The 57,671-nt window shown below is 60.3% G+C and carries 49 protein-coding genes and 1 tRNA gene (2 of these 50 only partly in view); 13 read left to right on the top strand and 37 right to left on the bottom strand.

The genetic code is table 11. The features are described 5' to 3' along the window. Positions 1 to 410 carry the 5' portion of a LemA family protein gene (locus tag Q0887_RS02725; RefSeq protein ID WP_299192120.1) on the bottom strand. 148 nt of this gene lie to the left of the window's left edge, so the window shows 410 of its 558 coding nt (coding positions 1–410); its start codon is at positions 408 to 410; the stop codon falls past the left edge of the window. Positions 411 to 548: 138 nt separating this feature from the next. Between Q0887_RS02725 and Q0887_RS02720 the strand changes: the two genes are divergently transcribed. Further along, the gene (locus Q0887_RS02720) at positions 549 to 1,460 is read left to right on the top strand and encodes a DUF3137 domain-containing protein (RefSeq protein ID WP_299192119.1); all 912 of its coding nucleotides are present in this window, start codon (positions 549 to 551) and stop codon (positions 1,458 to 1,460) included. A 6-nt stretch (positions 1,461 to 1,466) separates the two neighbouring features. Here the strand turns inward: Q0887_RS02720 and Q0887_RS02715 are convergent, their stop codons facing one another. From Q0887_RS02715 to Q0887_RS02680, 8 genes are all read right to left on the bottom strand, one after another. After that, on the bottom strand, positions 1,467 to 1,970 hold the full coding sequence (locus Q0887_RS02715) for a hypothetical protein (RefSeq protein WP_299192117.1): 504 nt from the start codon (positions 1,968 to 1,970) through the stop codon (positions 1,467 to 1,469). A gap of 35 nt (positions 1,971 to 2,005) precedes the next feature. Then, positions 2,006 to 3,196, bottom strand: coding sequence for a carboxynorspermidine decarboxylase (locus Q0887_RS02710; RefSeq protein ID WP_299192115.1), 1,191 nt, complete (start codon positions 3,194 to 3,196; stop codon positions 2,006 to 2,008). Positions 3,197 to 3,273: 77 nt separating this feature from the next. After that, a complete protein-coding gene (locus tag Q0887_RS02705; protein WP_299192113.1) occupies positions 3,274 to 3,657 on the bottom strand; it encodes a hypothetical protein in 384 nt (127 codons plus the stop codon). Continuing rightward, positions 3,654 to 4,556: a cupin domain-containing protein gene (locus tag Q0887_RS02700; RefSeq protein ID WP_299192112.1), complete on the bottom strand. Its 903-nt coding sequence runs from the start codon at positions 4,554 to 4,556 to the stop codon at positions 3,654 to 3,656. The genes Q0887_RS02705 and Q0887_RS02700 overlap by 4 nt, the downstream gene beginning before the upstream one ends. Positions 4,557 to 4,704: 148 nt before the next feature. Continuing rightward, entirely contained in the window at positions 4,705 to 5,331 is a 627-nt protein-coding gene (locus tag Q0887_RS02695; RefSeq protein ID WP_299192111.1) for a TetR/AcrR family transcriptional regulator, read from the bottom strand. A gap of 76 nt (positions 5,332 to 5,407) precedes the next feature. Further along, complete coding sequence (locus tag Q0887_RS02690) at positions 5,408 to 5,938, bottom strand: O-acetyl-ADP-ribose deacetylase (RefSeq protein ID WP_299192110.1); 531 nt, start codon at positions 5,936 to 5,938, stop codon at positions 5,408 to 5,410. A 3-nt stretch (positions 5,939 to 5,941) separates the two neighbouring features. Next, positions 5,942 to 6,421: an N-acetyltransferase gene (locus tag Q0887_RS02685; RefSeq protein WP_299192109.1), complete on the bottom strand. Its 480-nt coding sequence runs from the start codon at positions 6,419 to 6,421 to the stop codon at positions 5,942 to 5,944. Beyond that, positions 6,418 to 7,641, bottom strand: a complete 1,224-nt coding sequence (locus Q0887_RS02680; protein WP_299192108.1) for a saccharopine dehydrogenase family protein — start codon at positions 7,639 to 7,641, stop codon at positions 6,418 to 6,420. The genes Q0887_RS02685 and Q0887_RS02680 overlap by 4 nt, the downstream gene beginning before the upstream one ends. A 240-nt stretch (positions 7,642 to 7,881) precedes the next feature. Between Q0887_RS02680 and Q0887_RS02675 the strand changes: the two genes are divergently transcribed. Genes Q0887_RS02675 through Q0887_RS02665 form a run of 3 tightly spaced genes read left to right on the top strand, consistent with a single transcriptional unit; the run spans position 7,882 to position 9,841 of the window. Further along, on the top strand, positions 7,882 to 8,856 hold the full coding sequence (locus tag Q0887_RS02675) for a threonine/serine dehydratase (RefSeq protein ID WP_299192107.1): 975 nt from the start codon (positions 7,882 to 7,884) through the stop codon (positions 8,854 to 8,856). A gap of 58 nt (positions 8,857 to 8,914) precedes the next feature. Continuing rightward, positions 8,915 to 9,349 carry an MAPEG family protein gene (locus tag Q0887_RS02670; protein WP_299192106.1) on the top strand — a complete coding sequence of 145 codons (435 nt, stop codon included), beginning with the start codon at positions 8,915 to 8,917 and terminating at the stop codon, positions 9,347 to 9,349. A gap of 60 nt (positions 9,350 to 9,409) precedes the next feature. Further along, positions 9,410 to 9,841: an MAPEG family protein gene (locus tag Q0887_RS02665; protein ID WP_299192105.1), complete on the top strand. Its 432-nt coding sequence runs from the start codon at positions 9,410 to 9,412 to the stop codon at positions 9,839 to 9,841. Positions 9,842 to 9,886: 45 nt separating this feature from the next. Here the strand turns inward: Q0887_RS02665 and trxB are convergent, their stop codons facing one another. Together trxB and Q0887_RS02655 are read right to left on the bottom strand one after the other, a co-directional pair. Further along, complete coding sequence (gene trxB, locus Q0887_RS02660; protein ID WP_299192104.1) at positions 9,887 to 10,855, bottom strand: thioredoxin-disulfide reductase; 969 nt, start codon at positions 10,853 to 10,855, stop codon at positions 9,887 to 9,889. Between the two features lie 64 nt (positions 10,856 to 10,919). Beyond that, positions 10,920 to 11,711 (bottom strand): tyrosine-protein phosphatase, encoded by a 792-nt coding sequence (locus tag Q0887_RS02655; RefSeq protein ID WP_299192103.1) that lies wholly within the window; start codon positions 11,709 to 11,711, stop codon positions 10,920 to 10,922. Positions 11,712 to 11,867: 156 nt separating this feature from the next. On the opposite strand from Q0887_RS02655, the gene Q0887_RS02650 reads away from it, so the two are divergent. Next, positions 11,868 to 12,329, top strand: a complete 462-nt coding sequence (locus Q0887_RS02650; protein WP_299192102.1) for a response regulator — start codon at positions 11,868 to 11,870, stop codon at positions 12,327 to 12,329. 6 nt (positions 12,330 to 12,335) lie between these two features. Here Q0887_RS02650 and Q0887_RS02645 read toward each other — a convergent pair whose 3' ends face one another. The 23 genes from Q0887_RS02645 to aspS form a co-directional block, all read right to left on the bottom strand. Then, positions 12,336 to 13,970: an acyl-CoA dehydrogenase family protein gene (locus tag Q0887_RS02645; RefSeq protein ID WP_299192101.1), complete on the bottom strand. Its 1,635-nt coding sequence runs from the start codon at positions 13,968 to 13,970 to the stop codon at positions 12,336 to 12,338. Positions 13,971 to 14,012: 42 nt separating this feature from the next. After that, on the bottom strand, positions 14,013 to 16,091 hold the full coding sequence (locus tag Q0887_RS02640) for a proprotein convertase P-domain-containing protein (protein WP_299192100.1): 2,079 nt from the start codon (positions 16,089 to 16,091) through the stop codon (positions 14,013 to 14,015). A 41-nt stretch (positions 16,092 to 16,132) separates the two neighbouring features. Next, a complete protein-coding gene (locus Q0887_RS02635; protein ID WP_299192099.1) occupies positions 16,133 to 21,319 on the bottom strand; it encodes a hypothetical protein in 5,187 nt (1,728 codons plus the stop codon). Between the two features lie 72 nt (positions 21,320 to 21,391). After that, positions 21,392 to 22,510 carry a hypothetical protein gene (locus Q0887_RS02630; RefSeq protein WP_299192098.1) on the bottom strand — a complete coding sequence of 373 codons (1,119 nt, stop codon included), beginning with the start codon at positions 22,508 to 22,510 and terminating at the stop codon, positions 21,392 to 21,394. Between the two features lie 94 nt (positions 22,511 to 22,604). Continuing rightward, positions 22,605 to 23,084 carry a hypothetical protein gene (locus Q0887_RS02625; protein ID WP_299192097.1) on the bottom strand — a complete coding sequence of 160 codons (480 nt, stop codon included), beginning with the start codon at positions 23,082 to 23,084 and terminating at the stop codon, positions 22,605 to 22,607. A gap of 29 nt (positions 23,085 to 23,113) precedes the next feature. After that, entirely contained in the window at positions 23,114 to 24,094 is a 981-nt protein-coding gene (locus Q0887_RS02620) for a hypothetical protein (protein WP_299192096.1), read from the bottom strand. Positions 24,095 to 24,340: 246 nt separating this feature from the next. Next, positions 24,341 to 25,330: a DUF2891 domain-containing protein gene (locus Q0887_RS02615; protein ID WP_299192095.1), complete on the bottom strand. Its 990-nt coding sequence runs from the start codon at positions 25,328 to 25,330 to the stop codon at positions 24,341 to 24,343. Then, positions 25,321 to 26,271 carry a DUF979 domain-containing protein gene (locus tag Q0887_RS02610; RefSeq protein ID WP_299192094.1) on the bottom strand — a complete coding sequence of 317 codons (951 nt, stop codon included), beginning with the start codon at positions 26,269 to 26,271 and terminating at the stop codon, positions 25,321 to 25,323. The genes Q0887_RS02615 and Q0887_RS02610 overlap by 10 nt, the downstream gene beginning before the upstream one ends. Further along, positions 26,268 to 26,960, bottom strand: coding sequence for a DUF969 domain-containing protein (locus tag Q0887_RS02605; RefSeq protein ID WP_299192093.1), 693 nt, complete (start codon positions 26,958 to 26,960; stop codon positions 26,268 to 26,270). Before Q0887_RS02605 ends, Q0887_RS02610 begins: the two co-directional genes overlap by 4 nt. Further along, a complete protein-coding gene (locus Q0887_RS02600; RefSeq protein ID WP_299192092.1) occupies positions 26,960 to 30,514 on the bottom strand; it encodes a hydantoinase B/oxoprolinase family protein in 3,555 nt (1,184 codons plus the stop codon). Before Q0887_RS02600 ends, Q0887_RS02605 begins: the two co-directional genes overlap by 1 nt. A 254-nt stretch (positions 30,515 to 30,768) precedes the next feature. Then, positions 30,769 to 31,545: a response regulator gene (locus Q0887_RS02595; RefSeq protein ID WP_299192091.1), complete on the bottom strand. Its 777-nt coding sequence runs from the start codon at positions 31,543 to 31,545 to the stop codon at positions 30,769 to 30,771. Then, positions 31,538 to 33,826, bottom strand: coding sequence for a response regulator (locus Q0887_RS02590; RefSeq protein ID WP_299192090.1), 2,289 nt, complete (start codon positions 33,824 to 33,826; stop codon positions 31,538 to 31,540). The genes Q0887_RS02595 and Q0887_RS02590 overlap by 8 nt, the downstream gene beginning before the upstream one ends. After that, positions 33,823 to 34,344 carry a YfiR family protein gene (locus Q0887_RS02585; protein ID WP_299192089.1) on the bottom strand — a complete coding sequence of 174 codons (522 nt, stop codon included), beginning with the start codon at positions 34,342 to 34,344 and terminating at the stop codon, positions 33,823 to 33,825. The genes Q0887_RS02590 and Q0887_RS02585 overlap by 4 nt, the downstream gene beginning before the upstream one ends. A gap of 11 nt (positions 34,345 to 34,355) precedes the next feature. Continuing rightward, complete coding sequence (locus Q0887_RS02580; RefSeq protein ID WP_299192088.1) at positions 34,356 to 36,545, bottom strand: TonB-dependent receptor; 2,190 nt, start codon at positions 36,543 to 36,545, stop codon at positions 34,356 to 34,358. Positions 36,546 to 36,619: 74 nt separating this feature from the next. Further along, positions 36,620 to 38,236, bottom strand: a complete 1,617-nt coding sequence (locus Q0887_RS02575) for a bifunctional diguanylate cyclase/phosphodiesterase (RefSeq protein WP_299192087.1) — start codon at positions 38,234 to 38,236, stop codon at positions 36,620 to 36,622. Positions 38,237 to 38,559: 323 nt separating this feature from the next. Then, a tRNA-Met gene (locus Q0887_RS02570) sits at positions 38,560 to 38,636 on the bottom strand. Between the two features lie 126 nt (positions 38,637 to 38,762). Next, positions 38,763 to 39,419, bottom strand: a complete 657-nt coding sequence (locus Q0887_RS02565) for a cyclic nucleotide-binding domain-containing protein (protein ID WP_299192086.1) — start codon at positions 39,417 to 39,419, stop codon at positions 38,763 to 38,765. A gap of 60 nt (positions 39,420 to 39,479) precedes the next feature. Beyond that, on the bottom strand, positions 39,480 to 39,998 hold the full coding sequence (locus tag Q0887_RS02560) for a 2'-5' RNA ligase family protein (protein ID WP_299192085.1): 519 nt from the start codon (positions 39,996 to 39,998) through the stop codon (positions 39,480 to 39,482). A 120-nt stretch (positions 39,999 to 40,118) separates the two neighbouring features. Beyond that, a complete protein-coding gene (mltG, locus tag Q0887_RS02555) occupies positions 40,119 to 41,087 on the bottom strand; it encodes an endolytic transglycosylase MltG (RefSeq protein WP_299192084.1) in 969 nt (322 codons plus the stop codon). A 4-nt stretch (positions 41,088 to 41,091) separates the two neighbouring features. Continuing rightward, positions 41,092 to 42,351, bottom strand: a complete 1,260-nt coding sequence (fabF, locus tag Q0887_RS02550; RefSeq protein WP_299192083.1) for a beta-ketoacyl-ACP synthase II — start codon at positions 42,349 to 42,351, stop codon at positions 41,092 to 41,094. 169 nt (positions 42,352 to 42,520) lie between these two features. Then, complete coding sequence (locus tag Q0887_RS02545; protein ID WP_298895652.1) at positions 42,521 to 42,757, bottom strand: acyl carrier protein; 237 nt, start codon at positions 42,755 to 42,757, stop codon at positions 42,521 to 42,523. 192 nt (positions 42,758 to 42,949) lie between these two features. Next, a complete protein-coding gene (locus Q0887_RS02540) occupies positions 42,950 to 43,942 on the bottom strand; it encodes a tetratricopeptide repeat protein (protein WP_299192082.1) in 993 nt (330 codons plus the stop codon). Positions 43,943 to 44,053: 111 nt separating this feature from the next. Further along, positions 44,054 to 45,862, bottom strand: coding sequence for an aspartate--tRNA ligase (gene aspS, locus Q0887_RS02535; protein WP_299192080.1), 1,809 nt, complete (start codon positions 45,860 to 45,862; stop codon positions 44,054 to 44,056). A 190-nt stretch (positions 45,863 to 46,052) separates the two neighbouring features. On the opposite strand from aspS, the gene rnd reads away from it, so the two are divergent. Continuing rightward, a complete protein-coding gene (rnd, locus tag Q0887_RS02530) occupies positions 46,053 to 47,255 on the top strand; it encodes a ribonuclease D (RefSeq protein ID WP_299192079.1) in 1,203 nt (400 codons plus the stop codon). A 10-nt stretch (positions 47,256 to 47,265) separates the two neighbouring features. Further along, a complete protein-coding gene (locus Q0887_RS02525; protein ID WP_299192077.1) occupies positions 47,266 to 48,174 on the top strand; it encodes a hydrogen peroxide-inducible genes activator in 909 nt (302 codons plus the stop codon). Positions 48,175 to 48,277: 103 nt separating this feature from the next. Here Q0887_RS02525 and pgsA read toward each other — a convergent pair whose 3' ends face one another. Next, a complete protein-coding gene (pgsA, locus tag Q0887_RS02520; RefSeq protein ID WP_299192075.1) occupies positions 48,278 to 48,886 on the bottom strand; it encodes a CDP-diacylglycerol--glycerol-3-phosphate 3-phosphatidyltransferase in 609 nt (202 codons plus the stop codon). Positions 48,887 to 49,041: 155 nt separating this feature from the next. Between pgsA and Q0887_RS02515 the strand changes: the two genes are divergently transcribed. Continuing rightward, positions 49,042 to 50,451, top strand: coding sequence for an MFS transporter (locus Q0887_RS02515; RefSeq protein WP_299192073.1), 1,410 nt, complete (start codon positions 49,042 to 49,044; stop codon positions 50,449 to 50,451). Positions 50,452 to 50,455: 4 nt separating this feature from the next. Here the strand turns inward: Q0887_RS02515 and Q0887_RS02510 are convergent, their stop codons facing one another. Then, entirely contained in the window at positions 50,456 to 50,704 is a 249-nt protein-coding gene (locus Q0887_RS02510; protein ID WP_299192071.1) for a hypothetical protein, read from the bottom strand. Positions 50,705 to 50,905: 201 nt separating this feature from the next. On the opposite strand from Q0887_RS02510, the gene Q0887_RS02505 reads away from it, so the two are divergent. Then, positions 50,906 to 52,603 carry a thiamine pyrophosphate-binding protein gene (locus Q0887_RS02505; protein WP_299192069.1) on the top strand — a complete coding sequence of 566 codons (1,698 nt, stop codon included), beginning with the start codon at positions 50,906 to 50,908 and terminating at the stop codon, positions 52,601 to 52,603. Here the strand turns inward: Q0887_RS02505 and Q0887_RS02500 are convergent. Then, a complete protein-coding gene (locus Q0887_RS02500) occupies positions 52,600 to 53,010 on the bottom strand; it encodes an EVE domain-containing protein (protein ID WP_299192067.1) in 411 nt (136 codons plus the stop codon). The two genes, Q0887_RS02505 and Q0887_RS02500, sit on opposite strands and share 4 nt — an antisense overlap. A 187-nt stretch (positions 53,011 to 53,197) precedes the next feature. On the opposite strand from Q0887_RS02500, the gene Q0887_RS02495 reads away from it, so the two are divergent. From Q0887_RS02495 to ftsY, 4 genes are all read left to right on the top strand, one after another. Next, a complete protein-coding gene (locus tag Q0887_RS02495) occupies positions 53,198 to 54,871 on the top strand; it encodes an EAL domain-containing protein (RefSeq protein ID WP_299192065.1) in 1,674 nt (557 codons plus the stop codon). An 81-nt stretch (positions 54,872 to 54,952) separates the two neighbouring features. Beyond that, complete coding sequence (dapF, locus tag Q0887_RS02490; RefSeq protein WP_299192064.1) at positions 54,953 to 55,774, top strand: diaminopimelate epimerase; 822 nt, start codon at positions 54,953 to 54,955, stop codon at positions 55,772 to 55,774. After that, the gene (locus Q0887_RS02485) at positions 55,771 to 56,973 is read left to right on the top strand and encodes a MiaB/RimO family radical SAM methylthiotransferase (protein ID WP_299192062.1); all 1,203 of its coding nucleotides are present in this window, start codon (positions 55,771 to 55,773) and stop codon (positions 56,971 to 56,973) included. Before dapF ends, Q0887_RS02485 begins: the two co-directional genes overlap by 4 nt. Then, positions 56,970 to 57,671, top strand: the 5' portion of a protein-coding gene (gene ftsY / locus Q0887_RS02480; protein ID WP_299192060.1) for a signal recognition particle-docking protein FtsY. The gene runs 213 nt beyond the window's last position; the window shows 702 of its 915 coding nt (coding positions 1–702); it begins with the start codon at positions 56,970 to 56,972; the stop codon falls past the right edge of the window. The genes Q0887_RS02485 and ftsY overlap by 4 nt, the downstream gene beginning before the upstream one ends.

Here is a 57,671-nt window from a genome sequence, read left to right as displayed (position 1 = left end):
TTGAGCGCACGGCGGGCAGCGGCGAGCTTGTCCTCGATATCGGCTAGCTCGCGCTGAAGCTCCTGAAAATTCGCGCTGGCCTTGAGGTCGGGATAGGCCTCGCCCAGTGCCAGCAGGTTGTCGAGCGCGATTTTGAGGCCTTGCTCGCTGCTGCTGTCGGGCGATCCCTTGGCTGCGACATTGCGCGCCTCAACCACCGCTTCGAGGGTGGAACTTTCGTGCCCGGCATAGCCCTTCACGCTTTCGACGAGGTTGGGGATGAGATCATGCCGCTGGCGCAATTGCGCGTCGATATCGGCGGTTCCCTGGCGCACATTCTGGCGCAATCCGACGAGATTGTTGTAAATCCCGATCACCATAACGGCGATCACAACCAACAGGCCGATCAGCCCAAATCCAAGAAATCCCATTATCCACCCCTCCTTTACGGCCTGCGTTTATAGTAGCAGTAAGAGGTTAAGGGAAAGGGGGGAGACAGGCCAATGCACGCGGATGTCCAAAGTCTAATGAGCGGAGAGCTGGGGGAATGGCTTTCCCAGCAGCAGGCAATGCGCGACGCAGCCACGAAAAAGGCACGCAATCGCTGGTTTTACGCCGGAATTGCCGCCTTGCCGGTGATCGCCTTTATCCTGTTCATGCCATTTGAACTGGGCATGTTCCGCCTCTTCCTGTCGGGCTTTATCGGTTTTGGCGTGTTCGCCTGGGGCTATGCTCCGATCAACGAGGCCAAGAAGACGATCAAGGTCGGGATCAATTCCGCGATCGCGCGTAGTCTTGGCATATCCTACGAGCATGACCTTGTGCCGGGCGAGGAATATGAAGCCGCGCGGCGCTATGGATTGCTGCCATCCTACCAGCGAGACAGTCAGGAAGACCGCTGGTTTGGAGAGCTGGAGGGCCACCCTTTCAACCTTTACGAGGCGCATCTCGAACAGCGGCGCGGTTCGGGTAAGAACCGCCGCTGGGTCACGGTGTTTCGCGGGGCGATCATCTCCATGGGCTTTGGCCGCAATTTCCACTCGACCACGCTTTTGCAGCGCAAGGGCAAGCACAAGAAATGGTTCGGCTTTGGTGGGCGCGCCGACCATGCCGAATTTGGCGACCATAGGCTGGATTATGTGGATCAGGTCCACCCCGATTTCGAAGGGGTGTTCGAGGTCTGGAGCGACGATCAGGTCGAAGCCCGCGTCCTAATCCATCCCAGCTATGTCGAGCATCTGCTTTCGCTGGAGCGGGTGTTTAACGGCGATGCGGTGCGCGCGTTGTTCCGCAAAGGAGAAGTCATCATCGCGATTGAAAGCGGCAATATGTTCGAAAGCGGATCGATGAAGGCTGAGAAAGACGCCGAGCACGCCGCCGAAACCGCCGAGCAATTTGCAGCGATGGCGCGGCTTGCGACCGCGATCAACCAGAACGAACGCGGGCGGGTGCTTTCTAAAGAGTCTCGCGGCAGGCCTTAGCGGCCCCTATTCGCCACCCGCGGCAATCCCGGCAGCATCCGGGGCAAGGTCCAGCATCACTGCCACATTTGCGCGGATATTGGCCATCGTCGCGCCATTATCGAGCACCTGATAGCGGGTCACACCAAGCGTCTTTTCTTCGAAATCGGCCCAGGTGTTGAGCGCGGCATACTTGAAATTCGCCTCGGCCAGAGTTTCAAAGGTCACTTCGGGAGGCAGGTTGTAGCGCACCTGCATCATGATGCCCTGACAGCCCGACACGCCGTCCGCGTTACAAGCCGTACCGATGAGGAAATAAGTCACCCCGTCCTTGGCGCGCGCGACCACCATCTGTTCGCTTTCATCGACTTCGAGCACTTCATGGCCCAGCGATCCGACAACCGCGCTGAGATCGGCGGTCGTCACTGACAGCTTTACGGTCTGCGCGTCATATCCCTGCGCGGCAACAGGTGCTGCGACCAAGCCCGCCAGCGCCAAAGCAGCCGCGGCGGTGATTCCAAGTTTCAACATTTCCAAAGCTCCCCCGATAGCATTCGCGCGCCAGCCTAGCTGAGCCGGTCGCGAAAGTCCTCATAGTCGAACCGCTTCACGCATTCGAGCGCATCGGTTTCGCTGTCCCAAAGCCAGATGCTCGGCAGCTGAACGCCGTTGAAAGTGTTGGTCTTCACCATCGAATAATGCGCCTGATCGAGGAAGGCGAAACGCGCGCCGGGATCGGCTTTGACCGGCAGGCGGTAATCGCCAATCACATCGCCAGCGAGGCAGGACGGTCCGCCCAGACGGATCGGGACGGAATCGTCGCTCAGCTCGCCCAGCATCGCGGGGCGGTACGGCGCTTCGAGAACGTCGGGCATGTGGCAGGTGGCCGAGATATCGGTGATGCCGATGGGCACATCGTTGAAGCCGGTATCGAGCAGAGTGCCAACCAGAATGCCCGCATCCAGCGCGACCGCTTCGCCGGGTTCGAGGATGATTTCCGCGCCCGTATCCGCCGCCGCGTCGCGCAGGAACTCGATCAGCTCATCGCGCTCGTAGTCATCGCGGGTGATGTGGTGCCCGCCACCCATATTGATCCATTTGAGCTGCCCGAAATACGGCTCAATCGCATCGAAAACGCGGTCCCATGTTGCGCGCAGCGGCTCGAACGTCTGCTCGCACAGATTGTGGAAATGGATGCCTTCGACACCCTCCATCGTCTCCTCGGTCAGCTGATCAATCGGAAAGCCGAGCCGTGATCCGGGGGCGCTGGGATCGTATTTGGGCACTTCGCCGGTCGGGACCATCGGGTTGAGCCTGAGGCCCACGCTGACATCCCCGCCCGTCACCGCCGCCTGATCCAGAATGAGCGCCGCGCGCTTCATCTGGCTGGGCGAGTTGAAGATCACATGGTCTGACAGCCTGCAAATCTCGTCCAGCTCTTCCGGCTTGAACGCGGCAGAATAGGTTGCGATCTCGCCGTCGTAAAACTCGCTCGCCAGCCGCGCTTCCCATAGGCCGCTGGTCGAAACCCCGTCGAGATACTCGCCGATGACATGCGCGGTCGACCACATGGAAAACGCCTTGAGCGCGGCAAACACCTTGATGCTTGCCCCGTCCGACACCGCTTCGTCCCGAATGCCCGCCAGCACCTGGCAATTGCTGCGGATTTTCGCCGCATCGACAACAAAGGCAGGGCTGTCGACACGGGACAGATCGAACTGGGCGAAAGCGCCCGGATTGCCGGCTTTGGTTTCCATGGAGCAGGCCCATAAACGTAAAGCGGCCTCGCTGGAAGCACCCAGCGAAGCCGCTTCGTGTCAGCCATGGCAAGAGCTCAGCTCTTGCGCGATCCTGCCAGCAGTCCGGCGAGAATGCCTTCGATCGCTCCGGGATATATCCCGCGCAAAGCGACTGCCTGCATTGGAACATCAGCTCCGGTCGGAGCGATGAAAAGCGCCCAATAGCTGGCATATCCGGCGCAGCAGACGATCAGCGCGACCGCAATCGCAACTACCCATTGCCCGGCGGGCGACGGCATCTTGCCTGCCAGCCACGCCGCAACGACAAAGGGAATTACTCCGGTTAGGACGACCAGGATCGCGACCGAAACCATATATCCGATCGAGAACTCAGGCGGTGCTGCGATCAGATATTTGTATGCACCAAAGGCAAGCAGAAATACGCCATAAAGCCCCCATGCAGTCTTGCGCGCGATCATTGGCTTGTCTCTTCTTCAGGTTGCGGTTTGCGGAATTCATATTCGCGGTTCCAGCTGTTGAGATCTTCGAGATAGGCCGGATAGGATGTGCCGAAAGCAAAGTCAGAATTGTCGCCGTAAAGCACCAGCACTCCTTCGAGCGGCTCGTCGCCATCATTGACAAATTGATGCTTCACAAACTGCGCAACAAACACACTCATCCCTGCCTCCAGGCGGATGGGCCCGTCATCGGAATGCATCACGCCGGTTCCGCTCGTAATTACGAACAGGTTCGGCATCTGCCCGACCTCGAGCCTCGGGTCGGAATTGACCTCTCCATCAGGGGGCAGCGAAAAGAACAGGATCCTGAAGCCTTTCATCATGTGCAAGGCGGTTGTTGGCGCACCATGGGTCACCAGCGCATTCGCCGCGCCAAAACGCGTGACCTCCGGCTTACCCTTGGTGAAAAAATGCGACAGTGCGAGATACATCTCGGCCTCGTCACCCGCCGTTGATTCAAAGCCTCGCATGTCGCCGGTTTCAACACCCACCCGATCGCTGCCGAAGCTCTGCATCGCGGCCGTGCCCGCATTGATCTCGCCGCTCGCAATCCTCTCAAGCACGTCGAGACTGGCAATGCGGAAACCCCAGGTCGGGCGTTCGGGCCTGCCGCGAGTGAGCGACACTTCATGCGGTCCGAATGTGTGATCGGTAAGCCGGCCGCGCGCCGAAGGGGTTTCGCGGCGAGCAACTGAGACGGTCCACCATTGTTGGCCCAGCCTGATTCCAAATGTCGAATTGATTGCCATCGGATCATTCACATAATCATCGGCAAATTCGCGAAGTATCGCATCCGCCCGCTCGATATCCGCATCGCTCAGCGCCGCGGCGCTTTCGACCTGATTGTTGCTTTGAGCCATGGCTACTCCCGGTATCGCTGCGGCCGTTATCGCCCCTGCTGCGAGGCCCGCCAAGATGATCGCTCTTGCGCACATAATCCACTTCCTCCGTGTTGGTGTAGTGCGGAGGTAATACACGTGGGCTTTATTTTAAGCAAGCGCTTAATTTTTACTCAAGCGCAGGCTCCAGCATATCGGCCAAGTGCGAGGCGAATGTCTCGAGCGTGGGCGTCTTGACGGTCGGATCCCGTTTGGCCAGCGCTTCCCGCACAGGCGCGGCAATGAGGAAAAGTAGCATCGGCCCAAGCACAGTGAGATGAACTGTTTGCGCGTCGAGAGCTTTGGCTGGGGCGTTATCGGGCAAGGACGCGATCATCCGCTCGGTCAATCCCATCGACTGCCGCAACATCGCCCCGCTATCGGGATCAAGCAGCCGATCAGGGTTCATGTATTCGCGCATCAAAATCGGCGCGAGGTAAGGCCTTGCGCTGATCGCGCTGGCAAACCCACGGATCAGATTGCGGACCGGTTGTGAGTTGTCAGACGGCGGCAACCCAGCGACATCGACAAAGCTCTGCATCGCTTCGCCAAGAACCGCATCATACAGCCCCGCCTTTCCCTTGAAATGATACGAAACGAGCGCTTGGTTGCAGCCCGCAACCTCTGCCACATCGCGAACGCCGGTCGCCGCAAATCCCCGCTCTGCAAACAATTGCTCGGCCGCAGCCAATATTGCCGCGCGGGTTTCGAGTGTGCGCTTTTGCGGCTTCTTTTGCTTGGTTCGGGCGGCGTCCATAGGCGCAAGCTTAAGCGAGCGCTTAACTCAGGTCAAAAGAGAGAAACCCGCGCCGCGCTAACTTTGCGAGCACCGGCTAATATCGATCGAGAGCCAGTGCGAATGCAGCGCCCGCCTCATCATCAAAGCAAACGAACACGACCTTTTCGATTGCTCCGGGATTGTCGGTCAGCGCAGCCTTCACAGATAGAACCGCGACCTTAGCGGCCTTGCTCAACGGAAACCGGTACCGCCCTGTCGAGATGGCAGGAAACCCGACGGAGCGAGCGCCCAATTTCACCGCGGCCTCAACCGAACGCGAATAGCATCGCCCCAGCAACACCTCTTCACCCCTGTTCCCATCTTGCCAGACAGGTCCAACCGTATGGATGATGTGACGAGCTTGCAGATTGTAGCCTTTGGTGACTTTGACCTCGCCGGTTTTGCATCCGCCCAGCAATCTGCACTCATGCACCAGGTCTGGCCCAGCTGCGCGATGGATAGCGCCATCGACCCCGCCTCCGCCAAGAAGTGAGGAATTCGCCGCATTGACGATCGCATCCAGCCGCAATTCGACAATGTTGCCGATCACGACTTCAAGAAGCGTATCGCCAGATTTGTTTTCCATCGCTTACAGCTTTCTGTGCATGACCAATGCGTCGACATACCCCGCTTTAGGGTGATCGAAGGCATCTGGCAGGCGTCCGACGGTTTCAAATCCAAGGCTTTCCCACAAGCGGACTGCGCCCATATTGGTCGACACCACGAAATTGAACTGCATCGCGGCAAAGCCTAGCTCGCGCGCCATTTGCATCGAATGCTCGCACATCGCACGTGCAATGCCTTTGCCGCGCGCCGCTTCGCCGACCATATAGCCGCAATTGGCGACATGGCTTCCGCCGCCCGCCTGATTGCGTTTGAGATAGTAGGTCCCCAGCACTTCGCCAGCCTCTTCGGCGACGAAGCAATGTCCGCCGCCGTCCATCCAATAGGCGAGCGCGGATTCTCGAGAAATGTCGCGGTCAATCGTGTAGGTCTCACCCGTCCGAATGACTGGACCTATGATGTCCCAAATTGCGCTGGCGTCAGAGGGTTGGGCTTCGCGGATCAAAACCCAACCGGCCCGTCGAGCTCCTTAACCTGCCACGGCAGGCCATGCTGGTTGAGCATCTCCATAAACGGATCGGGGTCCATTTCTTCCATGTTGAAGACGCCCTCTCCCGACCACTTGCCGGTCACCATCATCGCAGAGCCGATCATCGCGGGCACGCCGGTTGTGTAGCTCACAGCCTGATTGCCTGTCTCTTCAAACGCGGCCTCATGGCTGCAGATATTGTTGATGTAGAACGTCTTTTCGCCCGAGCCGTCTAGCGCTTCGCCGGTCGCGATGCAGCCGATATTGGTGTTGCCCTTGGTCGTTTCGCCCAGAGTTTCTGGCTTGGGTAATACGGCGGCGAGGAATTGCAGCGGGATGACATCCTTGCCCTGATAGCGCACCGGATCAATCCGCGTCATGCCGACATTCTGGAGCACGGTGAGGTGCTTGATATACTCATCGCCAAAGGTCATCCAGAAGCGCGCGCGCTCAATCTCGGGATTGAACTTGGCGATGCTTTCCAGCTCCTCGTGATACATGAGATAGGCGTTCTTCGGACCGACAGCGTCGAAATCGAACTCGGTCGAAATCTGCATGGCGGGCGTCTCGACCCACTCGCCGTTCTCCCAGTGCCGCGCGGGTGCGGTCACTTCGCGGATGTTGATTTCGGGGTTGAAGTTGGTCGCAAAAGCCTGACCGTGATCGCCGCCATTGCAGTCGAGAATGTCGAGCGTGCGGATGGTCTTCAGCTTGTGCTTCTTGAGCCACATGGTGAAGACGCTGGTCACGCCGGGGTCGAAGCCAGAGCCGAGCAGCGCCATCAACCCCGCTTCCTTGAAGCGGTCATGATAGGCCCACTGCCATTTGTACTCGAACTTTGCCTCGTCCTTCGGCTCGTAATTGGCGGTGTCGAGATAGTGCACGCCCGCCTCCAGACACGCATCCATGATCGGCAGGTCTTGATAAGGTAGCGCGAGATTGACCACGAGGCTGGGCTGCACCTTGCGGATGAGATTGACCATTGCGGGCACTTCTTCCGCGTCGATCTCGTATGTCGCAACCTCGACTCCGGTGCGCTCTTTGACGCTCGCCGCGATCGCATCGCATTTGGAGCGCGTGCGGCTGGCGAGGTGGATTTCGGAGAAGATACCGGCTTGCGTCTTTTGTATTTGGGCCATTTTATGGACGCAGACCGAGCTGACGCCCCCTGCCCCGATAACCAGAACTTTCGACATGGATGACTGCCTTTCAAATGTGATTCTTGCGCGCGTCTTTAGGGCAATGATTGTGGAGCCTCAATCGCGCGAGCATTTCCTACTTCGCTTTGGTGAGGCATAGTCACGTCATGGCTCACACAATTCCAACACGCTTTCTTGCTCCAGAAGCGCAAACTCGCGGATTTCTGCGGGATTTTTCTTCCCCAGGACCGTGTAACATCCGGTCCATGTTACGGCGTATCATGGGAGTGCAAGGGCATGGTTGAAGCACGGCTCCCGACCCGTGACGGCGTGACTGCGGCGGCCAAGAGCATCGCCAGCATCCTGCCGCCCACCCCGTTGCTGCCGGTCGAGATCGGCGGCGTTACGGCGCATGTGAAGGCGGAGAACCTGCAACCCATCGGCGCGTTCAAAATCAGAGGCGGCTGGTGGCGCCTGTCCAACCTGACCGAAGCACAGCGCGCCGCCGGAGTGGTCGCGGTATCGTCAGGCAACCATGCGCAAGGGGTTGCCTGGGCAGCACGGCGGCTGGGGATCGGTGCGACCATCGTGATGCCGCATGACGCGCCGCAGGTGAAGCTCGACAACACGCGCGCTTTGGGCGCCGAGGTCGTGCTCTACCAGCGTCCCGGCGAGGATCGCGACGCGGTTGCCGCCAGACTGATCGAGGAGCGAGGCGGCGTGCTCGTCCACGCATTCGGCGATCCGTGGGTGATCGAGGGGCAAGGCAGCGCTGGCGTAGAGATAGAGCAGCAATTGGGCCGCGAGCCCTCGCGCATCATCGCTTGCTGCGGCGGCGGGGGACTGGCGGCTGGCCTCGGCCTCGCCTGCCCCGGTGCGGCGATCCATGTGGTCGAGCCCGAAGGGTGGGACATGGTCGGACAGGCGCTCGCCGCGGGCAAACTGGTGCAAGTCGCTGACCCTGCTCCGGCGACGATCTGCGATGCGCTTCAGCCAAATGTGACCAAGCAGCTCAATCTCGACCTGCTCAGCGGCCGGGCCGAACCGGGCGTGACGGTGAGCGATGACGAAGTGCGCCATGCGCAGCGCTGGGCCTATGCCAATCTGCGACTGGTGATCGAGCCGGGCGGTGCAGCGGCATTGGCGGCGGCGCTGGCGGGCAAGGTGTCGGTGGATGAAAGCACCGTCATCATGATCACTGGAGGCAATGCCGACCCTGCGCGCTTTGCCGAGACGATTGCGGAGCAAATCGAGACAAACAGTTGCAATTGACAATCCATCCGCGCTCTCACAGGTAGTCGCGCAATAACAGTCAAGAGAGGACAGTGATATGCAAGCCCAGATGTTAGCCCCGGCAGCCGTTTTGGTGGTGTGGACGCTGATCGTCCTGTTCTGGATCATCCCAAGCCGCTTTGGCGCGATCGCCAAGCTGGAGGACAAGTCGGCTGTCACCGCCAAGCGAGGCGGTCGCGGCAACGATCTCGAAGGCGTGATCCCGGACAAAGCCAACTGGCCTGCGCACAACCACACTCACCTGCACGAACAGCCCACCCTGTTCTACGCGGTCTCAGCGATCCTCGCGATTGTCGGAGCAGGCGCGCTGGATGTGATGCTGGCGTGGATCTATGTCGGTCTGCGGATCGTCCATTCGCTGTGGCAGATCCTGTTCAACAAGATCCCGATCCGTTTCCTGCTGTTCATTACAAGCACTATTGCACTGATCGTGCTGGCGGTGCGCGCAGTTATGGCCACCGCCTTTGCTTGAACGCCTTGGCCTGATACCGGCTCGGCACAATAGAAAACCCGATTAAGAGGACATGCAACAATGACCGGAATGGATATCCTGCAGCCGGCGGTAGCGCTGATGATCTGGACTATGGTGATGTGGGCATGGATGTACGCAACGCGCATCCCCGCTATGACCAAGGCGCAGGTCGATGTGGACAAGCTGGTGAGCGATCCCGACGCATCGCTTGATCGTACTCTGCCAGCGCACGTCCAGTGGAAAGCCCACAATTACAACCACTTGCACGAAGCGCCGACCGTCTTCTACGCAGTCGCACTGAGCCTCGCACTGCTCGAAGCAGGTGACGGCATGACGGCGTTTCTGGCGTGGATCTACACCGGCCTGCGCATCGTGCACTCGATCGTTCAGGTTACCGCGAACAAGGTGATGGTGCGCTTCGTGCTCTTCGCCCTGTCGAGCTTGGTGCTGATTGCACTGATCGCGATGGCGGCGCTAATCGTCCTCAAATAGGGACGGTGTTCGCCAGACGCTGAATGCGCTGATGCGGAAGCGGCCTTACTCTGCCGCTTCCGCCTCCAGCTCGTCCTCACGTGCGGCAAGATAACGCTCGGCATCGAGCGCAGCCATGCAGCCCATTCCCGCAGCCGTCACCGCCTGACGATAGACATGGTCGGTAACATCGCCCGCAGCAAAGACGCCGGGGATCGCGGTCTTGGGAGTGCCCGGCTCGACATCGAGATAGCCGCCCGCATCCATCGCCAGCTTGCCTTTGAACAGTTCGGTCGCAGGCGCGTGGCCGATGGCGACGAAGGCTCCGTCGACCTCAAGCGTCGAGGTCTCACCGGTCTGCGTGTCCTTGAGCACTAGGTGCCCCAACGCTCCGTTCTCGCCCGCTTCGAAGCTCTCGACCGTCTTGTTCCACAGCGTTGAGATTTTGGGGTTCTTCATTAGGCGCTGCTCGAGGATCTTCTCCGACCGCAGTTCGTCGCGGCGGTGGATCAGGGTCACATCGTCGGAATGGTTGGTGAGGTAGAGCGCTTCCTCGACAGCGGTGTTGCCGCCGCCGATCACCGCAACCTTCTTGCCGCGGTAGAAGAAGCCATCGCAGGTCGCGCAGGCAGACACACCTTTGCCGCCCAGCTCCTGCTCGCCCGGAACGCCAAGCCACTTGGCCTGCGCGCCGGTCGCGATCACGACGGTGTCGGCGATGTACTCGTCGCCGCTATCACCCACTGCGCGATAGGGAGAGCCATTGTCGAAATCGACCTCGGTGATGATGTCGTACATCATGCGCGTGCCGACATGCTCGGCCTGTGCCTTCATCTCCTCCATCAGCCACGGGCCCTGCACCACTTCGCGAAAGCCGGGATAGTTCTCGACATCGGTGGTGATGGTCAGCTGGCCGCCGGGCTGCAGGCCCTGAACCACAATCGGCTCCAGCATGGCGCGCGCAGCGTAGATCGCGGCGCTGTATCCTGCCGGGCCGGAGCCGATGATGAGCATCTTGGTGCGGTGGGTAGCCATGGTTGTATCTCTTGTTCTGTGCGTCAATTGTCGGGTGAGGATATGGGGGGTGCGTGGCCGCTTGTCACGTCAGCAAGCGCTCTCGCAGGCGAGCTTTCCTTGTCTCATCCACACCTAATCTTTGGGCAAGATAGGCATCAACCGATCCGTGGCTCTTCGTCACCTCGGCCCAGTAGGTTTCGATATATTCGGCATGCACACCCATCAGGTTGCGCACCGCCTCCGGCTCGATCTCGCCGTAATGCGCTTCCATGCGTGGGAGCGATTGGCGTTCGAGGATATGGCGCGTGGGTGCATCATTGGTTAGCAGGAATTCGCCCACCACATCGTCGTGATGCGCGCCGAGCACGTGGAGCAGCAGACTCGCTGCGACACCGGTGCGGTCCTTTCCGGCAAAACAATGAATCAAACTGCCACCGTCGCGAGAGTCCAGAGCCTCGAAATAGCGCGTGAACATATCGATCATCGCCGGATTTACCGGCATGCGGGTATAGACCGCGATCATCCGCGCGCGTGCCTTCTCGGCAGTCATATCGGTCTTGTCCCAGCCACCTTCGTGCGGAGGCGAGCTGGTCGTTTCGCCATCATAGGCGATCACATCGGCGTTGAAATCGGCATGGCGACGGCACGGAAAACTGCTTCGTTCGCTCTCTCCGCGAAAATCGATAATCGTCCGGATATCAAGAGCTTGCAGCGTGTCGAGATCGCCGCCCGTCGCCTCCATATGCTGTCCGGAGCGGTACAGCAGCCCGGCCTTGATCCGCGCACCGTCGGCGGCGGCGTAGCCCCCATAGTCGCGCAGATTGTGGATACCCTCGGTTTCGAGGAACGGGCTGGGTCGGGACTGTCGAATCATCGCGGACCTCAGTGGCACTCCGCCCGGCGCGCGGCAAGCACCGCCCCGTAGCGGCCCTAGGTAGAGGTGCGGGGGAGCGCGCAAAGCTGTGCTTGGAGAACCATCGCTACAGCAGATGCAACCGAATATTACACGCCCGACATATGGACATCTCCCATGGCTCACATTCTCATCGCTGATGACGACGAACTGATTGCCGAATTGGCATCGCAAACCCTGATCGATGCTGGTCATGCCTGCGGGTGGGTGACAAGCGGCGAAGCGGCGTGGAACCTGCTGTCGACGCGCCGTCCCGATATTCTGCTGCTCGATCAGGACATGCCGGGAATGTCGGGCATCTCGCTGCTGCGCAAATTGCGCGGTTCGGAGCGGTTCTATGACCTACCCGTCATCATGTTCACTGCAATGAGCGGCGAGGATGACGAAGCGCAGGCGATTTATGCCGGCGCGCAGGATTTTGTGCGCAAGCCCTATGACCCTCAGGTGCTCACAGCCCGGGTTCATCGAGTCTTGTCGAGGCGGCTCGGCAGGCCGCAACATGTCGACCTGCAAACCCATCTGGCGCGCAGTTCAGGGACCTATCAGGACGTAGTACCCGCCCCCAGACGCGTGATCTGACATTCCTTAGCTGCGCTGCGAATTCAGCAGCCCCTTGCCGATTACTTGCGCCTGAATCTCGGCGGCGCCTTCGAAGATGTTGAGAATGCGCGCGTCGCACAGCACTCTACTGATCGGGAATTCGAGCGCATAGCCATTACCGCCATGCACCTGCACCGCATTGTCCGCTGCACTCCATGCGGTTCGGGCGGCGAGCAGTTTTGCCATCCCCGCCTCGATATCGCAGCGGTTCCCGCGATCCTTTTGACGAGCGGCGAAATAGGTAAGCTCACGCGCCATCACGATCTCGACTGCCATCAATGCGATCTTGTCTGAAACGCGCGGGAATTGGGTCAGCGGCCCGCCAAACTGCTTGCGGTCCTGCGCATAGGCCAGCGCAAGGTCGAAGGCGTTCCAAGCCACGCCGACTGCACGCGCGGCAGTCTGGATACGTGCGCCTTCGAATGTGCGCATCAACTGCTTGAAGCCCTGCCCTTCAGCCCCGCCGAGAAGCGCATCTTCGGGCAAAGCGAACCCGTCAAAGCCGAGTGCATATTCCTTCATTCCGCGATAGCCGAGCACTTCAATCTCGCTGCCGTCAATGCCGGGATTGGGGAATGGTTCATCGCCGCTGCCCCGCGTCTTTTCAGCGAGGAACATTGACAGGCCGCGATACCCTGCTTGGTCGGGATCGGTGCGCGCAAGCAGCGTCATCAGATCGGCGCGGCCTGCATGGGTGATCCATGTTTTTGCCCCGTCGATTTGCCAGCCGTTCCCAGAGCGCCGCGCGCGGGTGCGCACGCTGGCCAAGTCGCTGCCGGTGTCAGGTTCGGTGAACACCGCCGTGGGAAGGATCGAGCCGTCGGCAATGCCGGGCAGGAATTTCGTCTTCTGCGCCTGTGTGCCGTTCTCGCCAATCAGCTCGCCCGCAATCTCCGAACGTGTGCCAAGCGAGCCTGCGCAGATCCATCCACGCGACAGCTCCTGCGACACCAGCGCCATGGCGAGCTTGCCGAGGCCCTGCCCTCCATATTCCTCGTCTATGCACACGCCGAACACCCCCAGCTCGGCCATTTCGGCAACGACAGCATCGGGGATCAAGGCGTCGTCGAGGTGCCACTGATGGGCGAAGGGTGTGATCCTGGCCTCGGTAAAGGCGCGGAACTGTTCGCGCACAAGGTCAAGCGTTTCGTCACCGAAAGCCTCGTCAGGCCGCGCGCCCTCGCCCAGCAATTGCGCCAGCCGCGCGCGGGTTTCGGGTGTGCTGCCGCCGGAAAGGAATGCGCTGACCGCTGGGTCGCGCGCGAGCGCCTCCGCAGCACCGCTCGCGCCCAGAGCTTCGGGTCTGACGATCTCGCTCGCACTCATCGCCACGCCGTGAACCAGCTGCGCGCAATATTCGCCAAAGCCGATCCGCAATGTCAGTTCTTCGATTTCGCCAAACCGCCCCGCACTGTGCGACCGTGCCGCCCAGTCACAGGTCGCCTCCAAAGCTGCCAAAGTGCTCGCAATCCAGGCGAAACCATGGAGCCTGTGCTGGGCCTGCGTTAGGGCGTCACTGTCGGCACCCGACAACTCATCGGTCAGATTGGCGCGCACTCCATCAGAGTATGCGCGCGAGGCCTGCACCGCTTCTTTGGCTTTGGAAATCAAGTCACTCATATACGCGCTGCTAGCAGAGCATGGCGCGCCGCGTGAACCTATCTATTCGATAATATAGCGCACGGTGACGGTGAAATTGCCGCCGGCGCCGAATGCACCGCCCGGAAGCACCCGGAAATCGGTGATCGCGCTGTCGCAGCCATCGCCATCAGCGGTGGGCGTATAATTGAAATTTACCCCGTCATCGTTGGAGAATTCCACGTCATCCGTTGTCGCTGCGAGGCTGGTAAAGCCATAGGTCAGCCCCGAGTTGCTCCCCGGATCAGCGAAGATGACAGGCCCTGCCGCTCGCGTGATCAGGCACATCTTGGCATCGGCAGGGCCATCGTCCCAGACCACGACACTATCCGCATCAGCCGGTTCGCCGCCGGTGTTGGTGACGGTGATGAGATACTCCACCGTCGCGCCAGGAATGGCCTTGGGGTTCGTGGAGCCATTGACCGGATCGGAGATGAGCGAGCTGACCTTGCTCACATTCAACGTGGTGAACGGGTTGCAGACATTGATATCGTGGATCGAGATACCCTGCTGACCAGGATCGGTCGGCGCCGTGGTGTGGTTGCCATAGCTGATCGTGATCGTGTCTACAGCCTGTGTGAAGGTCACGACCACATTGCCCAATGGCTGTGTTTCAGTCGAAGCCCCATCGCCGATTACCACGTTCCCGCTGACGAAGTTGACATTGCCGTTGGTCAATGTCGGCGTGACGCTGGCGCCGCTATTGGTCCCGGTAACCTGAACCCGGTCGGCAAACTGGTTTGCACCGAAATCGACGTCAAAGATCGAGAATTGCAGGCCGGTGAAGCTACGCGGCAATGTGATGACAATCGTCACATCGCCCGACTGGTTGGCCTGATCGGCGAGCATGTGAAGGCTGTCTTCAGCAGGGGAAATGCCGCCCGTGTAATAGTTGAAGACGGTCGGCGTCTGTCCGCCGAAATTGGCGCTGTTGAGGAATGCGCCGTCATTCGAAAGCTGGAACTGAATGTTGCCAAAGCTTGCAAACGCATAGGTGTTGTTGGTCGACCCGGTGGTCCAGCCAGGTATCGTATCCCAATCGAACACAGACTGCCCCGCCGGGCAGGACAAAATTGGCGGGACACCCGGCGAACGACCGCTTTGCACGGTGAAAGATGACGAAGCGAAATCGTCTTCGCCCGTCGCGCCATTGTTCACGGTGGAATCGCTGTCGACCTCACTCGATGCAACGACTTCGGCAGTATTGGTAATCGTCGTGCCCGCCGCGCTCGAGATTGAGCCTTGCAAGGTGATTGTCTTGCTTTCACCCGGTGCAAGCGAGCCCACAGTCCAATCGCCGCTGGCCTGGTTAAAGCTGCCATCTCCGCTTGCGGACAGAAAGGTGAAACCGGTGGGCAGATTGTCATTCACCACAACGCCTGTGGCCGTGTCGGGTGAAGCCGAGTTGTTGGTCACAGTAAGGCGCCATGTCACGCTCCCGCCCTGAACCGGCGGCGATCCCACCAGTGCTTTTGTCAGCGACAGATCGGCGAAATTGGCTGGGACTGCAGACGTCAAATACAACTCAGCATGCCGGAAGATGCCATCATCAGCGCCCGTGAACAGGTCGCAGATTTCGAGGCGCCACGTGCCTGCACTGCTTACGCCGTTAAACGCTGAAAGAGCATTGTTAGGCGCGCGGTTGTTTTCGAAAGGCGGCGGAGCGACTGTCGAATGCGCGACGGTAATGTTGGTCGAGTTGACGACGGTGGCGAAGTCGTCGTCCAGCAGGACATTGATATTGTCGCCATTGGTGTTGTTCGTCTCACCATTGACCAGCTGTACTCGCGTGCCATCGGGTGCCTGCAGGGTCACGCGAATATCACCGCGCCAAGTGTGCGTCGCGAAGAAGCCCAGATCGACATCCGCAACCGTAAAACTGTCGCCGACAACGAAGTTGCGCACCAGCGGCGTGCCGCACGGGGTGGAGCCGCTGATCGTACCGTCATTGGTGACCACATAAGTGTTGGTGGTCTGCGCCATGGCAGGTTGCGCAAATGCCAGACACAGCAGCGCAATTGCCGCCTGAATGGCGATGAGAAGCGTGCGCTCAATCCGGATTTGCAACCGTGTCAAACTCATCTGGCTTGCGTACTTATTCATGGTAAACAAGGGGTTTACCTTGTTGAAAACACTTGTATCGCTCATCGACGACCTCCCAGACCAAGGAAGTCAAATGTGTCGGTGTCGAACTTGAAGCGAACGCTGGCGAACAGGCCTTCATCGGTGTTGCGCGCCGCCGAGAAGTCGCCATCGCGGAAACCTTCGACATTATAGCCGACGGTGAGCAACATGCCTTCGACCGGAACAAAGCCAATGGTCGGGCCATAGGAATAGCTGGTCACATCATCTTCAAGGTTGGCGCGCACAGTGCCGCTTGCGCCGACTTCGATCTTGTCAGTCACGCCAAGGCGGAAGTCGACACCGGCAAGCACGGTAGTGCCGGAGAACTCGGTGCCTTCGAACTCGTCGAAGTTGTGACGCGCGCCAAGGAACAAGGTGTATTCGTCGCGGCGGGTCTGGTGCTCGATGCCAAACTCGTCTTCGTCCCAGCCGCGTGGGCTCCAGTTGGTGGACCAGCTGCCTACGAGACGGCGCGAAGTTGCATCGCCATCAACGATCAACGCGGTGCGCCCTGCGCCGCCAGCTTGGCCAGCCACGCCGCCGGTTACGCGGTCGCTGCGATATTCGAGTTTGCCCAGCATAGCGACTTCCGAAGAGTCGGGACGGTGAGCAAATGCGATGCTTGCATCGAAAATCTCAGTGGTCGGGCCGTTTTCGTCTTCGGCACGCGTCCATGTTGCGCCAGAGCCGACAATGCTGCCCTCGCCCAGTTGACGGATCGCGCCAAAGGTTGCGCCCATGCGGTCTGCCTGTTCGCCATCGCGATATTCACCGCGCGCGGTAACGCTCCAGCGGTCCTTGCGCCATGCGCCGCCCAGCGTGAAGGCGGTGAAGTCTTCGAACTGCTGGTTGCCGGTCAGCTGACCGCCGCTCGCGGCAGGCTGGAGCTGGTTGATAAGGTCGCTCGAGTTCGGCGTGCCGCCAATCGTGCGATTGCCGTCAATCGTCGCGTCGATCGTGAATTCCGGCGATACTTGCAGCGTCTGGGCAAGGCCGAATGCTGCAAAGGTGCGGTTGCCGAACTCGCCGATAGTTTCCTGACCCAAGGTCGTGACGATCTGACCACCCTGCCACGGGGTTGCCTCGATACCGCCGCGCAGCTGACGCGCGTCGATATTCTCGCCATCGGTGATCTCGTAAGTGCCGACCAGGCGCACATTGCGGGTCAGCGCATAGCGCACTCCAACGCGGTGACGTGCGGGCAGGTCGATGCTCTCGGCACTGTCGAGCGCGATTGAGGTGGCGAGCGACACTTCCAGAGTGTTGTCGAGCATGCGCTGTGTCACGCCGGCTTCGAGCACAGTCGAAGTGTTGGTCGTGCCATCAGCAAGCAGGTCGTCAAAGTAGGACAGGCCAAGGCGAACATCGGTGTTGCGGCGCGTCAGGTTCACCTGAGCCTGCGCAGCGCGGCGGCGCGAGCTGTCGGTCAGGCTGTCGTCCTGCCACACGCTGCCAATCACGCTGAGATTGTCGTTGAGGAATACGCGGCCATCGACACCGATCTTGCGGCGACCCAGCTCCACGCCGTTTTGCTGGCCCACACCGTAATCGGCGTCGAGCTGGCGGGCATAGGCGAGCACATCGAGCTTGCCGGTCTGGTGCTGCACTTCGGCAATCCAGCCGGTTGCATTCTCGCCATTGCGGCGGCTCATGGCGTATTCGCCGCGCAGCTCTGTGTTCTGGCCAAGGCGTGCGCGCACATCAATCGCGCCGAGATCTGTACGGGCGCCCTCGCCCTTGTCAGTGATTGCGTTCACACCGATGCGAATGCGGTCGTCGGCGCTGGTCCAGTCGGCGCGAATACCGGCATTCAGCTCGGCATTGCCCTGACCTTCGGTTTCATATTCGACAACGACAAATTGCGGGTTGAGAAACTCATCGCGGCTCAGAACCGGACGGACAAAGGTGATCGTGCCGGAGAACAGGTCGATATTGTAGTCGAGGAAGCGCGTGAGCGTCTGGCTCGAAACGATCTGTTCCGAACGGAAGCGGTCGCGCACTTCAATCGTCACACGCTCGCTATTGGCAAGGATTGCGCGGTTCGAAAGCTGATACGGACCGGTGATGCCCTGCCCCTGGATCTCGTCGCGCTGGAGGCGGCTGGAGATTTCAGCAGCAAAGGCAGTCGCCTTGAACTGGCCCACGCGCGCTTCACCGCGCACACCGGTTGCTGTGCGGTTGTAACGCGCAAGGTTTGTCTGGTCGAAGCTCGTCTCGAAGTCGCCATAAAGTGCGTAGAAGGTCGAGGTTTCGATGCGGACATAGAGCTTCTCACGGCTCGCAGCGTCAAAGCGGCGGGTCGAGCCATCGGCAAAAACGGTGTAATAGGCCTGCGGGTCGATTGTGCCGAGCACCCGCTGATCTTCACGCTGCTTGGCGCTGTCATAGGCGAGCGTCAGCAGGTAGCGACCCAGCACGCGGCCCTTGGCATAGAGCGCAACGCGCGCATCATCGCCCAGATCGCTGTCAAAGCGGCCTTCGCGCTCCATATTCTCGGCGACCGAACGCGCACCCACAGTGCCTTCGGCGAGGCCGACAATGGTCCATTCGATATCGCCCGGTTCAATCCAGCCGTCGAGTTGCTGGTCGCGCACAAGCTCGCCATCGTTGAACTGGAAGTCGAGGCGCAGCGAGCCGCTGACCATGGTCGGGGCAAGCTCGATTAGAGCAATGCCGTCCGTGCCTTCGACAACCCAGCGGGCCGACGTCGGGGCAAAGCCGGTGAGCTGATTAAGCTGCTGGCGGTCAATCTGCTCGGCGCTCTCATACGGCGCGTTGAGCGTGAAATTGCCCGAAACACCGGCGCGCAGCGGGCGGTTGTTCCGGTCGAGAACACGGATTGCGACCACAGGACGGGTGCGCCCGTCAGCGATCAGGTTCGACAGTTCCGGCACCATCTCAACGCGCGAAGGCGTGGTGGTGAAGAACACTTCGCGGGTGAAGGTCTTGGACACCATGCCAAAGCTGTTGACGATGTCGGCTTCGAGTACGGTGCGATCATTCTCAAGCAGGATGCCGCGCCATGTGCTGACAGCAAATTGGCCGCGTTCCGGATTGAGAGTGCCATCAAAGTTGAGCCCGCTCACTTCTTCGCCGTTAACGCGCAGGATCACGGTCTGGCCTTTGCGGTGACGGATAGCGACGCGGATAGCCGGAGCACGCGGGTTCGCGGTCACCCCAGGCGTCAGGAAGCCGTCTTCGCCATCACCCAGCGCAATCCAGTCCGTGTTGGGCGCATAGGACATTTCGGCGGATGCAGCGGCTTCCGCAGTGCTTTCAGCAACACCCGCTTCAGTCAGCGTTTCTGCGTCGAGAGCAGGCGCGCCGCGCTGTGCGGGACCACCAGCAATCGCGTCAACAGCGCGCGCGCCAGCACCGTCAGGACGTGTTTCGGCTTGTGAAGAAGCATCGGCAAGCGCTTCATATCCTTCGGGAACTGTCGCATGGAAGTCAGCAACAACGAGGCTTCCGCCGCGTCCAATGACAAAGCGCGAACTAGTCGAACCGGCACTGCGGGTATCGCGGTGGCAATCAACCAGCTCCGCACCTTCCGGCAGCGTCATGCGCGACACAGCGACGACATGTGTACCCGGGACAACGCCTTCGAAGTGATAGCGGCCATCGGCATCGGTGATCGCGTAGGATCCGTCCTCAAGCACAACGCGCACACCCGGAATTCCTGGACGTGGGTCGTCAAGTGAACAGGGTCCAGCGGTGATCCGGCCAATGATCGTCATCCGGTCCGCAATGGATTCGCGTTCAATATCAACGGCTACGCTGGTGCGAGCGGTGCGACCAAGGCTGTCGATCACAAGCACATCATTCAGCGCACGCCCCGGAGCCGCGTCGGAACGCACAGTCATCGCATATGTGACACGGCGCGAGCCCGAAGCTTCGATATCGCCGAGCGAAATGGTAAATTGGCGGCCATCGGCAGCAATTTCGACCGCATCAGGTGCTTCAACACCGTCAATGCGGATGGAGTCAGGACGCAGGCGCAGATCGCTCGCAGGCGTGTCGGTCAGCACCACATTGCGGCGCGGGCGCGAGGGATCGTCATTGCGCGCAGTCACCGAGTAGAAAACAACGTCTCCAGGCTGCACACGCTGGCGCGATGCGGTTTTGACAAGACCGATATCCTGACCTGGTCGATCCAGCGGAATGTCGATCTGGACCGGCGTCGGATCGGTCAGCGTGAAAGCACCGCCATAAGAACCGTCGAGGATCACGAAACCCCGGCCATCCGGGCGGGTCAGGCGCGCAAGATCCTGCGGGCTGACCACGGAAGGTGCTGTGTAAGGCTCAGGCGGCGTGATTTCGAGGCGATAGGTGCCGAGGAATGTCAGCGGGAACCAGAACTCGCCCGCCCCCAGATCGGTCACATTGCCAGCGCCATCGGTGATCGGTTGCCCCGAAATTACCGTTGAAGGCCACGAGGTAACACCGTCTTCAGCAAAGACCGTTGCGGGCTGGCCGGTGGCGACATCAATCAAAGTCACGACCGCACCATCGACCGGCTGGCCGGTTTCGCTGTCGAAAACGACACCAAACGGATCGGCAAGCACATCAACCAGCGTCTCGACGATGACCGTCGTATCACCCGGCAGTGTCGCGGTGACCGTAATGTCCGCGCCATCGACGATGCTGAGGCGGCAATCGCCCTGCGCAACGCTCGGCGGCATGCGGATAGTATCGATCTGGCCTACGAAAACGCCGGTGTTCGGCCCGGTTTCGAAAATCGTCTCCGTCTCACGGTCTCCTGTAGAGGTCGTGAGTGTGATTTCGAGACTATCGGCGGCGTTGGGATCGAGATTGGCAGCCAGGGCGGTCACTTCAAAGACCAGAACCTGCCCTGCACGGACAATCTGGCTTTGTTCGACCGCGTCGTTCAGCGGCGCAAGCTCGATACTTGTATTCCCGGTGCCCCCCGTGCCCTGTCCACTCTGACCCGATGCCGCGCAAATCGGCGCACGGAAATCGAGGTCCACACCGCCGGTCGAAGCCGGACGGAATGTGCGAATAGAAGGGGGTGGAGATGTGACATCCAGTGTCACGGTATTGCTCGGGGTCCGCACCGGGCGACCCACGAACGTGTAAGTGGCTTCAGCAGTGTTGGAAATCGTGCCGATAACTTCGGTACCATTACCCTGAGAGCCATTAATCTGAGCGGACGCCCCCTCTTCGAGCACGCCAAATGGCAGCAGCACTACTGAAAGTGCTGCCGCCAGACGCCTCAAAGAGGGGGACACACGCAAAGTCTATTCCCTACCGTTCAGATCTTAGTTGATCGTGACGCGGAAATAGAGCGAACGCGTGGTGCTCGCCGGGAGATCGCTGAGCGTGCCAGCGATGAGGTCAAGACCACCTGTACCGCCACCAGCGGTGTAGGAAGCAGTCGTGCCCTCACCATCGGTGCCGCCAGCGCATGTCGCCACCGGGGTTGCGCCCGAAGTGTCGATCGTTGCGGTGCCATCGACAAAGATGCCGAAGTCACTGGCCGTGAATGTCACGTCAGCTGGCAGATCGTCGGCCACGCTGACAGACGTTGCCGTAGCAGCGCCGGTAGCGTTCGAGACCGCGATGCAGTACTCGATAACAGCACCCGGAATTGCTTTCGGATCGGTCGTGCCATTGACAGGGTCGCTGATGATGCGGCTCGACTTGACGACGCTGACTTCAGCGCCTGCCACTTCGAACTGGCCTTGATCGGAGAAGGCGCCGTCATTGTCGGCTTCTTCGCCCGTACCGCCATTACCATCGGCAAGAACGGTATCGACACCAGCAGTGTTTGCACCGGCAGTAGCGGTGATTTCGGCGCCAAGAACGCCAATGCCGCCATCTTCATGCGCGTCTGCAACCAGCACGATGTCAAACGTGTCAGTGTTCACTGCGTCAGTGGTGATGTCGGCGACGACGAGGACTGAGATAGTCTCGGTACCGGTACCGTCATCGGCAGCCACTTCGTCGAGGAAGGTGATCGGGCCTGCGGCCAGTTCACCTGCATCCAGAACACCGTCACCATCGGAATCGAGATAGATTTCGATGTTTTCGATGTTCGCCGCAGTGCCGCCGGTCAGGACGGTGCTGAGATCAAGATCGACGACGTCGTTCGACAGGTTGGTCACGTCGAATGCGAGGACAACGTTATCTTCGCCGGGCGAGACCGATTCCGGACTCGTTCCAGTGAAGTTGACGTTGACGTCGATGACGCGGTCAACTGTAAAGGTATCGCTGTCAGTAACAGCGGTTTGGTCTTCACCGCCAACCTGGAAGGAAACCGAGACATTGTTGGTGATGGTATCACCAGCAGTTGTCCCGACTGCCAAGGCCGGCGTGCTGGACATTGCAACTAGCGCTACCGCGCTAACTGCACCCAGCAGCTGGGTTGTTCGTTTCATTGTTGTGGTCCTCTGCGTGCGCCCGTGACTTCAGACCGCCCACGGGACATGGCGGTTACCAACCGTCTTACGACGGAAGATTTTGTGAAATTTTTCAGCGGATTATCGCGGGGTATTCGAGCCGTCCGCTGTCGCCCGGCGCAATCGTCGCGAGCGTCCAGCGCACATGCGTGACATCCGAATGGGTCGCCGCGCGGCTCGTTCCGTCCTCTGCAGTAACGCTGAGTTCGGCGAGCGTGCCCCAGCTTGCGCCTCCATCGACCGAGACGGTCAGATCGGCAGCGGCATCTGGAGCGAGGCGCACTGCGGTGGGAAGCGGGTTGGTGACGACGAAGTTCTCGACCGGCTCCGCGCCATTATTGGCGTAGTCGGTTCCGAAAACGAGGCGATCACCTGGCACGATGACATCGGGCGCGACCAGCTGCGTGGTCTCATTCCCATCGGCATCGACCGAGGTTTCAACCGCCTTCACATCGCCCGAAAGCGTAACCGGGCTCTGCGCAAATGCAGCAGCTGGCATTGCCGCAGATCCGGCAATCAGCAGAGCTGCGGCCATTTTCTTGAGAATATTCATGGGTCTGTTTCCTCAACTGATCAGTTGGTTCAATCGATCGTGACGTCGAATGTGATGGAGTGGCTGGAGCCGCCTGCGACGGTGCCCAGATCAACCGAAATGCCGGCCGCATCGGATGCTTCACCCGCATCATCGCCGCTGGCATCGGTGAGCGCGCCGCCATCGAGGGTGAGCGAATTTGCGACATAGGTCGTGCCGTCAGGGATCGCGTCGGTGACAACCAGATCGTCAACCGATCCGCTGCCCTGAGCATTGGCCAAAATCGTAAAGGTCGCGATCGAGCCTGGAACGGCGCTGGTGCCGCCGAACGGATCAACAACGGTGACGCTCTTGTCGAGATCAACCGTGGTGATGCCCACGATCAGCGTGCCGATCGCGCTGTCATCCGCACCGGTTGTGCCGATGATCGCATCGCCGCCATCAACGCCCTGACCCGCAAACACCGTGCCCGGTGCCCCGGTTCCGGTAACCGCTTCTGCAGTCAGCTCGACATCGCTTGCCTGACCATCGGTGGCATCGACCGGGACCTCGACGATGACGAAGACCGTCAGCGTCTCGTCCGCGGCCAGAACTTGAGTGGTCTCAGGCGCGGTCAGGATTTCATCGACGCCCGGATCGTAAGTGCCGTTGCCATTGGTATCGACCGCGATGTTGGTGACGCTCGTATCAAAGTCATTGCCAGCCACCGCCGGATTGGCGGTCAGCTCATAGGCCTCGGGGCCATTGCCCTGGTTGGTCACTTCGAAAGTGAGCACCGCTTCGCCCGGCGACGTGCCAATCGGCCCGCTGTCGAGCGACGTCACGGTGACGTCAATCAGCTCATCCACCCGCACCACGACGGTGTTCGAATCAACCGTCTGCGGCCCGTCGCCATCGTCATAGGTCGCGGTTGCAGTGTTCTCGATAAGAGTACCTGCATCCACGCCATCGGCGAGCGCCGGGGCGGAAAGTGTAAACAACGCCGCAACAGGTGCGGCGAAAAGCGACTTTGATATCTTCTGCGTATCCATACCTAGGGCGGATACGAGTTAATGGTTATCAAGCCGTTAGCGGTTGGGCCGAAACCGCGCAGTTCTGCGGTTTTGGATACAATGTTTTGCAATTTGACGTGGTTAATCGAGGCTTCGAATTCGGCCAAAAAGGCTGTAACCCTTCGAATAATCTACCAATCGGTCAATCGAGCGGCGAAGGCCCATCGCGGCAGGAAACAGCGTTCGCCTCAAACTTTCGGGCATGATTCGCCTTCAGCGCGAAGCCTATGAGTCCGCGCAAAGCGCCAGCAGCGCAAAGCTCGCGAGCCAATGCTCACCCATATAATCACCCGCCACATGCGGCATTGCCGCCTCTAGATGAGCGCCTGCGCGATCTTCGAGCAGCGCTAAGGCAGCCTCGTCCGCAAGGCTTGAGGCGATTCTGCGCAGGCACCATGCACGACTGAGGTTTAGGCCATCAAGATGCGCGATCTTGCCGTCGCTGCGATCCGACACGGTGACAGGGTGGCACTCGCGCTCGATCCAGCCATTGGCGATGACGAGCCGGTCGAACCAAGGCGCGAATTCGCCGCGTGGCATCACTCGGCTCATCAGCAGCGCCGCAATCAGGACGGGCGAGAGAAACTCGTCGCCTGCAGGTTCCCATCCCGAATAATCAACTTTACTTTCAAACGCTTTGGACGACCATCTCGAAATCACTTCAAGCAATGCGGGATCCCGGCCCTCCGCCCATTCGCTTGCCAGCACCAGCGCAAAGGCAGTGTTGCCATGCGTGCCGACCGTGATCGGATAAGTGAGTAGCGGGAGATAATCGGCAAACCTCGCAGCAAAGGCGCGCGCGAGCGGTTCCAGCCTGGCACCCCACGGACGGTCCCCATGCAGCGCAGCTTCGTGATGGAGTGCGAGCAGCCAGCCCCAGCCATAGGGCCGCTCGAAGCCCCGCGAATGCAGCCGCTCCAGATAGGCAAGCTCGACGTCTAGCTTCGCCTCGGTGAAGGTCGCGTTGGCCAGCATATCGATATCGGAGGCTTCAGCCATATCGGGATAGAGCCTGCGCAAAGTCAGCAGCGTCCACCAGCTGTGGACGCAGGAATGCCAGTCAAAGCTGCCGAAGAAGCAAGGGTGCAGATCGCGCGGTGTGCGCGCGTCAGCGTCCGCCCCCAACACATGCTCGAGCTTGTTGGGATATTCCTGCGCCACATGGCCCAGCGCTATCCGGGCAAAACGGCGTGCAATGTCTTCGGTTAGCCCCACAGCAGAAATGCCCCCACATAGATGATCACAACGTTGCACACCCAAAGCGGAATTGCGGTGCCAATCTGCTGGCGGATCACGCCGTTCTGATCGTCCAGCTCAAGCAGGGCCGCGGGCACGATGTTGAAGTTAGCCGCCATCGGTGTGAGCAATGTCCCGCAGAATCCGGCCAGCATCCCCACCGCGCCGATCACCGCCGGGTTGCCGCCATAAGTCTCAACCAAGAGTGGGATCCCGATTGCTGCGGCCATCACAGGGAACGCCGCGAAGGCATTGCCCATGATGATGGTGAACAGCGCCATCCCGAGCGCGAATACCACGACAGTCAGAAAGACACTGCCTTCGGGGATTGCAGCTTGCGCCGCTCCGCCAATGATGTCTCCCACTCCAGCAATTGCGAAAACCGCACCCAGAGCTGCAAGCATCTGTGGTAAGATCGCAGCCCATCCGATTGAATCGATTAGCCGCCTGCCCTCCTCAATCGGCGCAACAACAGGCGCCTTCAGCCACGCCATCGCAACAATCAAAGCAACCACAACGCCTGCTCCAAACAGCAACAAGGTCTCCTTGCGCGGGGCGAACAAGCCTGTCTCTGACAAAGGCGTAAAGTTGTAGAGAAGCGTACCCGCCACCGCTGTCACGGGCACAATTAATGCTGGTAAAAACAATCTATTACCGAGCTTATTTGATAATCTTTCTCGCTCTTCGTGGGTCGTGGTTTCCGGCTCGCTGCGGGCCAGTCCGCCCACACCAGCAATCGCGACCAACGCGAGCACCAGCACGCCATTGGCGAGATCAGACAGGTGCGAACCAAAGAAGAAGCTCGCCGACAGCAGTCCCCAAAACACCGCATTTCCAATGCGTTGATCGCGCAAGCTAAGAATTGACCATAAGGCAAAGAAAATGCCAGCCAGCCAGTATAGCCATTCATAGGTTATCACGCTGCGCCCTCCCCGACTTCGCTTCGCACCCGCGCCAAACGGCGATCCAAAGCGGTGATCCGCCAACCGTGAATGAAGAAAGCGCAGATCGCAGTGGGGATTGCCCAGACCGAAAGTTCGAGTGGCGTTAACGGATAACCAGAGCTTTCAAAAACCCCTTGTATCAGCAAGATGGAGGCGATTGCGAAGAAGATATCTTCACCGAAAAACAGCCCGACATTGTCGGTCGCGGCGGACATTGCGAGGACTTTTTGACGTTCTTCTTCGGGCAGTTTCCCGTGCGACTTCTCCGCCGCCGCTTCAGCCATCGGCGCCAATAGAGGCCGCACAGCTTGTGGGTGGCCGCCAATGTCCTTCATGCCCAGAGCAGCGGTGAGCTGCCGGAACAGGAGGTAGAGAACCAGCAGCTTGCCCATGGTGGCCCCGCGCACGCTTTCGATCAGGGCCCGCGCGCGTTGTTGCAAACCATGCCGTTCCAGCAGGCCGATAACCGGCAGGATGATCCATGTGACCGAGATGAAGCGGTTGTCATTAAATGCCCTGCCCAGGGCCTCAACGACAGCCACGAAATCGAGTCCTGCAAGCAACCCAGTCGCTAGCGCCGCAGTTACAACCACGAGCAACGGGTTAAAGCGCAGTGCAAAGCCGATCACGACAATCACGATGCCCAGCAATGGCAGATAGCTCATTATGTGTTGTCCCCTTCCCGCGTGCCCAAGCCCCCGCCTCCGGGAGTCAGAATTACGAATGTGTCGCCCGGCTGCATATTGGCCGAAGCCGTCGCGCTCAGTTCTTCGCGCGTGCCATCCGTGCGCTCTACCCAGTTGCGCCCTGCTTGCGCGTCTTCGCCGCCAGCGATCCCGCGCGGCGGCACCTTTCTGCGATTGGCGAGCATGTTTGCGCGCATTTCTTCAAGGAAAGTGACGCGCCGCTCAACCCCGTCACCGCCCCTATGACGCCCCTCGCCTCCGGAACCGCGCCGGATCGCAAAGCGCTCCAGCCGCACCGGCAGGCGCGTTTCGAGGATCTCCGGATCGGTCAGGCGGCTGTTGGTCATATGCGTCTGCACCGCGCTCGTCCCGTCATGGTCCGGGCCAGCGCCAGAGCCGCCGCAGATCGTCTCGTAATACTGGTGCTGCGCGTTGCCGAAGGTGAAGTTGTTCATCGTCCCTTGCGACGGCGCTAGGCGTCCGGTGGCCGCGAACAGCGCATCGGTGACCGCTTGGCTCGTCTCGACATTGCCAGCAACCACTGCCGCGCCGGGCCGGGGATTGAGCATCGAGCCTTCGGGGACGATCAGCTCGACGGGCCGCAAGCACCCGTCATTCATTGGGATCACATCGTCGATCAGTGTGCGCAGGACATAGAGCGCCGCTGCGCGCGTGATCGAACGCGGGGCGTTGAAATTGTCGGGCAGCTGATCACTCGAACCGGTAAAGTCGAACACGGCGGAGCGCGCATTGCGGTCGATGCGGATGGCGACGCGCACGCTCGCGCCATTGTCCATCGCATAGGCGAATGCGCCATCCTCCAGCTGGCCCAGCAGCAGCCGCACGCTTTCCTCTGCATTGGCGAGGACATGGCGCATATAGGCCGCGACCACCTCTCCGCCCTGATCATGCGCAGCCGCAGTTAGCAATTCCGCGCCTCGCGTGCAGGCGGCGAGCTGAGCGCGCAGGTCCGAAAGATTGCGATCAGGCGCGCGGGCGGGATACTCTGCACCTGCCAAAACCGCGCGCACCGCATCCTCCTGAAACACACCTTCATCGACCATCAGGAGGTTGTCGATCATCACGCCTTCTTCGGCGATCGTGCGGCTTTCGGGCGGCATCGAGCCAGGCGCGATCCCGCCAATATCGGCATGGTGCCCGCGCGCGGCGACGAAGGCATCCGGCTCGGCGCTTTTCTCGGAGTAGAACACTGGCACGATCACGGTGATGTCCGGCAGGTGCGTCCCGCCGCGATAAGGATCGTTGAGCACATAGGCATCGCCGCGGCGAAAGCCCCTGCCGTCGCGGGCAGCGCCGCGAGCCTCAACCACGCGAGCGATGCTGTCGCCCATAGAGCCGAGATGGACCGGGATATGCGGCGCGTTGGCGATCAGCGCGCCTTCCGCGTCGAACAGCGCGCAGGAGAAGTCGAGCCGCTCTTTGATGTTCACAGATGTCGCGGTGGATTGCAGGACGACGCCCATCTCCTCCGCGATGGCCATAAAGAGGTTGTTGAAGATCTCGAGCCGCACCGGATCGACTTGCGTGCCAGCCGCGCGCTCGCGTTGCAGAGCCGCCGTGCGGGTCAGGACAAGGGTGCCTTCGTCCGCGAGTGCTGCCTGCCAGCCTTCCTCGACCACAGTGGTCGAGCCGGGATCGATGATGAGCGCAGGTCCGTTAACACTTTCGTCCGCCGCCATCGCAGCGCGCTCGATCGTCGGCCACTCCCCCGAGGCTTCGCCCGAAACAGATTGCGGTTGCGCCTGAGCCTGTCCCAACCCGCCCGCATTGCCGCTAGCCTCCACGCTGAGCGCCTCAACGATGATCGCGGCAGTGTCGTCTGAGTAGCCGTAGCGCTGGCGGTGGAGCTTTCGGAAGGCAGCATCCATCGCAGCGGTGTCTTCGCAGGCAAGCGTCAGCAGCGAGTCGCTCCCCTCAAAGCGCAGCCTTGCGCGCGGATCGAGCGTGATGGCGTCCTCCCCGATCCCCTGCGCCAACAACGCAGCGCGCGCATCCTCCTGCAACCGCTCCAGTTCCCGCGCGAAGCCCTCGCCCAAGGCACGCACAAGGCTGACCTCGCGGATCGCCTTCACCGGTGCGATGCCGATCCCGTAGGCGGAGAGCATTCCGGCTAGCGGGTGGACCAGCACCGTCTCCATCCCCAATTGGTCAGCCACCTTGCAGGCGTGCTGCCCTCCCGCTCCGCCGAAGCAGGCGAGCGCATAGGCAGTGACGTCATGACCGCGTGCGACCGAGATTTTGCGGATGGCATTGGCCATGTTGTCGACCGCGATGGCGAGGAAGCCTTGCGCTATCTCTTCCAGCGACCGTCCCTTGGGCATCGCCGCTGCGACTGCCTCCAACGCGGCGCGCGAGGCTGCGGGGTCGAGCGGCTCGTCACCGCCGGGGCCAAACACGCTGGGGAAGAAGGCCGGGTCGATACGCCCGAGGAACAGGTTGCAGTCAGTGACAGTGAGCGGCCCGCCCTTGCGGTAGCAGGCAGGGCCAGGATCAGCGCCCGCGCTTTCGGGACCGACGCGGAATCGCGCACCATCGAAGGAGCAGATCGAGCCGCCCCCGGCGGCAACGGTGTGGATCTGCATCATCGGAGCCGCGACGCGCACGCCTGCGACGACGCTGTCACCGGTCAGCTCGAACTCGCCGGCGTAATGCGCGACATCGGTGCTGGTCCCGCCCATGTCGAACCCGATGAGCTTGCTGTGCCCCAAAGGTTCGCTCGCCGCGATCATGCCGACCACGCCGCCTGCTGGGCCGGAGAGGATCGCATCCTTCCCGCGAAAGGCGCCAACTTCGGCCAGTCCGCCATTCGACTGCATGAAGCGCAGGTGATCGGTCACGGGCAGCTGCGCCCTCAGCGTATCGGTGTAGCGCCGCAGGACCGGCGAGAGGTAGGCGTCCACCACGCTTGTATCGCCGCGCGGGATCAACCGGATAAGCGGCGCGACCTCGTGGCTGGTGCTGATCTGGCTGAAGCCTGCCTCGCGCGCCAGCTCGGCAAGCCGCCGCTCGTGGTCGCGGTGCTTCCAGCCATGGACCAGCACAATCGCAATCGCATCGAAGCCATCCCGCCGAAGCGCTTCGAACTGCTTGCGGGCCTGAGCCTGGTCCAACACGGTGAGTACATCGCCGTCGACGCTGACCCGCTCGCTGATCTCGACGACGCGCTCGGGCAGCTGCTCAGGCAGGACGATGTGACGGGCGAAGATGTCGGGGCGCGCCTGCGTTCCGATCCGCAGCGCTTCGCCAAAGCCGCTGGTGATCGCCAGCGCCAGCCGCTCGCCCTTGCGCTCCAGCAAAGCGTTGGTCGCCACCGTGGTCCCGATCCGCAGTTCCGCCACCGGAGCCTCGCCATGCCGATCCATCAGGCGGCGCACAGCCTCGCTTGCCGCATCGGCGTAGTGATCGGGATTTTCCGAAAGCAGCTTGTCCGTCACCAGCCGTCCATCGGGCGTCAGCGCAACCACATCGGTGAAGGTGCCTCCCCGGTCCACAGCAAAGCGCCAGGCGTTCATCGCTTGAGAGTTCCCTTGCTGTGACGGTCAGGTCGAACTGTGGGCCGTTTGTTGCAAGGCAATCCGGCGGCGTCAAATAAGCTCGGAGATTGCAGCAACTTGCCGGGGATAAGTGGGCCGCTTTGCCCACCTTGCGTCGCCTCAGGCACCCATGAAGCTGCGCCCGCTATGATCGAGCGGATCGAGCTGGCACGTGAGCCGGTGAGCAGCCATGCCAACTCCGCTTCCCAGCTAAGTTGGCGCAGGATTCGATGTCAGCCCAATTCCAGCAACTTGAATTTTAGCGATGAAAGAAGCGCTTGATTGACGGGCTTTCCATCGCTCACCGCTCGAATGATCCGGTCCACGATTTCCACAAGCGGCTGAACGTCGACTGCGGTTTTCTCCACTCCTTCCGGAGCCGCAGCTCCGGTATTGTCGCTATCCATTGTGAGACGATCAAGTTCGCGTTCGGCTTTCCTGCGAAGAGTGATCTCGTTTTCCAGCTCTTCGCGCAGCTGGTCGAATGCGAGCGCGCGCATCGTAACTCGCTCGTCCAACGCCGTATTGACCTGGCGCAGGCTCTTCTTCGACTTCACCTTGCTGAGTTGGGTTTCGATCCGGGCTTTGAGGACGCTGAAATCGATCGGCTTCGAAATGTAGTCATCCGCACCCGCTTCAAGCCCCGAGATCAGCGCTGCAGATTCTGCCCGCGCAGTGAGCATGATGACCGGCAATTCTGCCAGCTCCCATTCTTTTCGGATGACATTTAACACCTCAATGCCGTTCATTTCCGGCATCATAAAGTCCAGCAGCACGAGGTCGGGCTTGTGCTCCTGAATGAAACGAAGCGCCTCGGCACCGGATTTTACGGAGTGTAGATCGAATTGCGCGCAGGCCAGACGTCGACGCACGACCTGCAGATTGGCTTCGACATCATCGACAATCAGGATTTTTGCAGGCGCAATCTCACTCGATTGGAAATTCATGGCACTTCCTTGTGGGTTTTCATGCTTGCCAATTGGAGTTGTTTCGGGGCGATCTTCAGGCATCGAGCAGCTCCGTTATCTTCCCGGCAAGGTTACGAGGTGTCAGGCCGGATTTGAGGTGGACTGAGGAGACCATCGCTTCGAGCTGCCTTTGTCTTTCGGGTTCGAGCAGGCTGCCTGTGACCACCAGGACAGGCGGCGCTTCGGAGGCGCTCAGATCGGCAATGCGCCTGATCAGTTCGAAACCATCGCTTTTGGGCATTTGCAGGTCTGTTACGACGGCTGCGTAGTTGTTAGAGCTTATCCAATCGGCGGCTTCATCGCCATTGACTGCACGATCGACCTTAAAGCCGCACTGGATCAGGCCGTTTTCGTAAAGCCTGCCGGTTGCGGGATCGTCCTCAACCAGCAATATCCGCCCGCTTCGTTTCCCCGAATAGAGCGAGAGGATGGCTTCCATATCCTCGGTGTCGAAAGGTTTGATAAGGTGATCACTGGCACCCAGCGCGAGTGAGCGTCGCCGGCTGTCATCAACGCTCACGACAACGGTCGGGATCGCCTTGAGCTCTTCATCCAGTCCGATCGCTTCGAGCACCTCAAAACCGTTGAGGACCGGCAGGTCGATGTCGAGCAGGATGATGTCGGGGCGAGTTTCCCTGACGATCTGCAGCCCCGCTTTGCCTTCGCTAGCCACCAGGCAGCGATAGCCAGAACGCCGCAGCAATCGCTGCAAAAGCTGCGCCGCGCTCGGTTCGTCTTCCATGATCACCGCCACCGGCCGGTTGTCATCTTTGGCCACCTGATCTGAACAAGATGCGCTGGCCTCGATGTTCGGCTGCACGTCGGTAGAAGGCTCGGTGTCGGCATTGATGTTGCGCGTCACCGTCATAGTGAAGGTGCTGCCATAGCCTTCGTCGCTGTCCACATGCACTGACCCGCCGAGCATCTCGGCAAAGTGCTTTACCAGCGCAAGCCCAAGTCCGGTGCCGCCATAGCGCCTTGTGGTCGAAGAATCGCTCTGTTCGAAAGGTTGGAACAACCGTGCGACAACTTCTTCATTCATCCCGATCCCCGTGTCGGACACCGTGATGATGAGGTTGCTGTCTGCGCTTCGTACATTGATCCCGACAAACCCGTTCTCTGTGAATTTGCAGGCATTGCTGCCAAGATTGAGCAGGCTCTGCCGCAATTTGCTGGAATCGCTTGATATCAGCCCAATCCCGCCATCGATTGTCACTTCGAGTGTGTTGCCCTGCTTGTCCGCGAGCGGCTGGAGGGTTGCCTGCACCTCCTGCATCAGCAGTGGAAGGTCGAACGAATGCACATCGAGCTCCATCTTGCCAGCCTCGATCTTGGATAGGTCGAGCAAGCTATTAATCAGTTCGAGCAACTGTTTCGACGAGCTATAGATCCAGCTCACATCCTCGACAGAGCGGGTCATATGGGCTTCGGCGAGATCGTCCTGCAGCACTTCGGCATAGCCGATGATGGCGTTTAGCGGGGTCCGCAGTTCGTGGCTCATATTAGCGAGGAATGCGGATTTTGCGATATTGGCATATTCCGCTTCGTCGCGGGCGACCGCGAGCTGATCCATCGCGTGCGACAGCTCGACCGTTCGCGCCTCGATCTCGTCCAGCATCGCGTTATAGCTGCCAATGATCGTATCGAAATCGGGATCGTGTGAATACTCGACGCGGTCCTGCAAATCGCCGGAGCTTCGGATTGACTTCATCGACGCAGTCAGACCGTCGAGCGGCTTGAATACCATCCTTTTCAGTATGTTAGATACAGCAAAACCGATCACCAGACAGGCCAGGAAGAGAACAATCGCCACCGGCAACACATCGAGTGCGATCGCTGCAAGGCTGCGGTAGTTATAGACCACGACCAGCGACCCGACTGCATCTTCATCGACCATGACCGGGGCCGAGTAGCGGCCATAATCGCTCAGGAAACCCTCCGTCTGCGCGATTAGCGCCTCAGGATCAGGCGGCGTTTCGAGCATTTCAGGATCGGCCTGGACATAGGTGCTGAGCGCCTGCGAACCGCTGGCGTGCACCTGGACCAGAACCACGCTCGGCACCGCGCGCGCCGAATGGGTGATCGCATCGGCCGTCTGGCTGTCTTCGAAAACAATTGCCGCGCCCAGATTGGACGCCAGCACTTCAGCGACCTGATAATTCTGTTCGTCGGTCTTATTGCGCTCGTAAACCAACTGGACGCCGATCAGGCCTGCGCATGACACAAGCAGCGCGACCGCGGTGACGGCCATGGTGATCCAAGTCAGTTTTTTTCGAAACGGCTGTTTCGCCAGCTTTCGGAACGGCAGGATAGAACTGATCATGTGATTACCCTCGCCGCCAGTTGTAATAGCTGAGAACTAAACCGCACCCCGGCTCTGCCTGCGGCGCCATCATTGATGACAAAGCGAACCTGACCGCCGAATTCGATCAACCCGACCATCCCGCCACGGTCAGCGAAATTGCGCGCAGAGCCGATCACCAATTGCCCGCGCGCCGGTCTGATCGTGTCAGGCAATGCGCTGTCGAGATAAACGATATCGCAATTGCCGCTCACTTGCCGTGCACTGGAAAGTAACGACACGCGGATCCGCTGACTGCCCGCCCGGCGCCCTTCAATCGCGCGCAGGTGCGGTGCACTCTGATCGCTGGCGAGAGCGCAAAGAACCAGCGTGTCGCCCGCATCCGGAAAGCGGGCGAAACGGATGATGTTATAGACGAGCGCTGCGCGCACCCGCGACTTGTCCTGCGCATGGGCAACAGTCGGCGTGAACAGGACTGATGCTGCGCAGATGATACCTACCAGCCCAATCAGGACGCATCGACTTATGATCGACCTCATTCTCACTGCCGTCAGAAACGCAGGCGCGCTTCGACATAGGCACTGCGCGGCACGTAGAAGTTTTCAAGCGGTAGCGTGTCTTGGAAAAATTCCAGCCGCCGGCCGTCGAGAAGATTGCTCCCAACCAGCGACATCTCGACCTGCGAACTGACCCGGTATGTCGCGCGGATATCAAGATCGGTATAGGCATCGCGGCGCCCACTCGACGCTCCGCTAACATAGTGGACGAACGCATCGACAGAGAGGCGGTCGCCTATATCGATCGCCGAATTCAGCCGGAACTGATGTTTGGGCGAGGTATCGCCACCAAACAGAATGTAGCTTTCCGGTCCGGTCTCTAGATCGAGGTCTAGATAGGAATAGGACAGGTCGAGCTGCCACCACCGCGCAACCGGACCGCTCAGCAAAAGCTCCATGCCATAGCCCGTACCGGCCCCGAGATTGGTAATTGTATTGTCTATTCTGATGCCCACCGGCACCGGAATAGGCGGGACGATAATCGGTGTTTGCGCGATAGCCGTCGATGTCGCCAACTTGTTGTATTCGGAATAAAAGGCCGCTGCGTCATAAGACCAACCTGAACCCAGCGATCCGCGAATTCCTGCTTCGAATGAAAGCACCTCCTCCGCTTCGGCGTCGGGATTGCCGTTCAGTGTCGTGCGGATCGGAACTGGCACCGGAAATCCGGGGATCTCCCTAACCAGATCAATCTGCCCCACCATTTCGCGCGCAAGCAGCAGCGGAGTTCGCACTGCACGCGAGGCAGACGCCCAGACCGCATGATCCGGATCAAAGCGGTAGAATATCCGGGCGCTCGGCTGAATCTCGGTTCCGGTGAAATTGTTCAACTCGAACTTCGAGCCGATTGTCAGCCGCAGCACGTCAGGCAGCAGCGTGATATCGTCCTGCAGATAACCGCTTAGCCACCGGTCATTGTTTGTCGACGACGGTAACGAGAGCGCCTCCGCATTCTCGATATGATCGTGCGAAATTCGACCGGCAACGCCGAAATTGAATTCATGCGTGTCCGAGGTGCGCCAGCGCCCCTCGATGCTAAGATCATAGAGATCGCGGTCTATCCCTGCTTCGAACTCGGTGCGAGAAAGCGAATTGAAATAGCCTTGGACGGTAAGGTCGAAATCCTCGCCGCCGGAATGATTCCATCGGGCCAGTGCGTGGGTGGCGCTGAAGACATTGTCGAGCGCCACGATGCTGGAAACCGGCGTAAACGGATCGAAGCTTACATCGACGAGCCGCTCCATAAAGTTGCCGTCGGACAATTCGAATAGCACGACGATATTGTCATCGCGGCTAGGTGCATAGTCGACCCGCACGCCGGCCAGGCCGCCTTCCCAGTTGTTATCAGGGACCGAACCAAAGCGGGAATCGAGCCCTTCGGTCCTGCGATAGCTGCCATAGATGCGCGCACCGACTTCGTCGTTAAACTGGCGCCCGATGCCAACTTCGCCGCGAATATCGAACGTACCGACACTGGCATTAAGGCGGATGTCCTGAGTGTCGATGCTCTGCTTGGTGATAATGTTGACGATACCGCTGATCGAATTGCTGCCCCACAGGGTTCCGCCCGGTCCACGGATCACTTCGATGCGCTCGATGTCCTGCAAGGGGATCAGCGCCTGATCCCAGAACATGCCCGAGATCGAAGTGCTGTAGATCGCCGCGCCGTCGACCATCACCAGCAGATTGGCCGCAAATCGCGAGGTAAATCCGCGCGAGGAGACCGAGGTCGCCGAGGACTGGACTTCGGCAATTTCCATGCCGGGAACCATCCGCAGCAGGTCAGGCACGGTGCGCGCCGCAGAACGCATAATGTCGTCCTGGGTGATGACTGTGATGGCCGCGGCTGAATCGGCGATGCGGCGCGATTTCTTGGCCGCAGAGGTAACCTCCTGCGACAACAACTCCTCCAGCGAAAGGCCAAAAAGGTCAGTCCCGTCAGGTTCATCTTGCGCAACTGGCGTCAAATCGTCGGCAGTCATGGCATCCGCAAACGGCTCGTCTTCAATGACATCCTCCGGCATCGCATTGGCAGGCAAGTCAAAGGCCGCGGCTCCGTCGTCGAGTGCAAGCAAAGGTGCCTCGACCGGCGATGTCAGATCAGCACCATGCGCTTCGGCAAGAGCAGGTTGCGCAATGCCCATGGCCAAAAGTACGTTGAGGTAACAGATTGATCGCGCCATAATATTTCCCGAAATCGCAGGGACAGCCAAATCGCTGATGCTCGGTATTTTATTAGGTCGGGATGGTTGCGGCCTTATGCCGCGATGGCTCCGAGTTTGCCCTTAGGCGCAGAGGCAAATGCGCACAGCTCATCGAACGGCATCGGCATTGCGATCAGATATCCTTGCGCAAAATGGCAATTGATTTTGCGCAGATGCGCCAGCTGCCCGGTGGTCTCGACCCCTTCGGCAACCACCTTGAAACTCAGATTTTCAGACAGATCCATGATCGTTGATAGAACCATCCGGCGGCGCCTGCTTGAAAGGCTCTTTTCAAGCAGCGACCGGTCAAGTTTGAGGTGATCGAAAGGCAGCGAAAGGAGCTGGGCAAAGTTCGAAAAGCCGACCCCGAAATCGTCGAGCGCGATCTGGACGCCGTCGCGCCGCAGGCCGGCAATCCGTTCCAGCGCGACATCGTCATTGTCCATGATCGCTGCCTCAGTGACCTCCATCTCAATCAGTTTGGCGGGCAGTTCATAGCGTTTGAGGCAGGCGCGCACGAACGGGATCAACTCGACCCGGCTGAACTGCTTGGGTGAGATGTTGACTGCCACCCGCATGTCGATCCCGCGCTGCCGCCATTCCGACGCGCTGCGAACGGATTCCTGAATTACCCAGTCGCCAATGTCGTCAATCAGTCCGTGTTTCTCAGCAAAAGGTATGAACTTGTCCGGGCTTAGTTGCCCAAGCTGCGGATGCTGCCAGCGCACCAGCGCTTCGCAGGAATCGATCGTGCCGCTTCGTAGATTGAGCTGCGGTTGAAAAACCAGACGGAATTCGCCGTTCTGAAGCGCAGTGCGAATCGCGACTTCCTGATCGAGAACCCGCTCGCCTTTCTGCCGCATTGTCGGCTTGTAAATGGCGTGCCCCCCCTTGCCCTTGGACTTGGCCACATACATCGCGGTGTCTGCGGCCGCGAGAAGCTTGTCGTAGCAATGGTGGTGCTCGCTTGCATAGGCGACCCCGATCGACATTTTTGCGCTCAGTGCATGCTGGCCCACGTGAAACGGTTCGCCCACTACACGCTGAACGCGGAAGACGAATTTTTCGACCTCCTCATTGCTGATCTGTCCGGGCAGGAAGATGGCAAACTCATCCCCACCCAACCGTCCCGCGAAAGCCGAATGCTTATCGATATCCTGATCGTTTAGCAGGGCAGCCAACTTGCCTGCTTTGAAAGAATTTGCAGTGATCGTCATCCGTTCGGCGCACACGCGCAGAAACTCGTCGCCCGCGTCATGGCCGAGATTGTCATTGATCGGCTTGAAGTCGTTGATGTCGATATAAAGCAATACGCCATCGCCGGGCTTTCCATCGGATTCCGACAGGAGCCTCTTGCACGAATGGCGAAAGCTTCCAGCGTTGAGTATCCCGGTTAATCTGTCGTAGCTGGACGCACGCACCAGATCGTTGATCCGCGACTGCGTGGCCTCGACCGTCGCCCCAAGAGCCGCCGCGACATTGCGGAACGGCGTCGTTTCGAATTCGAACTGCATTTTCGCTGACTCGCCGCCTTTGGCCAGCTCCAACGCGTCAATCACGCGCTGACAGTCTGCTTCCAGCTTGCGCCGGTTGCGCCACCATCCGGCAAAGGCGAGCACAATGACGCACGCAAATGCGAAGATGATTGCGGGAGCAGAGACATTAGGCACTTGGTCACTCATCCATCGTCGAAAAAGTCTCGCACTATTCGGCCCGCCCCTTGCGTTGAGCGCCCGCCTAAAGCGCACGACATCCAGCTAAGGTGGGCTCACATAGTGAAAACATGCACAATCCTGTTTCCAGATTTTACGTAATGCAGCGACGGATTCTCGAGCGCAGGTACACTTGGTGCAGCGAACGAATGAAGGCTTAGGCCGCGCGTAAATTCGGCGCACCGGCCGCGAGCATGAACGGCTCGCGCAAGTCACGATTTGATGTTTCAGGGTGCTGTGCTGAATTCAGAGATCTTCTGGCTACCCGGACGGGCAATATCTGGTAGCGGAGGAGGGACTTGAACCCCCGACACGCGGATTATGATTCCGCTGCTCTAACCACCTGAGCTACTCCGCCTCACCAAGATCGCCCCTGGGAGCCTCCCGCTTGCATTCTACTAACGGGATTCGCGAGGCATTGCGGCCTCAAACGAGCGGCGCATTTAGGGCGCAGGCAGGCAGGGGTCAAGCCGTGTTTCGTATGTTAGGCCGCGCTCTCGTTCATACGCAGCACTTTGACCGCCAGAGAGCGGTTGAATGCGCGGTCCAGAGCCTTGCCGATCTCGGGCAGGCTGCCTGCCAATTGCCCCAGCGCATCACGGTCCAGCCGCGCCATTCGCATCGGCTGGGTCACGGTGACGCTTGCACTCGCGCGTTCACCCGAAATGTGACTCATCTCGCCCAAAAACTCGCCCGCGCCGCATTCGCTGACGATGGCGCCATCGCGTTCGATCTGGGCGCGGCCGCTGGCGATGTAGATGAGCGGCGGGTCGAGCTGACCCTGCTCGATCAGGCGAATGCCAACCTCGACGTCTTCCCACATCATCAGATCGCGCAGCCGGTTCTGGTTGGAGGGTTCCTCGATCTGCATCACATGGTCGAACAGCTCGCGCTCATCGCGCGTCATCACCCCGCTGCGCGCACGGCGGCGCAGTTCGAACATCCTTGCGGCGTTGACGGCGAGAAATGCCACCGCGAGCAGAAATCCCACGCCCAGTCCTTCAAGGATCGCAAAATGCACAACGGCCAGAACACCGGCAACCAGAGCACAAATCCGGATAAGGCGGACCTGATGCGGGATCATCGCCGCGATAAGCGCCAGACCCGCAAGCCAGCCCAGCCAATTGCCTGTTTCGAACATTCGCGCTTTCCCCAATCGCAAACCGGCGCTCGCCCGCGCACGGCTACACAATAGTCTATACTACAACCGCTCGCTCCCGCGAAATGCGCAGCGTTTGACCAGCTCCCACGGACCACCCTGATACAGATGCAGCTCGAGCGCGGGGAAAGCGAATGTGCGCGGCTCGATCGTCGGGGCGAGCTGCGCCTGCAAAGCCCGCGCCTCTTCCTTGCTGACCTTGTTCTGGATCGTGATGTGGGGGCGCGGCGTGTGGAGGTCCTGCGCGGTGAGGCTGCCGTGAAAGTGGTCCGCAATCAATTCGCGCAGCGCGATCAGCGGTTCGCTCTTCAGTGCGATTGCTGTGCCTTTGCCAAGGTCCATAAGGCCGGTCACATGCGCCTCTGGCGGAGCGAATTCGGCGGCGATACGCGGCAGGAAGTCCTTCAATTCGTCCAGCAGCGACGGCGCGAAAGAGTGGAACATCGTCACATGCGCATGAAGGTGGTTGCGCTCCGGCGGAAAATGCTCTCGCCGCAGACCATCGGCCCAGTCATGAATGCCCTTTGGCAGGGCGGCAGTGAGGATGAAGGGGTTCGGCATCTGTGCTTGCTGCGACGGCGGCCTATTCCATCTCTGCACGCTCGCGGCGTAACTTGTTTTGAAACGCCGAGGACCGCCTAGCGCATCGCCGCGAACAGACCATTCCCTCCGACTTCGCGCTCAATCCATCTCTCCGCGCTCGCGGCGTAGGGCAAACCACTTGTCGACAGCAGCGTTATGCCCATCCAGCGTCGCGTTGAATTCGTGCCCGCCAGTTCCGTCGGCGACCATGAAGAGGTAGCCGTGATCCTCGGGGTTGAGCACCGCAGCGATGCTCTCACGCCCGGGATTGGTGATCGGTCCCTGCGGCAGGCCGAGCATGGTGTAGGTGTTGTAGCCGTTGACCATCGCGATCTCCGACTGGCGGATGCGGCGGCCCAGCGGCTTGCCCTGCGTGATTGGGTAGATGATTGTCGGATCGGCTTGCAGCATCATGCCAGTGCGCAGACGGTTGGAGTAAAGCCCCGCAATCGTGCCGCGTTCCTCGGGTGTGCCGGTTTCCTTCTCGACGATTGATGCGAGAACCAGCGCCTCTCGCAAGGTTGTTACCGCGATATTATCGCCGCGTTCGGCCCATTGTTCGGCCAGATAAAGGTCCATCGCGGCCTGCATCTGCTCGACAAGCTCGCCGCGGTCCTGCCCGCGTTCGAACGCATAGGTGTCAGGCAAGATCGAGCCTTCGGGCGGGACCGCGATCTCACCGGTGAGCAGGTCTTCGGCCATCAGCCGCTCCCACACCAGCACCGAGGGCATGCCTTCGGGGATCGTCACAAAGCGGCGGATCACATCGCCGGACTGAAATGCGGTAAGGATATCACCTTGCGACATGCCCGGCGTCAGCGAGAACTCGCCTGCCTGAATCGGGTCGGAAGAGCCGAACAGCCGCGCACGCAGCAGGAACCCGTCTGCCGAAGTGATATGGCCCGCCGCCTCCAGATCATCCGCCACCGCGCTCAGCGAAGAACCTGCGGGGATCAGAAACGGCGTTTCTTCCTCGATTGTCGCTTCGCCGAGGAAACCCGGCAGCACGACCAGCACGGTTGCAGCCAGTGCGATTATGCCGACCAGTAACAGGCCGAGCTTCTTCATCGCCTCAATCGACCTTTTGCATGATCAGCGAGGCATTGGTCCCGCCAAAGCCGAAGCTGTTGTTGAGGACGCTGCGCACTTCGCGTTTCTTCGCCGTGTGCGGCACAAGGTCGATCCCTTCGGTGCCGTCATCGGGATTGTGCAAATTGAGCGTCGGAGGGACGATCTGGTCGCGGATGGCGAGGATGCAGAACACAGCCTCAACCGCGCCTGCACCGCCCAGAAGGTGGCCGATGGCGCTCTTGGTCGAGCTCATCGAAGCGCCGCCCAGATCATCGCCCAGCACGCGCTTCACCGCAGCCAGCTCGATCGTGTCGGCCATGGTCGAGGTGCCGTGCGCGTTGACATAGTCGATATCGCCCGCGCCCAGTCCGGCCTTCTTCAAAGCCATGCGCATCGCCAGTTCCGCGCCGCGACCTTCGGGATGCGGGGCGGTGACGTGATAGGCATCGCCCGACAAGCCGTATCCGGTGACTTCAGCGTAGATCTTCGCGCCGCGCGCCTTGGCGTGCTCATATTCCTCAAGCACGACGACGCCTGCGCCTTCGCCCATGACAAAGCCTTCGCGGTCCTTGTCATAGGGACGGCTCGCCTCTTTCGGGCGGTCGTTGAAACTGGTGTTGAGCGCGCGCGCCTGTGCAAAGCCCGCAATGCCGAGCGGGTTGACGGTACTCTCTGCCCCGCCCGCGATCATGATATCGGCATCGTCCATTGCGATCATGCGCGCGGCATCGCCAATCGAGTGCGCGCCGGTCGAGCAGGCCGTCACAACTGCATGGTTGGGGCCCATAAAGCCGTGCTTGATCTGGACCTGTCCGGTGACGAGGTTGATCAGGCGGCCATGGACGAAGTGCGGGCTAACCCGGCCCGGTCCGCGTTCATGCAGATTGACCGATTCCTTCTCGATCCCCGGAAGACCGCCAATGCCCGAACCGATCGAGCAGCCAACGCGCTCTTTCTGCGCATCGGTGAGGTCGGTGATACCGGCGTCTTCGATCGCCTGTCCGGCGGCGTCTATGCCGAAGATAATGAAGGGATCGACCTGCCGCTGGATCTTGCCATCGACGCGCTTGTCCGCGTCAAAGCCCCAGGGGTGGTCCTTGCCCTTTACCTCGCAAGCGATGGTGCATTTCTGGTCGGACGGATCGAAGCTGGTGATCTGCCCTGCCCCGCTTTCGCCGGCGATGAGGTTCTTCCACGAGGTCTCCACATCTCCGCCAAGCGGGGTGACAAGACCAAGTCCGGTTACGACTACGCGGCGCATGCAATTACTCCAAAGCCTGAGCGGGATTTGCGGCAGGTCTGACGCCTGCCCGATCCCGAAATTCTTCCTGAAACACTACAGGCCCGCGACCCTTTCGAAAGAAAGGGCTCGGGCCTGTCGGTCAGGTGCCCGTCGCCTGCTGGTGCAAGCGCGGGTTTCCTGAGGGCGATTAGCCCTTATTCTCTTCGATGAACTTCGTGGCATCGCCCACGGTCGAGATTTTCTCGGCCGCATCATCAGGGATTTCCACGCCGAATTCTTCTTCGAACGCCATCACCAGCTCGACAATGTCGAGGCTGTCTGCGCCCAGATCATCAATGAAGCTTGCTTCCTGAGTGACCTTGTCACCTTCGACGCCGAGATGCTCGACGACAATTTTCTGCACGCGGTCGGCAGTATCGCTCATGTGTTTCCCTCTTGAATTTGGGGTTAGAAATTCTGTCAATCGCCCTAAAGATCGGTTCGATTAAGCGCAAGTCAAGATGCGGCTCGCAATTGGGCTGGATTGCAGGTCAAGGTCCATGCGACTGAAATCTCTGCGATTTTCCGTCAGTCGGCGCGGATAATATTTTCTGCAAGCTCGCTCTAAGTGCCTGAATTACAGCGCCTCGCGCTCCGCCAGCATGATCTCGGCCTGTTCACGGCTGCGGATGCGGCGCATGCCGTCGCGCGGGTAATCCTTGTCCGGATCCACTTCGAGCGCGCGCGAATAATAGTCGGCAGCGCGTTCCAGCTCGCCTCCGCTTTCATAGCAAAGCCCGATATTGAACAGCACCGAGACATGCGCAGGATTGGTCGCCTCCAGCGCTTCAAAGCCCGAACAAGCCGCCTCGATACTCTCATTGGTTGCGCGTACTGCATCGCGAAATGGTCTGCGGTCGGCGCGGTTCAGATCGCTGCGGCTTTCCATCACGCGGATATTGCGGCGCGACTGGACCGGAGCAAGGTCGCCGCGAATATCGGCAACCAGCCGCGCGATCAGTGCGTTGCCCATGTCCAGACTGGAGGGCACCGAATAGCTGTCGAGGCAGAACCGCTCCGCCTCGGTTCGCGAGCGGTTTTGCGAATAGAGTTGCTCGCCATTCTGCGCGATCAGCAGAATGCGCGGGTCGATTCTCACCGAGATCTCGCGGCATTCGATGCGCACTTCGCGCCGCTCGATGCAATCGCCGTCTTCATCGCGGGCGACGCATTCGCGCTCGACCTTGTCATCGACCCGGCGCTCGATCACTTCGCTGCGGACCGTCCCGCGCAATTCGGCATCGGCGACCAGCGGAACGGTGTGGATGGTCCCGTCATTGCCTTCGACTTCGACAACCGCATCGCGCAAATCACGCGGGCGAGCGAGCTCGAACCAAGGCTCCCCGCGGATTATGACATTGCCCAGTGCCTCGGTCAGCGCAAGTTCGACATCCGAACCCACATCGCCGCGAAAGCGCTCGATGACAATCAACTCGATATCGGCAGGAAGCGCGACATCAGGAGCATAGACACCGCTGACCGGAATGGTTTCCGCACCAAGCGGCTGCATAGCCACAATCGCGGCGCAACCTGCCAGCGCGGCTTTGGCAATTTTCGACAATGCACCCATGGTTTGCCCCCTATTCAAGTCCATCATCAGACTGTCGCGGGGACAATGTATCGTGACTGAATGTCTTCCCAAGGGGGCTGACAGGATTGCGCCGGTCAGGATTGTGCGGCCTTAGCCTTCGCTTTGACCTTCGGCAGGAGCCTGCTTCTTCGGCGGTTCGACCAGACGCAAATGAAGCTCGCGCAGCTGCGGCAGTTCGGCCTGCGACGGAGCGCCCATCATCAGGTCTTCGCCCTTCTGGTTCATCGGGAAAGCGATCACTTCACGGATTGCTTCCTCGCCGGCCAGCAGCATCACGATGCGGTCGATCCCCGGCGCCGAACCGCCGTGCGGCGGCGCGCCCAGTTTGAACGCTTCGATCATGCCGGAAAACTCGCGGTCGACGGTCGCCTTGTCATAGCCTGCCAGTTCGAAGGCCTTGTACATAATGTCCGGACGGTGGTTCCGGATCGCGCCCGAGCTAAGCTCATAACCGTTGCAGACGATGTCATATTGCCAAGCCTTGATGTCGAGCGGGTCCATGGTTTCCAGCGCTTCCATCTCGCCCTGCGGCATCGAGAAGGGGTTGTGTGAAAAGTCGACCTTTTTCGCGTCTTCGTCCCACTCATACATGGGGAAGTCGACGATCCAGCAGAACTTGAAGCAGCCTTCCTCGATCAGGCCGAGCTGTTCACCCACCTGCGTACGCGCGGCACCGGCGAGTTTGGCGGCGTCTTTCTCCTTGCCAGCGGCAAAGAACAGGCCGTCATCGGGGCCAAGGCCAAGCTCGTTATAAAGCTCAGCCATCAGGTCCGGGCCGTGGTTCTTGGCGATCGGACCGCCGAACTCACCGCCCTTGCGGGTGACATAGCCGAGGCCGGCAAAGCCTTCCGAGCGCGCCCAGTTGTTCATATCGTCGAAGAACTTGCGGCTCTTCTCGTTGGTCTTAGGCGCAGGCACAACGCGCACCACACCGCCGCCGCCAACGATCTTTTCAAACAGGCCAAAGCCCGATTTCTCAAAGTGGCTGGTGACGTCGCTGATTTCGAGCGGGTTGCGCAGGTCGGGCTTGTCGGTGCCGTATTTCAGCATCGCTTCGGCATAGGGGATGCGCGGGAAAGTGCCGCCTGCCGTCACCGTTTTGCCGTCGGCAAATTCTTCGAACGTGCCTGCAAGCACCGGCTCAAGCGCCTGGAACACGTCTTCCTGCGTGACGAAGCTCATTTCGAAATCGAGCTGGTAAAATTCAAGGCTGCGGTCAGCGCGCAGATCTTCATCGCGGAAACAGGGCGCGATCTGGAAGTATCGGTCAAAGCCCGACACCATCAGCATCTGCTTGAACATCTGCGGCGCCTGCGGGAGCGCGTAAAACTTGTTCGGGTGCATCCGGCTGGGCACGAGGAAGTCGCGCGCGCCCTCTGGGCTCGACGCGGTCAGGATCGGGGTCTGGAACTCGGTAAAGCCCTGGTCGATCATCCGCTGGCGCAGCGAGGTGATGACCTTCGAACGCAGCATGATGTTGCGGTGCATCGTTTCGCGCCGCAAATCGAGGAAGCGGTATTTGAGGCGAATGTCTTCAGGATAGTCCTGCTCGCCCGCGACCGGCATGGGCAGCTCTTCAGCAGCGCTCTGCACAGTGATCGAGCGCGCGAACACTTCAATCTCGCCAGTCGGCAGATCCTTGTTCACGGTCTCAGGCGTGCGAGCCTTCACATCGCCGTCAATCGTCACAACCGATTCGGCGCGCAGCCGCTCGAACACCGCGAGCGCGGGCGAATCTTCATCGGCAACGATCTGGGTGATGCCGTAATGATCGCGCAAATCGACGAACAAAACGCCGCCATGGTCGCGTTTGCGGTGGACCCAGCCCGAAAGCCGGACGGTTTCGCCGACATTTTCAGCCGAAAGCTGTGCGCAAGTGTGGGAACGATAGGCGTGCATCTAAACTCTTGTCCTGCATAAAGGTATGGCGCTAAGGGCGCGCGGGCGTTTCGCGGGCACGTTTGCACCGCGAGAAAGCGCTCGCGCTAACAGGGCATGGCCTGCACTTTGTCAAGTCGCGCACTCTATTCCTTTAAGGGGCCTTGGTGGCCCGAGAGCGGCACTCCGCTCAAACGAGACAGATAAGAACATGAAAATACATGACCTGATTACCACGACCGAAGCCCTCGACGACCTGTGCAAGCGGCTGGCGAAAAGCGAATTTGTCGCGGTCGATACCGAGTTCATGCGCGAGAACACCTATTGGCCGGAATTGTGCCTGGTGCAGATCGCCAACACCGAAGAAGCCGCCGCGATTGATCCGTTGGCTGACGGCATCGACCTGACCTCGCTGCTCGACCTGCTGACCGACAATGAGGACGTGCTCAAAGTCTTCCATGCGGGCGGTCAGGATGTCGAAATTATCGTCAACCTCACCGGACGCACCCCGCATCCCGTCTTCGACACGCAGATCGCGATGATGGCAGTCAGCCAGTCGGAACAGATCGGCTATGCCAACCTCGTCGATCACTGGCTCAATATCCAGATCGACAAAGGCGCGCGCTTCACCGATTGGAGCCGCCGCCCGCTGACCGATCGCCAGATCGAATATGCGATCGGCGACGTCACCCATCTGTCGAAGATTTTTCCCAAGCTCCTCAAGAAACTGATCAAGACGGGCCGCGGCAACTGGCTCGATGCGGAGATGGAAAAGCTCGCCGAAGTATCGAACTATCTGGTCGATCCGGAAACGTCTTGGAAGCGTATCCGGCAGACGGGCCGCAATCCGCAGGTGCTCGGGCGGCTCAAGGCGCTGGCCGGATGGCGCGAAGGCGAGGCGCAGCACAAGAATATCCCGCGCGGCCGGATCATGCGCGATGAAACCCTCGCCGACATCGCCTCGCACCCGCCGAAAAAGCAGGGCGATCTGGCCAAGGTGCGCGGGCTTTCCTCCGCTTGGAAAGACAATGATATCGGCAAGCGCCTGATGAAGGTGATCGCCGAGGCAGAGCCGCTTTCCAAGGAAGAGATGCCCGAAAAGATGAAGCGCGGCGCTCCGCTGGGCAAAGAAGGCGCTTTGGTGGCCGACCTGCTCAAGCTCCTGCTCAAAATCCGCGCGCGCGAGATCGACGTGGCCTCGCGCCTGCTCACCCGCGCCGACGAAATGGAAGCGCTCGCCGCCGGTGTGCGCGAGCTCAAAGTGCTCGAAGGCTGGCGCTACGAAGTCTTCGGCAAGGACGCGCTCGAACTGGTCGAAGGCAAGCTCGCTTTCGCTGTGCGCGGCGGCAAACTCGCCATGACCCATATCGACGATATGCAGGCAAGTATGGAAGAAGCGCTCGCGGAGGAGTAGGCTCGCACCCGTGTCGACCTATCTCCCCACCATCAAGCAGCTGCAATATCTGGTTGCGCTGCACGAGCATAAGCATTTCGGCCGCGCGGCGGAGGCGAGCTTTGTCTCGCAATCGACGCTATCGGCTGGAATTCGCGAGCTGGAATCGCTGCTGGGCGTGGTGCTGGTTGAACGCTCGCGCCGGGTCGTGCGCTTTACCGCGCTCGGCGATGAAGTGGTGGACAAGGCCAACCGTCTGCTGCGCGAGGCTGAGGAACTGTCCGATCTGGTGCAGGCTGCGGGCAAGCCGCTGTCCGGCCAGCTGCGGATGAGCGTGATCCCGACCATCGCCCCCTTCATGCTGCCGCGCATCCTGCCCCGCCTCAAACGCGAGCGGCCCGATCTCAAACTGATGCTGCGCGAGGAAACCAGTGCGGATGCGATCGAATCGCTGAGCCACGGGCGGGTCGATTGCGTGCTACTGGCACTGCCCTATGACACCGGCGATGCCGAGATCGAGCATATTGCCGATGACCCGCTATTCGTGGCCTTCCCCAAGGACGATCCGCGCGATCCGCCAGCGCAGATTTCGCCCGACATGATTGATGCCATTATCGATGGCGGCCGGTTGCTGCTGCTCGAAGACGGCCACTGCCTGCGCGACCACGCGCTTGCCGCCTGCAACCGCACTGAACTGCGCGCATCGGCCAGCATGATCGGCACCAGCCTGCACACGCTTGTCCAGATGGTCGACAACGATCTGGGCCTGACTATGCTTCCCGAAATGGCGATAGAGGCAGGCATTCTGGCGAACACCCAAGTCGTCGCCCGCCCCGTCAAAGGCAAGGCCGCAAGCCGCGAAATCGCGCTGATCTGGCGCAAGAACTCGCCAAGGGGAGAGGACTTCAAGCTGCTGGCAGAGGAATTGCGAGCGGGTTGAAAAATCCGTCATGCCGGGCTTGATCCGGCATCCCGCTTACTTCTTGCACTCTGTGAATTGGCGAGAAGCGGGACCTCGGATCAAGTCCGGGGTGACGGATTGCCTAATCCATATGCTTCAGCCCGACCCGCAGGTAGTCCCAGCCGGTCACGCAGGTTAGCACAGCAGCGCTCCATAGGCTGATAAGGCCGACGAGGTGGATCCAGCTTTCGGCGACTGTTTTGCACATATCGCCGACTTCCTGACAGGGCTGTCCGTGCACCGCTCCGCCCAGGATTAGCGCGCCCAGCGAAACCAGTTGGAAGGTCGTTTTCCACTTGGCGAGCTTCGACACGGGCACCGACACCTGAATCCCGCCCAGAAACTCGCGCAGGCCCGACACCGCGATCTCGCGCACCAGAATCACCAGACCCGCAATGACGTGAAGGTCGCCCACATAGGGCCCGCTCATATAGCCTTGCGCGGCGAGAATCAGGATCACGGCGGCGACCATGATCTTGTCGGCAATCGGATCGAGGAAGATGCCAAGCTTCGACACCGTCCCTTGCGCGCGCGCCAGATAGCCGTCGAAGAAATCGGTGATCCCGATCACACAATAGAGCAGGAACCCGATCAGATAACCGAGCTGCCAATCGGGCCACCACAGGAAAAAGCCCAGCAGCGGGACCGCGAATATGCGCGACAGGGTAAGGAGGTTCGGCAGTGTAAGCATGTCTGCCCTCCCCCTTAGCCCGCTGGCGCGCACAAGCAAAACCCTAACCCGTTTGCGTTTGCACAATGCTCGCAACTCCCAATCATCACCCTTGTGCGCAGCGGCGGCATCGCTATGTCAAAGGCTCCTGAGAATTGCCGGGCGCTTTCCATCGCATGACAACTTCGACGAATTTGATGCGACAAAAGCGTTTCCTGCCGCTGATGGTCACGCAGTTCCTCAACGCTTTTAACGACAATCTGTACCGATACGCCGTGGTCTTCTTCGTCGTGTGGTCGATCTATAATGACGAGCAGCAAGAGACGCTGATCAGCGGCCTTGCCTCGGTCCTATTCATCATGCCCTTCGTATTGCTCTCCGCGCTCGCCGGCCAGCTTGCTGATACGCGCGACAAGGCGGCGATCATCCGGGTGGTGAAGCTGTGCGAGATCGGCTGGGCGAGCCTTGGCGCGATTGGCCTGTTCCTCGCGTGGAAGGGGATTGCGGTTCACACCATCGCTATCCCGCTGCTGCTGTTCGTGGTGTTTCTTGCCGCGGTGCAATCGACGTTTCTGGGGCCGATCAAATATGCGATCCTGCCTCAGCACCTGAAGAAAGAGGAAGTGCTGCCCGGCACCGGATTGATCGAGGCGGGCACCTATATCGCCATCCTTGCAGGCACGATCCTTGCCGGTTTTCTGCTGGTCGAGATCGCGCTGATCCTCGTCATCATTACCGCTTTCGTCGGCTATTTCTCCGCGCGCTACGTGCCTGATGCGCCGCCGCAGAGCGATTACGAGATGCACTATCCGCTGCTTGAGCCATATGCGGAGAAAGTGCGCAGCAAGCCGCTTCGCTGGCTCGGATACCCGCTTGTCGCCTTTGCCGATCAGCTGGTGATGAGCTGGAAGCTGATCCGCGACACGATGCACAATCGCGAGATTTGGCTCGCCATCGTCGCGATCAGCTTTTTCTGGACCATCGGCGCGGTGCTTTTCATCATGTTCCCGCCGCTGGCGAAGAACCAGTTGCTGGCCTCCAAAGAGGTGGCAAGCCTGTTCCTTGTCATATTCTCGATCGGGATCGCGATAGGGTCGGTGAGCATCAACGCCTTGCTCAAGGGCAAGGTTTCCGCGCGTTATTCGCCAGCATCAGTGGTCGTGATGGGGGGATTCCTCGTCGCCTTTTACCTGGTTTCGAAGGCGTGGATTCCGAATGAGGGCGGCGAATTGCTGCCGGTTGGCGAATGGATACTCGAGCCGCTGGCCATCCCGCTTTCACTCACGCTGCTGGGGATTGCGACGGCGGGCGGCATGTTTGTCGTGCCGCTCTATGCGTTCCTCACAACCCGCTGCGCACACGACGCAGCCAGCCGGACGATTGCGGCGAACAATATCGTCAACTCGCTGGCGATGGTGATCGGGTCAGTCTTTGCGATTGTTCTTGCAGGCGTAGGCATTGCGGTCGTCGACCAGCTGCTGCTCGCCGGGGCGATGACAGTCGTTTCCGCGTGGCTTGGCTATATGCTCTACAAAGCGGAAAAAGACGCAGCGTCCGCCAATCTTGGCGAGACCAACCCCGCCTAGCCGCTTACAGGATGAAGACCAGCACCGCAGCGAAAGTGGCGAAGTAAACGCTCGCCGCACCGCGAACATCGCGCGCGGTCAGGCGCCACAGATCCTCTGCCGGAATATCAAGCAAGCTCGCACGGACATGCGGCGGCAGGCTCGCGCGGAACGGGTGGCGCGCACTCTCATCTGTGAGGACAAGGCTGCGGCGACGTGGTGCGTGCGGTTTTGAGCTGGCAAAAGCGGCGCTGATGAGGCTTGCAATAGTCATGAGTGAGCGGGTTAACGAATTCTTAACTTCTGACGAGAGCCGCCTTTCCCTTGCCCAAAAACGGCACAGTTAGCGGCAGTTTGGGTTAATTGGTTAAGCGCACTGCCAGACGCTGGGCGAGACAGCATTTGCAAGCTCAACACCGTCCCGCTAATCGCGCCCGATACGTTTCTTCCTCCCCTCCCTCAGGAGAATTTCCGCGTGACCAATCCAACCCAGACCGCCGCTGAATTGCTGGTCGATTGCATGAAAGAACAGGGCACCGACCGCATCTTCACGGTTCCGGGCGAGAGCTTTCTGGCGGTGCTCGATGCTCTGCATGAGCGGACGGATATCGAAACGGTGGTGTGCCGGCAGGAAGGCGGCGCGGCGTTCATGGCCTGCGCAGACGGCGCGATGAGCGCAGCCGGCGGAGCAGGCGGCACGGGCCGTCCGGGCGTCGCCTTTGTGACGCGCGGTCCGGGCGCGACCAATGCCTCTATCGGCGTCCATGTCGCGCACCAGGATTCGCAGCCGATGATCCTGTTTGTCGGCGATGTCGCGCGTCCGATGCGCGACCGCGAGGGCTTTCAGGAAGTCAATTTCGAAGCGTTCTTCGGCCCGATCGCGAAATGGGCGGCGCGGATCGACGATCCTGCGCGCGTTCCCGAATATGTTGCGCGCGCCTACTCTGTCGCGATGAGCGGCCGTCCGGGGCCGGTTGTGCTCGCTCTACCCGAAGACATGCTGTGCGACCACGTCGACGCCGCGATCAAGCCGCGCCCGATGGTCACGCGCCCTGCGCAAGCGGTCTGCCCCGATGCGATGCAGGCGATCTTCGCCATGCTCAAGGATGCGGCAAGCCCGGTCGCGATTATCGGCGGCGCAGGTTGGAACGCAAAGGCGCGCGAACACTTCCAGCAATTCGCGGAGAAAGTCGGCCTGCCGGTCGCCACAGCGTTCCGCCGTCAGGACGCGATTGATCCGGCCTCGCCTGTCTATGCAGGCAATCTCGGCTACGGCCCCAATCCCAAACTGGTTGAGCGGGTCAAGCAAGCCGACTTCGTGCTCGCGGTCGGTGCGCGGTTGGGAGAAGCAACCACTGACGGCTATTCCTTCCCCGCAACCGATCACCCCGACCAGCTGCTGATCCATATCCACCCCGATCCCAACGAAATCGGGCGCGTCTATCTGACCGAGTTGGGGCTTGCTTGCTCTGTCGACGAATTCGCCGAAGCCGCTGCCTTGTGGGAGGACGATGCGATCATCCCCTTCGATGCGGGGGCCGAGGCGCACCGCGAATGGCAGGATTGGGCGAGCCACACACCGTCTGAAAACCCGCCCGCGCTCGACATGGGGGCGTGTGTAACTGCAATGCGCGAGGCGCTGCCCGCTGATACGATTATCTGCAACGGCGCAGGCAACTTCGCCGGATGGTGGCACCGCTATTGGCGCTATGCCGGATACCCGACCCAGCTTGCGCCAACCTCTGGCGCGATGGGTTACGGCGTGCCTGCGGGCGTTGCAGCGGCCCTGCGCTATCCGGACCGCACCGTCGTCACGGTTGCAGGCGACGGGGACTTCCTGATGAACGGGCAGGAGCTAGCCACCGCAGTCCAGCACGGCGCGAACCTGATCGTGCTGGTGGTGGATAATGGCGCCTACGGCACGATCCGGATGCATCAGGAGCGCGAATATCCTGGCCGCGTGTCCGGCACTCAGCTTTCCAACCCCGATTTTGCAGCCCTTGGCGCTGCATTCGGCGGCTGGAGCGCGAGCGCCACCACAACGCAGGAATTCACCGACGCCCTCGCCGAAGCAAAGGAGCGCGCCGGTCTGCGCCTCATTCACATGAAGATAGACGTCGAACAGCTTGCGGCCAGCGGCGCGACAGTGAGCGGGCTGCGCGCGAAGGCTTAACCTTCCGCCATCTGGCAGATCAACTTCCATTCGTCAGGCTTGATACTGGCGACCGAGAGGCGCGACAGGCGCACCAGATCGCAACCAGCGAGGCGCGGCTCTGCCTTGATCGCCTTAAGCGAAACAGGGTGTTCAAATTTACGCTTGGGCTTAACCTTAACAGCCGCCCATTTGCCGGTCTCATCGGTGGGATCGAGAATGTCTGCGACCGAAATCTCGCAAATGCCGACAATCTCCAGCCCTTCGCGCGAGTGGTAGAAGAACGCTTCGTCCCCCACTTCCATCGCGCGCAGGTTGAGCCGTGCGGAATAGTTGCGCACGCCGTCCCACGTGCCCTCCTCCTCAGCCACGAGATCGTCCCAGCTATATTTGAAGGGTTCGGATTTTATCAGCCAGTAATTCGCCACGTATTCTCTCCCGCGCGATTCAGGCGCGCGCATTGATGAATGGTTTTGCTCACCTAGAGCGCCCCGGCCTAGGGTAAAACCCCAAGCAAGCGCCCTTTCCTCATTAACTCTATTTTCAATTTGCTCAGCGATATGTGGCCTGATTGCAAGAAGTAAGGGGGCCTGTCCCGGGTGGCAGGTGGCGTTTGTGGCTGGAAAAATCGCGACGAAGGGCTTGGGCAACGCTGACCGTGATCTGGTCGCGCTCGGCATTGCGGCGGCTGCGATCATCCTGTTCGTTGCAACCGGCTCATCGGTTCTGCCCAAGGCGATCAATGCGGTGTTCTATTCCGGCAGAGCGCCCGATCACCTTCTGGTCAATGCGTTGCTGCTCAATGTGGTGCTGATCATCTTCGGTTGGCGCCGCTACCGCGAATTGCAGCAAGAGATCAGCGAACGCCGTCAGGCTGAAGAGCTGGCCCGCGAGCTGGCAGAGACCGATCCTTTGACCCAGTGCCTTAACCGGCGTTCGATGACGAGCGCGACCGAAAGCCTGTGCGCCGACGCCAAGGAGCAGGGTCTCGCAGTCGCCTATTGCATGATCGATCTCGACAATTTCAAACAGATCAACGACGTTCATGGTCATACGGCAGGCGATGCGGTGCTGGTTGAACTGGCCAAACGCATTCGGGACCAATTGCCCGCCAATGCAAGTCTGGCACGACTAGGCGGTGACGAATTCGCCTTCGTCGCAAGCTTCGATCCGGTCAGCCGCGATCAGATCGATGATCTGGTCATCCGCCTGTTCGAACGCGTTTCGCTGCCTTTTGAGCTTGGCGAATTGACTGTCGATGCAACCATTTCGGTCGGCCTTTCCAGCGATGAGGACCAGAGCGAGCTCTCCTCGCAGACGACTGACGCCGATGCATTGATGCGGCGCGCTGACATTGCGATGTATTGCGCCAAGAACCAGGGCAAGAACCGCTTTTTCTGGTTCGAACCGACGATGGAAAACGAACTTCGTTTCCGCAACGAGCTGGAAACCGGCATCCGCAGCGGATTGCTCAACGGCGAATTTGTGCCGTTCTATGAGCAACAGGTCGACCTCGATTGCGGCGAGCTGGTCGGGTTCGAGATGCTCGCGCGTTGGCAATCGTCGCAAATGGGCGTTGTCAGCCCCGAAATCTTCATCCCGGTGGCTGAGGAAATCGGCCTCATCACCGAATTGTCAGATCAGCTGATGGAACGCGCCTTCACAGATGCGCGCGATTGGGCCGAGGAACTGACGCTTTCGATCAACATCTCACCGATCCAACTGCGCGATCCGTGGTTTGCGCAGAAACTGCTTAAGATGCTGGTGAAGCACAATTTCCCGCCTCACCGCCTCGAAGTAGAGATTACCGAAAGCTCCCTGCACGAGAATATCGGGATGGTTCGCTCGATCATCACTTCGCTGCGCAATCAGGGCGTGCGGGTGAGCCTCGATGATTTCGGCACCGGCTATTCCTCGCTCGAACAGCTGCGCACCCTGCCGTTTGACCGGCTCAAGATTGACCGCAGCTTCGTCAGCGAGCTCAACGATCCCAACAGCAATTCCAAAATCGTCGATGCGATTGTGTCGCTAGGACGCGGACTGGAATTGCCGATTACGGCTGAGGGAATTGAGGATGAAACGATCCTCAATGTGCTGAAGAAGATGGGTAAGCTCAAGGGGCAGGGCTATCTATATGGCAAGCCGGAAAACGGTGCCCAGGTGCGCGAGCGGCTGGCGATATCGGGCAAGCTTGCTCCGCATGCCAAGCCGGTCCAAACGCCGGTGCAGCCTGACGTGCAAGACACATCTGACGGCCCGCCCGAACTGCCCAAGATCATCAATCTATAGCACCCGGCGCGCTTTGTAGCGCGTGCAGGGTTTGACTCGGGGCTGGACGCTGACGCTGTGGGTGCATAGATGCAGGCCGCTATGCGGGTTCCCTTTGTCAAAATGCACGGTTTGGGTAACGATTTTATCGTGCTCGATGCGCGTGCGCCGGAGCGTTCCGGGACGCTGCCTGCCATGACGGGTGAAGTCGCCCGCGCGCTCGCTGACAGGCGCGAAGGGATCGGGTGCGACCAGCTGATCTTGCTTGAGCCGAGCGAGACCCACACCTTCCGCATGCGCATCTTCAATTCCGACGGCGGCGAAGTCGAAGCCTGCGGCAATGCCAGCCGCGCTGTGGCGCTGCTTCATGGCGAAGCGGCCAAGATCGAAACGGCAGGCGGCGTGATCGCGCTTGAACCGGCAGACGGCGGCGCGAGCGTCGATATGGGCACGCCGCGTTTCGACTGGGACGCAATCCCGCTTGGCTATGCGATGGACACCGCGAATATGCCGGTTGGCTGGGCCGAACTCGAAACGCCGATGGCCGTCAATGTTGGCAATCCGCATGTCGTGTTTTTCGTCGAGGACACTGAGATCATCGACCTCGCTGCGCTTGGCCCACTGATAGAGCGCGACCCGCTGTTTCCCGAAGGCATCAACGTCAATGTGGCGAGCCTTGTGGGAGAGGATCACCTGCGCCTCAATGTGTGGGAGCGCGGTGCGGGGCTGACGCGGGCTTGCGGGACCGGTGCTTGCGCCACTGCGGTCGCGGCCATTCGCAAGGGCCTTACCGGAAACACTGTGCGCGTGACTTTGCCCGGCGGTGATCTCACCATCGAGTGGAACGAGGGCGGCACCATCCGCATGACCGGCCCAGCAAGTGAGAGCTATCGCGGCTCGTTCGAATGGGACGATTACGCGTGAACGCCCCAACCGACCTAAAGTCCCCGCTCAAACCCGAAGTCATCTCGCTGGGCTGCCGCTTGAACATCGCCGAGAGCGAGCGGATGACCGCGATGCTTGCCGATGCGGGCGATGTGGTGGTGGTCAATTCCTGCGCAGTGACATCCGAAGCGGTGCGCCAGACCCGTCAAGCTATCCGCAAGGCCCGCCGCGCGCGTCCCGATGCGCGCCTGATCGTCACCGGCTGCGCAGCTGATATCGAGCGCGAGCAGCTCGCCGACATGCCCGAAGTCGACGGCTTGATCGCTAACGCCAGCAAACTCGATCCGCGTGTGTGGAACGTGCCGCTGCCCGAAGCGCCCCCTCCCCCAACGCGCACCCGTGCCTTTATCGCTGTGCAGAATGGCTGCGACCATGCCTGCACCTTTTGCGTGATCCCGCAGGGTCGCGGGAAAAGCCGTTCGCAAACGATCCCGCAGGTCTTGCGCGAGGTTGAGCATCACCTTGATCTGGGCGCGAAGGAGGTTGTGCTGACCGGCGTCGATGTGACCAGTTGGGGGCACGACCTGCCTAACACGCCGCCTTTGGGAGCGTTGGTAGCAGCGGTGCTCGACACCTTCCCCGATCTCCAACGCCTGCGCATGTCCTCGCTCGACGGGATCGAAATTGACGATGGCCTGTTCGACCTGTTCGCCAGCGAGCAGCGGCTGATGCCGCACCTCCACCTCTCGCTCCAGCACGGGCACGACCTCATTCTAAAGCGGATGAAGCGCCGCCACAGCCGCGCCGACGCGGTGGAACTGGTGTCGCGGCTCAAAGCGCGCCGCCCCGAAATAGCCATTGGCGCGGACCTCATCGCAGGCTTCCCGACCGAAGCGGGCGAGCATCATGCGGCCAACCTTTCGATCATCGAGGAACTGGACATCGTCCATGGCCACATCTTCCCTTATTCGCCGCGCCCAGGCACGCCCGCCGCACGCATGCCGCAGGTCGACCGCGCTCTGGTAAAGTCGCGTGCCGCCGAATTGCGCGGAGCCGTCGCTGCGCAGCGCGAGGCCTGGCTGCAGAGGCTTGTGGGCGAAACGCTGCCCGTCCTCGCCGAACGCGACGGCACCGGCTATGCACCCAATTACGCCCGCATTCGCCTGCCCGAAGGCACTTCGGCAGGACGGATCACGACCATCACAACGCAATCGCTCGAAGAAGGCCTTCTCACATGAGCAAAAGCTGGACCGACAGACTGCTGGGCGGGTTTCGCAAGACATCCGAGCGGCTGGGTTCGAACCTTACCGGCGTTGCCACGCGGCTCGACGATGCGACGCTCGATGATATCGAGGATGCGCTGATCGTCTCCGACCTTGGCCCTGCAGCGGCTGGCCGCATTCGCCAGCGGCTTTCGGACAAAAGTTTTGGTCTCGAGATCACCCAGCGCGAGTTGAAGGAAGCGGTGGCAGAGGAAATCGCCGAGATCCTGCGCCCCGTGGCAAAGCCACTTGAAATTACCGCCTTTCCCCGCCCGCAAGTGATCCTCGTTATCGGGGTCAACGGATCGGGCAAGACCACCACCATCGCCAAACTCGCGCACCTCTTTACCGAGGACGATTACGGCGTTTTGCTCGCAGCCGGCGACACGTTCCGCGCTGCCGCAATCGGCCAGCTTGCGACCTGGGCCGAGCGTGCAGGCGTGGACATCGTCCGCGGTGCCGAAGGCGGCGACCCCGCCTCTATCGTGTTCGACGCGGTCAAGCAGGCGACCGACACCGGGATCGACGCGCTGGTGGTCGACACCGCAGGACGCTTGCAGAACAAGAAAGAGCTGATGGAAGAGCTCTCCAAGATCCGCCGCGTGCTGGGCCGCCTTAACGAAGACGCGCCGCACGATGTGGTGCTCGTGCTCGACGCCACGAACGGCCAGAAC

Origin of the sequence: uncultured Erythrobacter sp. (assembly GCF_947492365.1) — a bacterium.
Taxonomy (GTDB): Bacteria; Pseudomonadota; Alphaproteobacteria; order Sphingomonadales; family Sphingomonadaceae; genus Erythrobacter.
This window is presented reverse-complemented; position numbering and strand designations above follow the sequence as displayed.

Excerpts from the sequence above, each read along its gene's own strand:
- Q0887_RS02720 (WP_299192119.1), top strand. The coding sequence starts at position 549 with ATGCGCGACGCAGCCACGAAAAAGGCACGCAATCGCTGGTTTTACGCC.
- Q0887_RS02715 (WP_299192117.1), bottom strand. The coding sequence starts at position 1,970 with ATGTTGAAACTTGGAATCACCGCCGCGGCTGCTTTGGCGCTGGCGGGC.
- Q0887_RS02710 (WP_299192115.1), bottom strand. The coding sequence starts at position 3,196 with ATGGAAACCAAAGCCGGCAATCCGGGCGCTTTCGCCCAGTTCGATCTG.
- Q0887_RS02705 (WP_299192113.1), bottom strand. The coding sequence starts at position 3,657 with ATGATCGCGCGCAAGACTGCATGGGGGCTTTATGGCGTATTTCTGCTT.
- Q0887_RS02700 (WP_299192112.1), bottom strand. The coding sequence starts at position 4,556 with ATGGCTCAAAGCAACAATCAGGTCGAAAGCGCCGCGGCGCTGAGCGAT.
- Q0887_RS02695 (WP_299192111.1), bottom strand. The coding sequence starts at position 5,331 with ATGGACGCCGCCCGAACCAAGCAAAAGAAGCCGCAAAAGCGCACACTC.
- Q0887_RS02690 (WP_299192110.1), bottom strand. The coding sequence starts at position 5,938 with ATGGAAAACAAATCTGGCGATACGCTTCTTGAAGTCGTGATCGGCAAC.
- Q0887_RS02680 (WP_299192108.1), bottom strand. The coding sequence starts at position 7,641 with ATGTCGAAAGTTCTGGTTATCGGGGCAGGGGGCGTCAGCTCGGTCTGC.
- Q0887_RS02675 (WP_299192107.1), top strand. The coding sequence starts at position 7,882 with ATGGTTGAAGCACGGCTCCCGACCCGTGACGGCGTGACTGCGGCGGCC.
- Q0887_RS02670 (WP_299192106.1), top strand. The coding sequence starts at position 8,915 with ATGCAAGCCCAGATGTTAGCCCCGGCAGCCGTTTTGGTGGTGTGGACG.
- Q0887_RS02665 (WP_299192105.1), top strand. The coding sequence starts at position 9,410 with ATGACCGGAATGGATATCCTGCAGCCGGCGGTAGCGCTGATGATCTGG.
- trxB (WP_299192104.1), bottom strand. The coding sequence starts at position 10,855 with ATGGCTACCCACCGCACCAAGATGCTCATCATCGGCTCCGGCCCGGCA.
- Q0887_RS02655 (WP_299192103.1), bottom strand. The coding sequence starts at position 11,711 with ATGATTCGACAGTCCCGACCCAGCCCGTTCCTCGAAACCGAGGGTATC.
- Q0887_RS02650 (WP_299192102.1), top strand. The coding sequence starts at position 11,868 with ATGGCTCACATTCTCATCGCTGATGACGACGAACTGATTGCCGAATTG.
- Q0887_RS02645 (WP_299192101.1), bottom strand. The coding sequence starts at position 13,970 with ATGAGTGACTTGATTTCCAAAGCCAAAGAAGCGGTGCAGGCCTCGCGC.
- Q0887_RS02640 (WP_299192100.1), bottom strand. The coding sequence starts at position 16,091 with ATGAATAAGTACGCAAGCCAGATGAGTTTGACACGGTTGCAAATCCGG.
- Q0887_RS02630 (WP_299192098.1), bottom strand. The coding sequence starts at position 22,510 with ATGAAACGAACAACCCAGCTGCTGGGTGCAGTTAGCGCGGTAGCGCTA.
- Q0887_RS02625 (WP_299192097.1), bottom strand. The coding sequence starts at position 23,084 with ATGAATATTCTCAAGAAAATGGCCGCAGCTCTGCTGATTGCCGGATCT.
- Q0887_RS02620 (WP_299192096.1), bottom strand. The coding sequence starts at position 24,094 with ATGGATACGCAGAAGATATCAAAGTCGCTTTTCGCCGCACCTGTTGCG.
- Q0887_RS02605 (WP_299192093.1), bottom strand. The coding sequence starts at position 26,960 with ATGAGCTATCTGCCATTGCTGGGCATCGTGATTGTCGTGATCGGCTTT.
- Q0887_RS02600 (WP_299192092.1), bottom strand. The coding sequence starts at position 30,514 with ATGAACGCCTGGCGCTTTGCTGTGGACCGGGGAGGCACCTTCACCGAT.
- Q0887_RS02595 (WP_299192091.1), bottom strand. The coding sequence starts at position 31,545 with ATGCCTGAAGATCGCCCCGAAACAACTCCAATTGGCAAGCATGAAAAC.
- Q0887_RS02590 (WP_299192090.1), bottom strand. The coding sequence starts at position 33,826 with ATGATCAGTTCTATCCTGCCGTTCCGAAAGCTGGCGAAACAGCCGTTT.
- Q0887_RS02585 (WP_299192089.1), bottom strand. The coding sequence starts at position 34,344 with ATGAGGTCGATCATAAGTCGATGCGTCCTGATTGGGCTGGTAGGTATC.
- Q0887_RS02580 (WP_299192088.1), bottom strand. The coding sequence starts at position 36,545 with ATGGCGCGATCAATCTGTTACCTCAACGTACTTTTGGCCATGGGCATT.
- Q0887_RS02565 (WP_299192086.1), bottom strand. The coding sequence starts at position 39,419 with ATGTTCGAAACAGGCAATTGGCTGGGCTGGCTTGCGGGTCTGGCGCTT.
- Q0887_RS02560 (WP_299192085.1), bottom strand. The coding sequence starts at position 39,998 with ATGCCGAACCCCTTCATCCTCACTGCCGCCCTGCCAAAGGGCATTCAT.
- mltG (WP_299192084.1), bottom strand. The coding sequence starts at position 41,087 with ATGAAGAAGCTCGGCCTGTTACTGGTCGGCATAATCGCACTGGCTGCA.
- fabF (WP_299192083.1), bottom strand. The coding sequence starts at position 42,351 with ATGCGCCGCGTAGTCGTAACCGGACTTGGTCTTGTCACCCCGCTTGGC.
- Q0887_RS02545 (WP_298895652.1), bottom strand. The coding sequence starts at position 42,757 with ATGAGCGATACTGCCGACCGCGTGCAGAAAATTGTCGTCGAGCATCTC.
- Q0887_RS02540 (WP_299192082.1), bottom strand. The coding sequence starts at position 43,942 with ATGGGTGCATTGTCGAAAATTGCCAAAGCCGCGCTGGCAGGTTGCGCC.
- aspS (WP_299192080.1), bottom strand. The coding sequence starts at position 45,862 with ATGCACGCCTATCGTTCCCACACTTGCGCACAGCTTTCGGCTGAAAAT.
- rnd (WP_299192079.1), top strand. The coding sequence starts at position 46,053 with ATGAAAATACATGACCTGATTACCACGACCGAAGCCCTCGACGACCTG.
- pgsA (WP_299192075.1), bottom strand. The coding sequence starts at position 48,886 with ATGCTTACACTGCCGAACCTCCTTACCCTGTCGCGCATATTCGCGGTC.
- Q0887_RS02515 (WP_299192073.1), top strand. The coding sequence starts at position 49,042 with ATGACAACTTCGACGAATTTGATGCGACAAAAGCGTTTCCTGCCGCTG.
- Q0887_RS02510 (WP_299192071.1), bottom strand. The coding sequence starts at position 50,704 with ATGACTATTGCAAGCCTCATCAGCGCCGCTTTTGCCAGCTCAAAACCG.
- dapF (WP_299192064.1), top strand. The coding sequence starts at position 54,953 with ATGCGGGTTCCCTTTGTCAAAATGCACGGTTTGGGTAACGATTTTATC.